This is a genomic window from Pseudomonas sp. KCJK9111, assembly GCF_046231935.1.
In the GTDB taxonomy this organism is placed as follows: Bacteria; Pseudomonadota; Gammaproteobacteria; order Pseudomonadales; family Pseudomonadaceae; genus Aquipseudomonas; species Aquipseudomonas parafulva_B.
The window spans coordinates 1-55,949 of the sequence record NZ_JBJJMO010000005.1; the positions used below are offsets into that span (position 1 = coordinate 1).

Below are 55,949 nucleotides of genomic sequence, written 5' to 3' on the forward strand. Positions count from 1 at the left end.
ACATCCGTCCTAATCGCTCCTCCCTTCAACGCACGCTATATTCCAGAGCTTTCATCGCCAAGGAAACCTCCCATGAGTCCTTTCAAGCTAATCGGCATTGCCGGTGCGCTGTTCGCCGTGGCCGGCTGCCAAACCGTCAAGCCTTCCGATGACACGCTGAAGAAGCGTACCGAGTTCGTACTCAATACCAAGGTCTCCAAAGTGGAAGATGTGCGCAGCGACAGCACCATCACGTACTACACCGCTACAACTGGCAAAGGGCGATTCGAATGCCAGATGCCCAGTGGTGCGCTTGTCGCTGCGGCCGGCATGGGTATCTATCAACCCACGCCCAGCTGCGTGAAAGAAGGCCAGACCGGACGCTTTTGACCGGCGCAATGGCCGCTTTCAATAACGGGGCGAGGTGGCGTTATCACAGAGCGTGCGCAACATGGCCCGCAATTCGGCAGGGCGCACGGGCTTGGACAGCACTGCGATACCGCGACCCTGTACTGCGACCTGTATTCGGTCCGGATCATGCCCTGTCATGATCAAGGCTGGTACAGCCCAGCCCCGCTCGCTGCGCAGCCGCTCGATGCAATCGACTCCGGTGGCGTCCTGGCCTAGGTCATAATCGGCAACGATGACGTCGCAGTCCTCATTCGAAGCGGCAGCAGAACTATGGCCATCTACCTCGCATCCCCAGCGCTGCAACAGGGCCGACGTTGCTCTGAGCACGTTCTGGTCGTCCTCAATCAGGCAAACCCGCAGGCCGTTGAGCAAACCTGCAGCAGCCAGCTCTTGCTCAGGCGCGGCCCGTGTAGGTTGAGGCGTTATCTGTGGCAACCCCTTCAGGCTTACGGTGGTGCCGTGACCGGGTCGAGATCGCAGGTGCACCTGCACGTTCATCAGCCGCGCAAGCCGACGAACGATCGACAGGCCCAACCCGACGCCTTCGACGTCCTTGTCGCGCACTTGCCTGACTCGGTAAAACTCTTCGAACACCAGCGTCTGGTGTGCAGGTTCGATGCCTCGTCCCTGGTCACAGATCACGATGGCAAGCCCATCCCGGCAGCGCCGTACACCTATCAACAGTGGCCGTCCCGATGCGTATTTAAGGCTATTGGACAGCACGTTCTGGACCATGGTCGTCAATATGCCGCGGTCTGCACGCGTCCAGTAGGGACAAGCACGCATGCGTATCTCCACCCCTGCCCAGCGAGCAGCCTCGGCATGCTCACGCGCAAGGGCTTCGAGAAAATCGCCCAGAGCAAAGGTTTCGTAGCGCGGCTGCACGCGCCCGTTATCCAAGGTGTACAGGTCCAGAATCGACCGAAACAGCTGGGACACGTTCAGCAACGATCGGTCAATGCTGTCCACCAGCCTGCGTTCCTCCTCGCCCAGCCGCGCCTCGCGCAAACACGCCGTGAACAGACTGATGGAGTGAATGGGTTGGCGCAGGTCGTGGCTCGCCTGGGCCAGAAAGCGGGACTTCTCGCGATTAGCTGCAGCGGCCTGCTCCGAAGCTCGGCGCGTGCGTTCGAGCAGCAAGTGCGCATAGACGGGTATCACGGTACTGGTGGTCAGCAACATCAGCACCAGAAAAGGGTTGGCCTGCCAGTAAGGCGTCAGCCGGTACACCACTACCAGCGCGACCAGCGCCAGCGCGGTCGCGATGGCCAGGTATCGAGAGCCGAAACGCATGCCGTTGCCCAGGTTGACCCACACCATCACGGCATACAGGGGCAGCGCCGCTTCACCGCCGATCACCAAGCCGAAGCAGGTGCCTGTGTAGTCGTGCACCATGCCCAGCACCCGGCGCCACGGATAATGCCCGGGCCAGCGTGCGATGGCCTGGCGCAGAAACACCGATACCAAGAGAAAGACGAAGATATAGACAACCACCGGCACGTAGAGCGCGGCAGAGCGGTCCAGCAGAAATACCAGCATCGCCACATAGGCGAACGCGCAACTGCCAACAATCAGACGCAAGTTCGCTTGATCGAGCTCGTTATTTTTATCCATGACCATGGCCGAAATCCTTATCATCAGGCGCCTTTGCTCCCATCACGGGTCAGCACGCACGTGCCAGGGCTGCTACGTTAACATGGCCTGATCGACCTGCGGCCAAAGGGAGTTGCCAAGCGTGACCAGTCGAATAATCGTGGCGGACGACCATCCGCTGTTCAGGGAAGCCATGGTGCGTACCGTCTGCCGTGTGCTGCCAAGCGCCTGCGTGGCCGAGGCTGGTAGCCTGGATGAGGTATTGCATATTGCCAGCGTTGGCGAGGCCCTAGACACACTGATTCTGGACCTGCGTTTTCCGGGCCTGGATTCCGTCAGCCGCCTTGCCCAGCTGAAACGCCAACTGTCGCGTACGACCTTGATCGTCGTCTCGATGGTGGACGATCCGGTCATCATCGACCAGGTCATGGCCTGCGGCGTGGATGGTTTCATCGGCAAAAGCCTGAGCGCCGAGCAAATGGGCGCCGCCATCCTCGCCGTTAGAGCAGGGGAAGTGCTGGTGCGTTACCTGCCTTCCGGCCTGCTGCCGATCGCCAATGCCGACGCGGGTACCGAGCACCTGACTCAACGCCAACAAGACGTGTTGCGTTTGATCGCACAGGGCAAGACCAACAAGGAGATAGCCAAGGCCCTGGATATCTCGCCCTTCACGGTGCGCATCCACGTTTCGTCACTGCTCAAGGCACTCAACGTCAGCTCGCGGACCGCGGCTGCCGTCAAGTACTCGGCCGGATAGCACCGTTGGTCAGACCTGCGCCTGCGCAGACGGACTTCTACCCCTGCAGTGGCGCTCTGAAAAGTGAGGGGTCTGGCAATGGCTGTTCCTCTCACTCCTGTGTTGGCCCGCCTTCGGGGCGGGCCTTTTTTCCAAACCAACGGAGGCGCATGCAGTGATCCAGAAACTTATGATGGGTGGCGGCAATGTCCAGGACGACTGGCCCGAGCTTGAACAAGAGCAGCGCAATGACAGGGTCGACGACCCCGACACTGATCCGGGCCTGACCGATGACGATCAAAATCGTCCAGGCGTGCCTGCCAGCGACCCTGAGGCGGGTGTGTAATCAGGTGATGTAAGAAGTTGCGCAATCAGGCGGTGGTGGCAGGGTCTTCCAGAGACTGTCCGGGCTTACTGCCTGATAGGCGCCAAGTCACATCTGTGACGCCGTAGCGCTCAGCCATGGGCCGGCTGACCTTGCGGATCTTCTCGCGCCCGAATTTGGGGATGATGCCGATGCCGGCATCACAGCTCGCCCAATGCCAAGCCTCGGCATTATCCAGACGGTCCAGACGAATGATGAAGGTGCGAGGCTCGCCATGGAGCCGGTAATCGATGATGTACAACTGGGGACTAGGCATCGCTACACCCTCCTCTTTTGCGTGGATGACCCTGCGATGGAGTGCAGCGCGGCGCTAAAGATTCAATCGGATATGCGTCGTTGCCCCCCGACGGGTGCCCAGCACAGCCTTGGCGGGCACCCACGACAAGGTCAGCCGCGTGCTTCGCTCGTTACATTACGCCCGCCGCCGTGGCTGTTCTGACCACCCTTGCGTCCAGCCTGCGAGGCGCGCTCACGGTCATTGGCGAAGTTCCCACCTGAAACTTGGCCCCCTTTCTGCCCAGCGCGGGAGGCCTTTTCGCGGTCGTTGGCGAAATTGCCTGGATTGGTTTCCTTGGTGCCGCCACGTTGACCGGTCGATTTCTGATCACGAGCCATTTCGTTTCTCCTTGCGGTTCTGGAAATGCGCACGACATCAAGCCGTGCCCTTCATCGGAACCCGTGCGATAACAGGCTACTCAGTCCCATGGCATGGGTTGCAGACCGGTGGCGCGAAAAGATTCTCTGGCCGAACACTTGCGTACCAGTCATTAGCGTCGCATCAAGGCACTCGCGAATATCCTTGCGGGTTGCCTATAATGGCGCTCCTCTTGCCCCGCGACGTGTCGATGGGCTGTCTGTCAGGTCTGTACAGGGCATCGCCATGAAGTCGACCGTTAATCAGCCCGCCGCGCCGCATCCCTCTAACCTGAGCCCTAGCCATCTCAATTTCCCTGTGGTGGGTATTGGTGCTTCAGCGGGGGGCATCGAAGCCATCTGTACCCTGTTCAGGCAGATGCCCGCCGACTCAGGCATGGCGTTCGTCATCGTGCTGCACCTGTCTCCAGACCATCAGAGTGTCGCTGATCGGATCATTCAGGAGACAACCAGCATGCCGGTGAGCCAGGTAACGGAACCGGTGCCGATCGAACGCAACCATGTGTACGTCATCTCTCCTGCCAATCGGCTATCGACCAATGATGGTTACCTGCGGGTAGCGCCGGCCAACAGGCGGCGCGGTGACCATGTGGCCATCGACCTGTTCTTCCGCGACCTGGCCGACGTGCATAAGGATCATGCCTTTTGCGTGGTCCTTTCCGGCACGGGCGCAGACGGCGCCGTTGGGCTGGCACGTGTCAAGGAACAAGGCGGCCTCACCCTGGTACAGAGCCCGGACGATGCTCAGTTTGAGAGCATGCCTCGGGCAGCCATCGAGACGGGTCTGGTCGACGTCGTGCTCCCGGCGGCAGAGCTTGCCCAAAAGCTGATGGAGCTGTGGCACAACGCGCGACAGGTCAATCTGCCACGTATCGAAGACGATAGCCTACCGCCGGCGCTGGGTACCCGAGCCGGCGACCCTCAGGCGTGCGAACCTGTGCTGGAAGACATCTTGCTGCAATTGCGCAGCGCCACTGGTCATGATTTCCACCATTACAAGCGCGCCACTGTGCTGCGGCGTATCGAGCGACGTCTGCATATCACGGGACAGGCCGATCTTCGAGGCTACCTGCACTACCTTGAAACTCATGAGGATGAATCGGCAGCGTTGCTGGCGGACATGCTGATCGGGGTCACTAATTTTTTCCGCGACCGCGAGGCGTTCGAGGCGCTTGAGCGTATCGTCATGCCCCAGCTGGCAAGCGAGCCGGACCAAGCCGATAACCCCGCCGAAATTCGCATCTGGTCCGCGGGTTGTTCGACGGGAGAGGAGTCTTACAGCCTGGCCATGCTGACGTGCGAGCAGTTGGCCTTGGACCAGCGCGCCAGCAAGGTGCAGGTGTTCGCCACAGACCTCGACGAGCGTGCCATTGGCCATGCCCGCACCGGCCTTTATCCAGAGTCCATCATCACCGATGTGCCACCCTCGCGTCTGCGCCAGTTTTTCGCCAAAGAAGACCAGCACTATCGAGTGCGTAAGGAAATACGAGAGAAAGTGCTGTTCGCACGGCATAACCTGCTGTCCGATCCACCTTTCTCGCAATTGGGCTTGATCGTCTGTCGCAATCTGCTGATCTACCTGGACCGTGAAATTCAGCGGGATATCCTGCGCATGTTCCATTTCGCCCTGCGCCCGGGTGGCTACCTGTTCCTGGGCTCTTCCGAATCGGCTGAACTGGCTGGCGATCTGTTCGCGGTGGTGGACAAGCGTAATCGCATCTACCGGGCACGCGAGGTCGCCCATGCCGGCACGCGTCCGGGGCGTCAGTTGCAAGGGGCTGATCTAGGCGCTCTGAAGCAACCGGCCACCGCCAGAAGCAGATCCCAGCGCAAGCCCTCTTACGCCGAGGTGCACCATCGTGCACTGGCCCGCCGAACCCCGCCGAGTCTGATCATCGACGGTGAAGGTACCCTCCTTCATCTGAGCGAAGGTGTCGGGCGCTACATGCAATTGGGCAGCGGTGAATTGAGCCGCAACGTGCTCAACCTGGTATTGCCCAGCTTGCGACTGGCGCTTCGCAGCACCTTGTTCCAGGCGCGCCAGGGCACCCATGCGGTCACCTCTCGCCCTGTGGACCTGGGCGAGGATGGCCAGCGCTATCAGGTCGAAATTACCGTGCAACCGCATAAGGATGAGCAAACGGCCGGCGAATACCTGCTGGTGGTGTTCGAAGAGCGTGCGCCCGACCCGTCATTGCCGTTAGTCGATGCCATTCGCCAGACCGACAGCATGGTGCTGAACAACCTGGAGCGAGAGTTGCAGCGCATGCGCGTGCAATTGCAGGAGACCATTGAGCAGTCGGAGCTATCCAGCGAAGAACTCACGGCCTCCAACGAAGAGATGCAGACAATCAACGAAGAGCTTCGCTCGGCCAGCGAAGAACTGGAAACCAGCAAGGAAGAGCTGCAGTCGATCAACGAAGAACTGTTGACCGTCAATTACGAGCTCAAGAGCAAGGTCGAGGAGACCGACAAGGTCAATGACTACCTGCGCAACTTGATCGCCAGCACAGACATCGCCGCCGTGTTCGTCGACCGCAACCTGCACATTCGCTGGTTCACCCCACGTGCGACCGACCTGTTCAACATGCTGCCGGTAGATACAGGTCGATCCCTGCTGGACATCACTCATCGCCTGGACTACCCCGCCCTGGCCGATGATGCGCGCGCCGTGGTCAATGGCGAGCACATCATCGAGCGGGAAATCGGGGGCCAGGCCTACCACTGGTACCTGGCCCGGTTGCTGCCCTACCGTTCAAGCGAACAGAAGATCGACGGCGCCGTGCTCACCTTCATTGACATCAGCAAGAGCCGCGCGGCCGAAGAGCGTGTGCGACTTGGCGAAGAGCGCATGCGCGTGGTCGCTGAAAGTACCCACGACTTCGCCATCATCCTGTTGGATGAGCAGGGCCTGATCACTGACTGGAATACAGGTGCTGCATTGATCTTCGGTCATGAAAAGGCCGCTGTCGTGGGCCGGCATTACCAGCTTATCTTCACCCAGGATGACCGCCAGCACGGCATCCCCGAGCAGGAATTGCAGACAGCGCGCGCCAACGGCCGTAGCCAGGATGAGCGCTGGCACCTGCGCAAGGACGGTAGTCGCTTCTATGCCAGTGGTGAAATCTCGCGCTTGAAGGGCAACTCATTGCGTGGCTTCGTCAAGATTGCTCGGGACCTGACCGGGCACAAGCGCCTGCACGATGAGCAGAGCAAGCAACTGGCCGAGTCGCAAAGCAGCAGCCACATGAAGGATGAGTTCTTCGCCATCATGTCCCACGAACTCAAACACCCCCTCAACCTGATCCAGCTCAATGCCGAGATCCTGCGTCGTCTGCCTTCGATCGCCCACGTCGCCGCTGCGAGCAAGGCGGTGGGCACCATTCGCGAAGCCGTGGCCAGCCAGGCGCGCATCATCGATGACCTGCTGGACGTGGCCCGTATCCGTACCGGCAAGCTCAAGCTCAAGACCGAAGCGGTAAACGTGGTTGCCATTATCGAGGGTATCCACGCGGTGGTCATCAGCGAGCAGCCTGACTCGGCGGTTGTGCTGGAACTGCCTGCAGACGGCTTGCCAATGTTCATCGACGGGGATAGCACACGCCTGGAGCAAGTGATCTGGAACCTGCTCAACAACGCCCTGAAGTTCAGCCCACCCGGCGGCACTATCCGGTTGTCCCTGAGCCATGACGACACGCAGGTTTCGCTCAGCGTGATCGACCAAGGCATCGGCCTTACGGCAGATAGCCTGGAACACATTTTCGACCTGTTCAGCCAGGCGGCTTCGCCGCTCGGGCATGCGGCGCGAGAGGGCCTGGGCATTGGGCTATCGCTGGTCCGTCAGTTGGTGGAGGCCCACGGCGGAAGCGTATGCGCGCACTCCGCCGGTCTTGGTCAGGGCTGTACGTTCACCGTCACCCTGCCCTTGTCCCAAAGCGGTAAAGGCGAGCAACTGGCCTGCCAGCAAACTGAACGCATGGGCCGGCTCGATGGCTTGCATGTACTGCTGGTGGATGACTCACCCGAGGTGCTCGACGTCATGCAACAGCTCCTGGAAATGGAGTGTGCGCAGGTGAGCGCGTTCGCTGACCCCCGCCAGGCGCTCGAAGCAGCACGGCAGACGGACTATGACGTCATTCTGTCGGACATCGGCATGCCAGTCATGGATGGCCATGCCCTGATAAAGGCTTTGCGAGACATCAAGCACCTGCAGCATACCCCGGCCATTGCCCTTACCGGCTATGGGGCGAGCGCTGATCAGCATCGGTCGAAGCAGTCTGGCTTTGATCGTCATCTGAACAAGCCTGTGGGCTACGACGAGTTGGTAGAGGCCATCGAGAGCCTCCACGGTTCGGTACCCTACTGACCGTTCGTCGGTCAATTGTTACAGTTTTATGACTTTTGCACGGTGCTCGGCGACTAAATCCTCATAGGAATGTGATTCGCCGGAGTACCCATGAAATCCGCCAAGCCCCGCGCAACCATCATCTGTCGGCATGGCAAACACGCTCATAAATGGCTGTGGGTTCGCAAGCCAAATGCCCCTTGGACGCTGCCAGGAGGCAAGGTAGAACCTGGTGAAACGCCGCTTGAGGCAGCCCAGCGCGAACTGCTGGAAGAGACAGGCCTGCAGGCCCACAATTTCACGCTGCTGATGCGCCACGAGACGCCACAACGCATGCATTATGTCTTCGAGGCCGAGTTCGACGAAGCACCGCAGCCCTGCGCCTTGCATGAGATCGCTGACTACCAGTTCGCCCATTTCGAGCACGTCAGCACGCTCAAGCAAGACATCAAGAAATTGATTCGCTCCTTGCTCGAGTGCGACGCAGCGACCGCAGCGTCTGTACGCTAACGCTCAGTTTTACTGGCTGCTATTTCAAAAACAGGCGTGCCGCCCTAAGCGTGCACGCTCCACTGGCAGTCGCCCGCCTCTATCGGCAAGTCGTCGATTGCATGAATCATCCCGCTGTCCAGGGCTTCTTGTGGGCCAAGGATTCGCGGGGCCGCCATCAGGTAGCGCGGCACGTCAAGTGCCTGTGCTGCGCCCTCGGTGCGCTGCGCCACAATCTGCGCGTACAGGCGCAAGTCATAATCCAGGCTCATGGCATATTCGGCCATGCGTGAGTGGTCGATGGAGCCGTGCAGCGTCCAGTGAAAGGGATGGAAGAGGAACTTGCTGTGAGTGCACGCGGTGCGGTGCTCGCCGGCCAGGAACAGGATGTTGCCCATTGACTCGACCGTGCCCAGGTTATGGGTATGCACACTGACCGGCAAGGTCCGCAGGTAGTTGTACAGGGTAAACCCGTAGCTGCACTCGCCGCCCATGGTGGCGACATTCAACTGCACCACCTCGGCCCCCTGGTTCACCGCCTTGGTACAGGTGTTGATCAGATTGCCGCAGGTAGACGAGTTGATAGGGCCGGTGAAATGGATGATGTGTCGGGCCATGTGCACCTCCAAGAAGTGTCGATACAGAGCGTTGGTCACCACCCTGCCTGTCTAAAAGTGGCATCAAGCCTGCCCGCAAAGTTCAATTCCAGCCCTGCTCGCCACCACTGATCAACTGCGCCTGAACCCTCCTGCCACTGCACTGGTCGCAATGGTGAATGGAATGGAGATGCGATAGGAGGCAGCGTGAGCGAGGTACGCATTGGCATTTCAGGATGGCGATACGGTCCCTGGCGCAAGGACTTCTACCCCAAGGGGCTGCGCCAGGACGACGAACTGGCCTTCGCGTCGAGGGCAGTCAATACCATCGAGATCAACGGCTCGTTTTACAGCCTGCAAACGCCCGAACGCTATCAAGCCTGGCATGACGCCACACCCGATGACTTCGTGTTCGCGGTCAAGGCACCGCGATTCATCACCCACATCCGCCGACTCAAGGACATCGATACGCCATTGGCCAATTTCTTCGCCTCCGGGCCGCTTCTTCTCGGTAACAAGCTCGGCCCGTTCTTATGGCAGTTCCCTGCCAACATGCGTTTCGACGCTGAGCGATTCGGTGCATTTCTGCAATCGCTACCGCGTGACCGCGCCGCTGCCAGACGCAGCGCCAGTGGCTGCGAGCAACGCCTGCAAGGTAACGGCGGCACGCAGATAGGCGGCAATGAGCCGCTACGCCATGCAGTGGAAATTCGTCACGAAAGTTTCCTGTGCGAGCGCTTCGTGGAACTGCTGCGCCAGCACAACGTCGCCTTGGTGGTTGCCGACAGCGCGGGCAAGTGGCCTTACGTGGAAGACGTCACCGCAGATTTCATGTACATGCGCCTGCATGGCGACGTCGAACTCTACAGCAGCGGTTATACCGTCAGCGCACTGCGCCGCTGGAAGAAACGGATCGAACAGTGGCGTGAGGGGAGTCAGGCCGACGATGCACACCTGATCGTACAGGGCCCTCCCCCCCGGCGCTCAACCCGGGACGTGTACTGCTATTTCGATAACGACCAGAAAGTCCATGCCCCTTACGACGCGCGCCGATTGCTGGAAAAGATGCACCTGGACCACGAGCTGATGACAGAGCCGGGCGCCGAGCCGGAGGTTGAACTGTGAACCCTACACTCCCCGCGCCAAGCTGCATCATCGACAAAGTCACCGCCGTGCACCGCCTGAACGTGCTGACGCTCAACGTGCACAAAGGCTTCACCTTCTTTAATCGCCGCTTCATCCTGCCGGAGCTGCGCGATGCGGTACGTGCCACGGGCGCCGACCTGGTGTTTCTCCAGGAAGTGCATGGCAGCCACCAACAGCATGCGATCAGCCACCCTGCCTGGCCGCAGGCGCCCCAGTACGAGTTCCTGGCAGACAGCATGTGGCCGCAATTTGCCTATGGGCGCAACGCCGTCTATCCCCATGGCGATCACGGCAACGCGTTGCTTTCCAAATTTCCGATCGTGCGTTCGGAAAACCTCGACGTCTCGGTGGCGGGAAATGAACAGCGAGGCCTGCTGCACTGTCAACTGGAAGTACCCGGCCACGACGAAGTGCATGCGATCTGCGTGCATTTGGGGCTACGGGAGGCACACCGGCAAAAGCAGGTGAGTCTGCTGTTCGAGTTGCTCGACCGCCTGCCTGCCGAGGCGCCGGTGATCATCGCCGGCGACTTTAACGACTGGCGTCTGAAAGCAGATGCCGTGCTGTCGCAGCGCTTGATAGAGGCATTCGGGGAGCGTTTCGGCTCGCCAGCCCGCAGTTTTCCGGCACGCCTGCCGCTGCTTCGGCTTGACCGGATCTACGTGCGCAATGCCATGCCCCACGCTGCAAAGGTTTTATCCAACTATCCGTGGTCGCACCTGTCCGACCACGCCCCCCTGGCTGCGGAGATCAACGTGTGAAAAGACCTTGGGTCGATGGCAACAGCGTCGAGCTGCTGATCAATGGTGAGGCGTTCTACCCGCGGGTCTTCGAGGCCATGGGCCAGGCGCGCAATGAAATCCTGCTCGAGACATTCATCATCTACGAAGACAAGGTAGGCCATCAGTTGCAGCGTGCGCTGATCGAGGCAGCGCAACGCGGGGTCCGTGTGGAAGTGGTTGCCGACGGGTACGGCACCGCTGACCTGTCAGCCGAGTTCATCGCGGCGATGACCGAGGCGGGCGTAAGGTTTCACCTGTTCGACCCCCAGCCTCGTCTGGCGGGCCTGCGCACGAACCTGTTCCGCCGGCTACATCGCAAGATCGTCGTGATCGACGGGGAGCGTGCGTTCATTGGCGGCATCAACTACAGCGCCGATCATCTCGGCGACTATGGCCCCATGGCCAAGCAGGACTACGCCGTGGAGGTAACCGGGCCAGTGGTCGCGCAGGTGCATGCCGTCAGCCGTCGATTGATGTCGCCGGTGCTCGAACCCCCAAGCGAGGTGCGCCCTGTCACCGACCCCACTGGCGACATCACCGCCGTGATGGTAGAGCGGGACAACGGCCAGCGCAGCACGGCTATCGAAGCCTATTACCTCGAAGCGCTACGTGGCGCGCGCAAGCGCATCGTGGTAGCCAACGCCTATTTTTTCCCAGGCTATCGCCTGTTGCGCGAGTTGCGTAACGCCGCGCGTCGCGGGGTTGAAGTGACCCTCATCATGCAGGGTGAGCCGGACATGTGGTGGGTGCGGACCCTGGCTCGCCTGCTCTACAACTACCTGCTTCGCGACGGGGTGCGGATACATGAGTATTGCCGGCGCCCCCTGCACGGGAAGGTCGCACTGGTGGATGACGAATGGTCCACGGTCGGTTCGAGCAACCTCGACCCGCTGAGCCTGTCGTTCAACCTTGAAGCCAACCTGTTCATCCGCAGCCGCGCCTTCAATCGGCAGCTCCACGACCACCTGCAGTCGCTGGCCAGCGAACAGTGCAAGACGGTCACCCTGGAGCGAATGATTCGCGGCTACTGGTGGCGGGCGCCACTGATCTTCTTGAGCTTCCACGTCATACGTCACTTCCCGCGCATTGCCGGTTGGCTACCTGCGCATCGCAAGCGCCTGAAAACGCCTGGGCAAGCGGTAGAAACCCAAGGCAACCTGCATGAGGGCAACACCTGATGGAACGAAAGCGTTGGCAAGTGTGGGCCAAGCGTCTGTTCACCGTCCTGTTCCTGATCCTGATCCCGGCGCTGCTGTTCACGCTGGCACGCAACCTGGATTGGAACGAGGTGCGTGAATCGCTGTTGGCCTACAAGCCCGGCACATTGGCCGTCGGGTTGGTCATGGCACTGATGAGCTTCTTCATCTTTGCCAGCTACGACTTGTTGGCCCGTGCTTATACCGGTCACAAGTTGCCGGTCCGGCAAGTGCTGCCGATCGCCTTCGTGTGCTACGCCTTCAACCTCAACTTCACCACCTGGGTGGGCGGGGTTGCGTTGCGCTATCGGTTATACGGCAGGCTTGGGTTGGACACGCCCACCATCACACGCATTCTCACCTTGGGGCTACTGACCAACTGGATGGGCTACATGCTGCTGGCAGGCAGCGTGTTTGCCATGCGCCTGGTCGAGTTGCCGGCAAACTGGGCGGTCGGCACCACTGGGCTGCAGCTCATTGGGTTTGCGCTGTTAGCCATTTCGATCGGCTATCTGCTGGCCTGCGGTTTTGCCAAAAAACGCACCTGGCGCTGGCGCGAGCATGAACTGACATTGCCTTCGCTGCGGCTTGCGCTGTGTCAGGTGGCCTTGGGCGCCAGCAACTGGGCAATGATGGCGCTGCTGATCTTCTGGCTGTTGCCAGAGCAGGCGTTCTATCCCTCCATCCTGGGGGTCCTGCTGATCAGTTGCGTGGCTGGGGTGGTGGCTCACATTCCGGCTGGGCTTGGGGTGCTGGAAACCGTATTCCTGGGCCTGCTTCAGGGGCAGATTCCACAAGGCAGCCTGGTTGCAGCCTTACTGGCCTATCGAACCTTGTACTACCTGATACCGCTGGTGTTGGCGGTCATCACCTACTTGGTGCTGGAAAAGCGCGCTAAGACCATGCGCCGGCAAGATACGGCAGCATCAACGTGAAAGGAGTGGGCTTGGTGGGTAAGTCGCACAGCTAGTGCGACTCCAAGCTCAGCAAAATCCCCTGTAGGAACGCCTCGTCAAGGCCGCTTCTATGGACTTCGCCAACCTTCTGAAACGGTTCGAGAAAGGTTGAACACGCCGGGTCTGCCTAGGCAGACCCGGCTCAATACCCCTCACGGCGAAATAGGATCGCTCGCTGGGAAAGTCTCATCCAGTGCATTGTCCACACTGGTTTCCTTTTTCTGCTCAACCTTGCCACAGGTGCAGTCAGGCATGCGGCATGGCTCGCCGTTACGATGCCCGGTTGCACACGCTTCGCAGCAGTAGGCCTTGCCGTTCTGCGGCAAGGTGCTCACCGTGCAGGAACACTCGGTACAAGCGCAGCGTAATTCGCTCATGATCAGCTCCTTTCGTCTTCTTCGATTGCATCGTCAGTCCACGGTTTCCCGTCAAGCGGGTTGGTGCGGGCCAGTTCAGCTTCGTCGAGGCCACGACCGCCGCCGATCTCGATCGCGTCTACTTCGGTCAGCGCCTGATCGGCAGGGCCGCCGTACCCAGGCTCATGGGGATCTCGAGCGCCGGTTTCGTCCAGTAGCGTGTCCGGGCTCAGATCATCATCGGTGACACCGTCCTCATGCAGGCTGTCGGTCAGCGTCTCGCCGCCGGTCAAGCCGCTCTGGCGCACCCGCTCCTCCGGGAATTCCTGCTCCACTTCACGCTCTGGTCGCTCATCACCTACCCGCCCCTGACGGTCATCAAGGCGATCACTGAAGTTCAGCTCATGCACACTGCCCATACGATCCTCGATGTCATCGATCTCGGTCGGGGTATAGGCTTTGGGTTCGTCGGGTCTGGACATTACGCCTCTCCATCAGTTGGCTTACCCAAAGTCGACTGCTCTGTACCCAGGAAGATTCAGAGTTTTACGCGGCCAGTGGCGGTTTTTTGAACTCCGGTGCCGTTCCCCGCCTCCCAAGATCAAGACAGCGCAGGTTCCGGAGCCCCCCATGGCCAAGCCACTCGAGGAATACGCGCGCAAGCGCGATTTCAACGCCACGCCCGAGCCAAGCGGCAAATTCGGCCGCAGCAAAGGGGCTCACGCGTTACAGTTCTGCATCCAGAAACATGACGCCAGCCATTTGCACTATGATTTCCGGCTGGAGCTGGACGGCACGCTCAAAAGTTGGGCGATTCCAAAGGGTCCCTCCCTGGATCCGACAGTCAAACGCCTGGCCGTGCATGTCGAAGACCATCCGCTCGATTACGCCACCTTCGAAGGCCACATTCCGGAAGGTCACTACGGTGGGGGCGATGTCATCGTCTGGGACCGTGGAGTCTGGGAACCTGATGGTGACCCGCATGAGGGTTACAAAAAAGGCAAACTGCGCTTTCGCCTGCAAGGCGAGAAGCTCGCGGGCATGTGGAACCTGTTCCGCACACGGCTGGCTGGCAAGAAAGAGCAATGGATGCTGGTCAAGTCGAATGACAGCCAGGCCCGCAGCGAGGCGCAGTACAGCATTGTCGAGGACCAGCCCGACAGCGTGATCAGCGACCGCACTTTGGTTGCCAAGCAATCTGCCAAAACGGCCAAACCCGGCAAAGGCAAGCCTGCCCCGACCAAGCAAGCCGCCAAGTCCAAGCCCGCTAAGTTGCCAGACCATGTGCAGCCACAGTTGGCCACGTTGGTCGACTCACCCCCTTCGGGGGACTGGCGGTATGAGGTGAAGTACGACGGTTACCGCATCCTCGCGCGCATCGAGGGCGATGATGTGCGGCTCCATACCCGCAACGGCCATGACTGGAGCGCCAAGATGCCGGGCCAAATCGCTGCACTACGCGCGTTGGGCGTGGACTCTGCATGGCTCGATGGCGAGATGGTCGTCAATGACGACCACGGGGTTGCAGACTTCCAGGCCTTACAGAACGCATTCGATACCGCGCATGACGAACAAATCACCTATTACGTCTTCGACCTGCCGTTTCTGGGTGGTCAAGATCTGCGCGCCCTACCCTTACAGCAGCGACGCGACGCGTTAGAACGCTTGCTTGAGCACAACACTGCGGACAACCTCAAGTACTCTGCGGACTTCGACGAGCCGGTTGAAGCGTTGCTCGAGAGCGCCTGTAAGCTGGGCCTTGAAGGCTTGATCGGCAAGCGTGCCGACAGCAGCTATTCCGGCGCGCGCAGCGCAGACTGGATCAAGCTCAAGTGCAAGCGGCGGCAGGAGTTCGTAGTGGTGGGCTATACCGACCCTAAGGGCAGCCGCAGTGGGTTCGGCGCATTGCTATTGGCTCTGCACGACGACGCAGGCATGCTGCGTTACGCCGGCAAGGTGGGCACCGGGTTCAGCACCACCACCCTTGACACATTGCACGCACAACTCGAACCCCTACAAACCGCCCAGCCTACTGTAGCCAACCCCCCCACCGGCGCCGAAGCCCGAGGAATACATTGGCTCGAGCCCAAGTTGCTGGCCGAGATCGCCTTTGCTCAGATGACCCGTGACGGCGTAGTACGCCACGCGGTATTCCACGGTTTGCGCGACGACAAACCGGCGACCGATATCGACCTGGAGCGTGCCATGCCGAGCAAGACCGTCCATCAGCGCAAGGCGGCCAAGGGCACCGAGACGCTGGGTGACCTGCGCCTGACCCACCCTGATCGCGTGATCGACCCTACCTCTGGCATGACCAAGCGTGACGTCGTCGACTACTACGCCCAGGTCAGCCAATGGATCTTGCCCCACCTCAAGAATCGGCCGGTTGCGCTCGTGCGTGCGCCAGACGGCCTCGCTGGGGAACTGTTTTTCCAGAAAAACGCGGGCCAGCTGCACATCCCAAACGTGCGTACGTACGGCAAAGAGCAAGCTGGCCAGGCCGCCATGGTCATCAACCGCCCTGACACCTTGCTCGGCGCCGTACAGATGAACATGCTTGAACTGCACACCTGGAACGCCACCGACACGCAGTTCGACCGGCCAGACCGTTTCGTGCTCGACCTGGACCCTGACCCGGCCCTGCCGTGGAAGGCAATGCTGGAGGCCACTCAGCTGACCCTGACCCTGCTGGACGAACTGGGTCTGAAGGTGTTCATCAAGACCAGCGGGGGCAAAGGCATCCACCTGGTTGTCCCGCTAACGAGAAAGGCGAGCTGGGACGACGTCAAGGATTTCAGCCACGCCATCGTCACCTACCTGGCAAAACTGTTCCCTGATCGGCTCACCGCAGTGTCCGGCCCCAAGAACCGTGTAGGCCGCATCTTCATCGACTATTTGCGCAATGGCAAAGGTGCCACCACGGTGTGTGCTTACTCGCTGCGCGCTCGCGAGGGCTTGCCGGTGTCGGTCCCTGTCTGGCGTGAAGAACTGGCACAGCTCAAGGGCGCCAATCAGTGGACCATCGCCACAATAGGTGAGCGACTGGCCGATACCCAAGACCCTTGGGCCGATATGAGCAAGACCCGTCAATCCATCACGGCGCGGATGCGCAAACAACTTGGGCTCGCATGATGGGCGACGCCCAACGCGACAGGGAGTTACGCGCATGAGCATGCCTCAGGACTATGACCTCACCCAGCTGGACCGCTTGTTGCGCACCTATGACGAGCGGCTGCAGCCGCTCAATGTCGATACCCAGTTACTTGAATTGATGAAAGCTTTGCAGACCCATTGCCTGGACATTCTGCCCAGGCCGGGCCACGGCAATACGCTTCAACGCTGGCAGACCCTGTCACGGGTCGCCGGCTGCGACCTCGCATTGGCCAAACTCTATGAGGGGCATACAGACGCGTTGGCGATCCTGGCCGAGTGTGGTGCTGGCCATCTTTCGTCTGACGGGATCTGGGGCGTATGGGCCGCAGAGCCCCCGGATGCTCGTGCCGTCATCACCGCCCGAGATGGGGGCCGTGTCCGCCTTGGCGGAAAGAAAGCGTGGTGTTCGGGCGCCTTGCAAATCGACCAGGCATTGATCACCGCCTGGGACGAGTCCGGTCAGCCACAGCTGGTTGCCATCCGCTTGGCCGACCCAACCTTGGGCCTCAATATCGAGCACTGGCAGGCTGTGGGCATGGCCAGCACTGCCAGTGTCGAGGTCGAATTCAACGACACACCTGGTGTGCTCGTCGGTGCGGCGGGCCAATATTTGTCCAGGCCGGGCTTCTGGCACGGCGGCGCGGGCATCGCCGCCTGCTGGTATGGGGTGGCAGAGGCGCTGGCCGAATACCTGCGCGAGCACTGCCGCAAACCCAAACCAGACCCCCACGCAGACGCGCACCTGGGCGCTGTAGATGCCGCCCTGTGCGGCGCTCGTGCGGCATTGCGTGAATGTGCTGCCTGGATCGATCGCAACCCAAGCGCCGATGCCAGCCTGATCGTGCAACGCGTGCGCGCCCAGGTCGAACACGCCGTGGAACACGTCATGCGTCATGTGGGCCGCGCATTGGGTGCAACCCCGTTCTGCCGTAATGCCCACTTTGCGCGCTTGAGCGCAGACCTGCCGGTGTTCATTCGCCAAAGTCACGCCGAGCGAGACCTTGCAGCCCTCGGCGCACAGACCGCACAGCTTTCTTCCGGAGCATGGCAGCTATGAGTGAAGACCTGATTCAGTCCAATGACGGCACGCCCTGGTCAGCGTGGCAGCACTCGGCCCATCTGGCCCGGGCCACTTGGCTCAATGCACATCAGCTCTGCCCGCCTGGTCGGCGCCTGGTGCTGATCGCACCCCATCCGGATGACGAGATTCTCATGGCTGGCGGTCTGCTGGCCGATTTCGCCGGGCGTGAAGAGGACCTGGTGCTGATCTCGGCGACTGACGGCGAAGGCAGCCATCCCGGCTCGACCCGGTGGACAGAGCATCGTTTGCGTCGCGACCGGCCGCAAGAAAGCCGCAAGGCCATCGAGCAACTCGGGCTGGACCCCAAGCGTATCGATTGGCGCCGCCTGCACCTGAAGGACAGTCAACTGGCCAGGGAGGAAGCCTTTCTGGTCAGCCATCTGACTCAGCTACTGCGCCCTGAGGATGTACTGATGACGACCTGGCGAGGTGACGGCCACTGCGATCACGAGGCCGTAGGCCGGGCCGGGGCACAGGCAGCGCTAGCGCGTAAAGCCCAGCTGGTGGAAGTCCCAGTATGGGCTTGGCACTGGGGCCAACCTGACGATCCACGTCTGCCTTGGGAGCGCGCGCACCGCTTGCAACTCAATGAGGGCCAGGTGGCACGCAAGCGCAAAGCCATCGCTGCACACGTCAGCCAGTTCGAGCCTGACGGTTGTACACCGCCGGTGCTACGCCCAAACCTGCTGGACTGCGTGCTACAGCCCTTCGAACTGGTCTTCTTGTAAAAGGATTCGCCATGAGTATCGATGCCCAATATTTCGCCGACCTGTATGCCGCCAACGAAGACCCCTGGGCCTTTCGTACCCGCTGGTATGAAAAACGAAAGCGCGACCTGGTCATGGCAAGCCTGCCCCGGCAGTGTTACGAACGGGTGTTCGAGCCCGCCTGCGCCAATGGCGAACTCAGTGTGCTGCTGGCCGAGCGCTGTGCCGAGCTGGTGTGCCAGGACCTCGACCCGAAGGCCGTGGGCTTGGCCACCGATCGCCTGGCCGATGTCCGCCACGCACGGGTCGAACGCGCTCGCCTGCCTGCCGACTGGCCAGGCGGGCGTTTCGATCTGATCGTGCTCAGCGAAGTGGGCTACTACCTTGATCCCACCGACTGGTTGCAGGTAATCGAACAGTCTGTCGCCAGCTTGTCCTATGACGGCGGCCTGCTGGCGTGTCACTGGAAGCACCCGATTGCCGGGTGCCCCCAGGACGGGCGCGAGGTGCACCGAATGCTGTCCAAACACCTGCCGTTGTACCCGGTGTTCTGCCACGACGAAGCCGACTTCATCATGGCTTACTGGTCGAACCAGCCCAGCGTGGTAGACCTGGACGAGACGTGCATATGATCGGCATCGTCATTCCGGCCCACAACGAAGCCCGGCGTCTGGGTCGATGCCTGAAGGCGGCCTCGGCTGCCGCCCAACACGCTGCGGTAGCCGGTCATGAGGTCGATATTCTGGTGGTGCTCGATCGCTGCACCGACGGCACCGCTGCCGTCGCCCGGCGCCATGGTGCACACACCTTCGCCATTGAAGCCGGTAATGTCGGCATGGCTCGGCGCGCGGGCGCAGAATGGATGCTCGCGCGCGGTGCCACATGGCTCGCCTGCACAGACGCCGACAGCCAGGTTCCTGCCCACTGGCTGACGTCACAGCTCGAATGCGGCGCTGAAGTCGTCTGCGGTACGGTCCATGTGAGCCACTGGCAGCCCTGGCAAACCGCCGCCTTACGCAAGCTTTACCTGAGCCGCTACGAGGCACGTGACGGGCACCGTCATATCCATGGGGCCAATCTAGGCGTAAGCGCCCAGGCGTATCTGAGGGCCGACGGTTTCCAGCCACTGGCTGCCCACGAGGATGTTCGCCTGGTGCGGGACCTGGAAGCGCTGGGGGTGCCGATCAGTTGGTCGGCTGCGCACAGTGTGGCCACCAGCAGCCGGCGAGAGTGTCGCGCACGCGAAGGGTTTGGTGATTACCTGGCCGGCCTGCAGGAGCACTTGCAGGCCTAGCATGTGTGCTTGCTCTCAGGAAGCCTTGCGGGTGCGTTTGGCGGGCTTCTTCGCAGCCGCAGCCGGTTTCTTCTTGGGAGGCGCCGTGCTTTTGCCGCCGAGGCTGCGCTTGAGCAGCTCGGTGAGGTCGATGATATCTGCACTCTTCTCGCCGCTGCTGTCCTCGCCCTTCTCCACCGTCTCGATCTTGCCTTTGCTGGCTTTTTCAGCCACCAGCTCCATGATCGTGTCCCGAAACGCGTCGTGATACTCATCCGGTGACCAGGTGCCGGCCATGTCTTGAACCAGACGCTTGGCCATGTCCAGTTCCCGTTTGTCCACTTTGGCCTTGGTCACAGTCGTGTCCAGTTCAAGGGTATCGAGCCCACGTACTTCATCGGGCCAGCGCAACGTGATCATTACCAGGGCTTCGTCCAGGGGTCGGATAAGCGCAAGGTGCTGGCGTGTGTGGAGCACGACTGTCGCCAAAGCCACTTTGCCGGTGGTGGCCAGCGTTTCGCGCAACAGCGCATAGACCTTGCCGCCGCGCCGGTCAGGGCTCAGGTAATAAGGGGTGTCGAAGTGTTGAAGGGGAATTTCCCCTGCGTCCACGAATGAAAAGATGTCGATCGTCTGAGTGGCCTCCGGGCGGGCCTTGCGGATCTCCTGTTCACTGATCACCACATAGCGGCCCTTCTCGTACTCTACGCCCTTGACGATGTTTTCCTTGTCGATGTCCTTGCCGGTGACCTTATTGATGCGCTTGTAGCCCACTGGGTCCATGCTGCGCTTGTCCAGCCAGTCAAAATCAACGCGTTCACTGCTGACGGCGGAGTTGAGCGCCACGGGGATGTGTACCAAACCGAAACTGATGGCGCCTTTCCAGATTGCCCTGGCCATTGACATGCTCCCTGAGTGATCTGCTGATACCTCAAGTGACTGCGCCACATCGGGAAAGGTTTAACCGCAGTGCCCGGTGGCTCCCACAGCCATAGGCAGATATTCAGGCAGGATTGAAGAGCACCCGCTTGAAGGCTTCTGCCGCCAAGTGCACCTGCACGGACCAGTCGGTGGCCGCATCGCTCCCGGCATCGTCGGAGATGTATTTCAGGCACACGAACGGGATGTCCTCGGATCGTGCGACAAGCGCCAGCGCATAGGCCTCCATGTCGACCACGTCATAGGGCGCATCACCGTGACTGATCTCGAAATTATCGCCTGTGCCACAGGTTTCAATAGGCAGCCCTGCAATGGCCAGCCCATGTTCAAGTACGACAGGGATGTCGGAGAGCGGCGTTTCGTAGCGCGCAAACCCCAGAGGCGTGACGTCCATGTCGCGCTGGACGAACCGTGTGCAGCACACCAGGCTGCCCTTGCCATGCAGCCGACTGCCTGCCGAGCCGAGATTGACGATGAGCCTGGGCCTGCGCGTAGTCACAGCGCGGGTGAGCGCGATGGCCGCGTTCACCTTGCCAATCCCGGTGAAGACCGTATTCAGATGCCCGAACAGACCGCCCGCCTCTGCCTCCAGGGCAAAGACGAACAGCGTGTCTTCCAGGGCTACACGGGGGAACAGCGGGGTCAGCATCATGGCTACGGTCCTAGGAGAAGCGGTTATCGATCCCGCTATTCTCATTGAACCGGTGGTTAGGTCAAGGATGTGTCTCTACAGGCAGGTCTGCTACAGCAACTGCCTAACGCCACAACCGTCCAGGTGCTTCGGTAACACCCCGGTCTCAACGATTGCGCGTAACCGTCAGCGCTACCGCAGCAATACGTTCCACCCGCTCATAGCCGGGCTCCAATAATTGCTCGCCGAACACGTCAGGGTCGATCTCTCGATAGACCCAGGAAAATTCAGGGCCGGCCAGCTGCTCGCGAACGCCTTCGAGCAACGCGTCTTCGCCTTCGACGATAGCAACGCCGGTGTACAGCAACAATGATCCCCCCACGCTCAGTCGCTCAAGGCTCTGTTCGATGATGCGTCGCGAAAGATCCGCTCCGAGCGTTCCTCCGCCATGGCGATACGTGCGTTCACCATCGTCAAGCATGTAAGGCGGATTGGCTACGATCAGGTCGAACTGACCTGTCACGTCCCGCAGGATATCGCTTTGCTGTACAGCCACATTACCGATGTCGGCAAGCGCCGTATTGACCGCAGTAAAACGCAGCGCCTTGGGGTTGATATCCACGGCGGTCACCTGCGCGTGCTGCGCAGCACGAGCGATCACCAATGCGCCCACCCCTGTGCCACAGCCAATGTCCACTGCACGCTCTATGCGCTTGGGCGTCGATTGCAGGTGATCCTGGATTACGTGGGCGAACCGGTAACTGTCGGGGCCGAAGAACACCGCATCGCTGGCCTGCGTAGGGTAAGCCGAGTGCACCAGTAGCAGTCCGTCGAGGGTCGACCAACGGACGGTGCTGGCTAATAAGTCTCGGTGAGACTTCACCACGCCAGCGGTCTTCATCAAGTCCAGCTCATCGGCCGAAAGCATTGAGCCGGCAAATGGCCGGCTCCAACCGAATACATCCCGCACGGTGCAAGCCTTCTCTGCGCCTGGTCGCGCATTAACCAATGCATGGGTCGCCGGTGTCACGCAGGTAAAGTGGTAACCATCAGCGCGAAGGCGCTTTCCTAGCTGCAGCAGGGCCTGGTCAGCGGCTGTCTGAGGTGAATCGAGGGGCATCAATGAGATCCTTCCTGGAGCAGGCCAGTGGCCTGTATGTAAGCCTGGGTCGCGGCCAGTCCTTCGGGCGTCGCATGTTTATTGCCGGACATGGCACAGATCAACGTATCCATATCGTGGTGCGCAGGGCGCTGCCGCTGGGTACCCGGCGTCTGGTCTTGCAATTGCAGGGCCGCCTCCCAGCTGCCGGGTAACACACGGCGAATGCGAGATTGTGAACCTGCGGCGATCCAATCGTGCCACAGCTGCTTCTCGTAGGCGGTAAATACACCATACATGGGCGCGGTCGGCCCCTCGATCAGCGTCCACCAGCGGCTTTGCTCAGGGGCTTCGCCGCGGCGAATCCAACCCTGGGCCTGCATGGCGTCAAGAAAGGCCGGCATGGCGCCTGGCTCGGCCAGCCATTGGTTGATGGTGCGTTTTTGCAGACGGCAGTGGTCCGAGTGCATGAACTGCCCAAAATTGCGCTTGTGCTCCAGGGCCTGGAGCAGCTCAGCTTCCAAGTCGAAACTTGCGATGAGCGCAGGGGTGCTGATCCCTAGATCATTGAGACGGTAGCCCCGACGGACCCGCTCATAAAAACCCGCCACGTCATCAGCCGGGCACAACTGGCGCAGGGCCTGGAGCGACAGATGGGCATGACCGCTGGCTGCATTGTCGATGGTGACGTGCAGCTGGAAGTAAAATCCGTCGATGCCCAGCTCAGCCAATTCGTAAGTTGTGATCAACAGGTGCAAGGGCGGTTGTTCGTAGCCGAGGTTGTAGCCGATCACTTCAGGTAAATAGTCCTGGCCATACTCGCCAAGGGCCAATTGCAAGGACGCCTGCAGGTAACGGGAATCGTCCAGGTCCGGGCGATCCAGACAGCCGAGCCGGCTCATCAGGCGCTGGTAGATCAGCACGTGATTGGAGCGAGGGTCACCGCTGCCCAGCTCCTCGAGGTAGGTACGGATCAGGCCGTGGTAGCGTGGATCTGGCCATTGACGCAGGGCACTGAACAGCCAGGCGCCGTCTACAACCTTGGTGGGTTCGACTTGCTGCAGGAACCACAACGCCTGGGCGCGGTTGGCGAAATAGCGCCGCGGGGCGCCCTGCTTGCGCTGCTCCAGATACGCCTTGTATCCCTCGGCCACACCGGCAGCGTGCCGCAAGCTCCAGGCGTCGAGTTGCGCTGGGTCATCCGGCAGATCATCAGGCATGCTCCGAGCCTGCGCCAACTGGCAATCGAGCCAGGCCCGGCTGCTGGTGTCCTGGCCCTCGAGCAGGGCGTGATAGCGATCTTTCAGGCTGGGAGCGATAGATGGGGCTTGGACCATCGCGGCGGTCTGGCGGGTCATGACCGTCATGGCGTATTCCTCGTGCGCGTATTATTGGTTGGCTTTCTGCCCTGGCATCGGCTCAGGGGCTGGCGCAGAACGGGGTGCGGTTTGTTCGTCAGGTTTTTGCATCTGCAAGGACGGCTTGCTGGCATCGGAGTCCTTGCCGGGGTGATTGTTGTCGCGGTCAAAACAACCGCCGACGAGAGTCAAGGCGCCCATGAGAGTGATCAGTGCGAATGTGCGCATGGCTGGCTCCTTGTTCGAAGAATCGCAGTGCCAGGCTAGCCTGGCACTGCAAGGCTTCACTTACGACTTGCCGCCTTTGCGGCCCGACTCGCTGGAGTGGCTTGCTTGCCCCCCCTTCTTGCCGGCTTCGGAAGCCTTGTCACGGTCATTGGCGAAGTTGCCCGAATTTTTGCTACCGCCCTGGCTGCCCTGCTGGTTACCGCTACGGCTGTTGTCTTTAGTGGCCATGATCTGAAACCTCTTATGACTTCGGAATGCACGGCGCCAATGCCGTACATGACTTGGGAGTGCACCCGTGCGCGAGGATTCGGATTATCGAGAAGGCTTCTGACAAACGGCGTTAAAGAAGGGTCAGCCCAATAGTTGGCGTACCTGTCAGCGGCGATGGATTTCGTCGCGTCGACCTTGCTGGCCACCGAGCCAATGACCGGTTGCGGCCCAGCAGACGGCAAGTAGCGCTCCGATCAGCATGGCCACCTGTGGATGATCCCCCATCAGGTCCAGGGCACGCTTTATCCAGCCGCTGACAGCATCCCCGCCTCGGTAGACCACGGTATCAATGAAGTTCTTGGCCTTGTACTTGTCTTCGGCGCTGACCACGGTGAACAGCATCTCGCGGCCAGGCCGAACCAGGGCATACTCGCCAGCCCGCCGTACGACCATCACGATGACGAACAGGGCGAAGACAGGCGACAAGGCCAGGCACATGAACCCGGCAGCCATGGCCAGCGGCACTGCCACCAGCAACACCCGCACCCCCAGGCGTCGAGCGAGCCGACCGGTGAAAAACAGCTGCGTGAGAATGGCCAGTGCCTGAACGACTGCATCTATTGCGCCGAACACCTGCGTCTGCCGAGTACGGTCGGTGAAGGTTTCACTGACAATGCGAGCCTGTTCGAAATAGAGGAATGTGCTGACACTGGCCAGCAGCACGACGAACAGAGCAATACCGAGCAGGTAAGGCGTGCGTATTACCGCCGTTGCACCGGAAAACGGATTGCCGCCCAGTGCGCGGCCCTCGCAGGGGGGGGCGCGGGTCGGGAGTGGATTATTCGTGCGCCAACGCTGCAACACCCAGGCGGCCAGTACGCTGCCCAGCAGCAACACCGCCGCGAGCGTCAACAAACCGGGGTGTCCAAGGGGCGCCACCAGCAGCGTGCCGAGCAGCGGCCCGCACAATCCGCCCAAGCTCGCCCCTGCTGCCAGTACGCCGAACAGGCGCTTGCCTTGCTCGGTGCTGAACAGGTCGGCAAGTACGCTCCAGGCCAACGAGATACTCAGCAGATTGAATACCGACAACCAGATATAGAACGCCCGCGCCACCCAAGGCCCGTCGGGATGGCGTGCCAATAGCGCGGCAAAGGCGAGCAGGTTGCAGATGAAGAAGCCATAGGTCCAGGGCAATATGTGCCGGCGCCGTACACGGGAGGCCATCCAACCAAACACAGGCAGGCAAACCAACGTGGCGATGAAGGTACCGGTGAACAGCCATTGCAGGTTTTCGACGCCACCGGCAACGCCCATGGTTTCTCGCACGGGCCGGAGCATGAAATACCCCGTGAACAGCATGAAGAACAGTAGGCTGCCTGCCAGAACCGCTGGCGCTTCCCCAGGCCGCATGTCCAGCATCTGCTGCAGGCGCTGCCGCCGCGTCACCATGGTGTCAGGCGAACTGTTCGATCAGCGCTTGCTGCTGCGCCTGGGTAAGCATCGGACCCTGCCCTGCCTTGAGTTGGTCCAACTGACGATCCAGTCGGCCAGTGGCCGGTATCACGGCAGTGACTGCCGGGTGGCTGAGTGCGAACTTCAGGAACAACTGGGCCCAGCTACCGATGCCCTGTTCCTGTGCCCATTCTGGAAGGGCGCGATCCTTGACCGCCGCGAACAGACGACCGTCATCGAAGGCGCGGTTGATCAGCACTGCCACGCCCTTGTCACGGCACAAGGGAAGAAGCTCACGCGCAGCGCCAGGGGCATTGACTGCGTAATTGATCTGGATGAAGTCCAGAGCCTGGCTGCGCACGATCGCGGCCACCTGGTCGTGTCCCGAGTCCAGATAGTGGGTGATGCCCACATAGCGCGTCTTGCCCTGTTGCTTGAGTTCACGTGCATAGGGCAACTGCTGTTGCCAGTCACGCAAATTGTGCACTTGTAGCAGGTCCACCTTGTCCGTGCGCAGGCTGCGCAGCGTGCCGGCCCACTGGGCTTGGGCATCTGCGCGGCTGTTGGCGGCGATCTTGGTGGCAATGAAGCACTGGCTGTGCCACCCGCCTTCGGCGAGCAGTTGACCCAGGATGCTGTCGGCGCCGCCATAGTTGGGAGAGGTGTCGATGACCCGACCGCCACCTTTGAAGAAAGCTTCAAGCACCTGATACAGCTGCCGGTAGTCCGCTGAGCCGGCCTCGACTTCGAAGCTGCCTGACGTGCCGGCGCCGATCACCGGCAGTAGCTCACCCGTTGACGGAATCGGCCGCGACAGCAGGCTCGCCGGTGCAGCTGCGCTCAGCCAGGGGCTGGTGGCCAGCAGACCGATCGCAGCGCCCGCACGTAGGACATCCCGACGTCCATACATAGGAAATCTCCGTAACAGAGCGGAAATATCCAATGCTAGTTCGTGGGAGCCGTCTTGCGATCATCTTGTGTATCTGGATGTTTAAGCCTCGGGCTGCAACAGCAGGCGCAAGTCCAGCGAACCCTGCGCCATCGGCGGGCACCAGTAGTAGCCCCCGGTCAGCGGGCGTGTGAACTGATACAGGGCATCGATCACACCGTCCTCCAGCCCGCTCATGCGGCGCAGCTGAACCTCGAACGAGGTGAAAGACGTACCCAGCGCTACGAACGCCAGCCCTGCACCGCGGGTATCAGCCCAGGAAACCGAGCGACGCACCATGAAAGCCTCGGGTGCATAGCTTTCCTGGGCAGTACGCTTCACATGGGCGGACTCAGGCGCATCATCCAGTTCCTCGTTATCGCTCAGGCGCCGGCCGATGATGTTGTCCTGCACCTGCTGTGGCAGCGATTTGAAGTAGTGCATGTCGTGCTTCCACAGCTGGAACGCGGCGAAGCTCGACCCCTGCAAGCCAGGCGCGCCCTCACCCAGGATGGCGGCTTCGATGGCGTCGTCGCCGCTGGGGTTTTCCGTGCCGTCTTCGTAGCCCGTCAGATCCCGGCCGCCTCGGTGGAGGAAGCCATCAACGTGATCAACCAGCGCAAAGGCTGGGCTCAATAGGCGCTCCAGCGCCTGGGCCTGCAGATACAGGTCCCCGCGTTCGTCACCCCGCAACCACAGCCACAGCGCGTGCTGGGTACTGGGGTTCTCGACCGCGGCGTCCAGCAGCGGGAACGGGGTCAGGCCTTCGATCTGGGCGTTCAGGGCTTTTGCCAAAGGGGCACCCACACCCAGTGTCACGCGCAGGCCGTCGACATGGCCCAGCAAGGCGTCGAGGGCCGCAGGCACGGCCTCGGTTGACTCGATGGAAAAGAACAGGTGACGCGCGTGCACCGGCACGGGCGTGGCAAGCAGACCTTGCTGATACGGCATGAAGGGCGAGTCCTGGGCTGAAAAGCGCGCATGCTACTGCGCAGGTCCAGACAGTGCAATGCATGCCGGCCAGGCAGGATGGTGGAGGCAACCCGATCAGCAAAGGCGTCTGTGCGCTTGAGACCTCAGAGACCAGAGCCCCTGTTGCGCCGCAGCTCGCGCACCAGCCGCTTCAAGGGTGGGGCGTAGAAAAAACCGAACGACACGCTACCCTTGCGCCCTTTGACGGCGTGGTGCAGCCGATGCGCGCGGTGCAGGCGCGTCAGGTAGCGCCCCACCGGGCGCACCGTGTGAGGCCAGTGACGGTGAAAAAAGCCATCATGCGCAATCACGTACAGCGCGCCGTAAGCCGCCACCCCGCCTCCGACCCACTGCAATGGCGCATGCCCGGCTTTGCCGGCCGCCACCAGTGCCAGCGAAATCACCGCCAATGCCAGCAGGTACACGTCGTTGGTTTCGAGCACGCCCAGGTGGGGTTCGTGGTGCGAGCGATGCAGCCACCAGCCCCAGCCATGCATGATGTACTTGTGCGCCAAGGTGCCGACACCCTCCATGGCCACCAGTGTGCCAAGCAGGACGAGGATATTGAACAGCATGGATCAGCCCGCAACGGTTCAGAGAAGGCAAAAGGTTAACCATTGACCGTGGATTTTTCCATCGTACCGGCAGGCTTGTCAGGCATTTACCGATGAAGCCATTGTCATGTTTTTACCCTTGACCTGATCGAGGGTCGGGCTTATCGTCCGCGCCGCACTTTTGCATTCACCCATAGGAGCCCTGCATTGGACACTAGCCCCAGTCGCTTGCGACAGGCCCACGCGGCGCGCTAGGCCGGCAGTCTCCCACGCTGCCTGGCCGAGTTGCCGAGGCAGCCGATGCACAGCATCGCCCCCTCCTTCCCCCCTGTGGTCCTTTCGCATCTCTGGTTTTTACCACCGCGCTTTCTTGAGTGATGGCGTTAGAGCGGGCCTGTGCCCGTGGAAGAGGTTCGTAATGGATTGGAAAGTATTTCTGCTGCGTGTCAGCACCGCCCTGCTGCTGGGGGCTTTGATCGGCGCCGAACGCCAACTGCGTCAGCGCTTGACTGGCCTGCGCACCAACGGCCTGGTCAGCACGGGTGCCTGTCTGTTTGTACTGATGACCCAGGCGGTTCCGGGCATGGCGCCTACCGACGCCTCCCGGGTGGCGGCCTATGTGGTGTCGGGTATCGGTTTTCTGGGCGGCGGCGTCATCATGCGTGACGGCTTCAATGTGCGGGGGCTGAACACCGCGGCAACGCTGTGGTGCACCGCTGCCATCGGCGTGCTGTGCAGCCTGGGGCTGCTGCTCGAAGCAGCTCTGGGCGCCGTTGTCGTGCTGTGCGCCAACATCTTGCTACGGGATATCGCCCAACGCCTGGACCGCCAGGAGGTGGTGCCCGCCACGGAGGTGGAACAGCAGTTCGAGGTGCGTATCGTCTGCCGAGCCCAGGATGAGATTCAGGTACGCAGCTTGATGCTGCATAGCCTCGGCGAGCCTGAACTGCGCCTGCAGTCCTTGCACAGCGAGGACTTGCCAGACCCGGCCCGCCTGGAAGTGCGTGCCCAGTTGCTGGGTACCTCACAGGCGCCCGCCCAGTTGGAGCGGCTGGTCAGCCGGGTCAGCCTGGAGAAGGGCGTCAGTTCGGTACGTTGGCAACTTCAGGCATGAAGTCGACGCCCGCCAGGGCTAGGCGGGCTGCCTGCATCCCAATGCGGTTCTCAAGGGTCAGCGACCGCGTAGCGGTCCCGGCCCTGGCGCTTGGCTTCATACAGTGCCGCATCTGCGGCTTCGAGCAGTTGCTGTGGACTCTGTTCACTGCGCGTGGGTTCTGCCACCGCAATACCCGCACTGAAAGAGACGATCCCCAGTGGACTGCCCGCATGCACCAGCATCTCCTTGCGCAGAGCTTGCTGCAGCGTCTCGACAAACGCCTTCGCTCCGCGTACATCCGTGTCGGGTAACAGCAAGGTAAATTCCTCGCCCCCGTAGCGTACGGCCAGATCTGCCGGACGCTGGGCGGCTTGGCGCAGCAGTTCGCCGAAGCGTTGCAAGCACTGATCGCCTGCCGCATGTCCGTAACGGTCGTTGTAGGCCTTGAAATGATCCAGATCGAGCATCACCACGCACACCGGATACACCTGGCGCCGAGCCCTGCGCAGCTCGGGCTCGAACACCGCGTCCAGCCTGCGACGATTACCCAACCCGGTCAGGCTGTCGGTCAAGGCAAGGGTCTTGAGGGTCTGGTGGGCCTGGTGCAAGGCGCGCTCGATCACGATGCGTTCGCGCACCTGGCGCAGGACCACCCAACCGAACAACGCAAGGACCATGACCAGCACCAGTAACACCACCAGCGATTTGATCGCATCCTGGCGCCAGGGGGCGATGATTGACTCGCGTGACAGGCCCGCTTCGACCACCAGTGGGTAGCTGGCCAAGGCTCGGTAAGCGTACAGGCGCGGTGTACCATCGACGACGGCCACCGCTTCTACCAACCCTTGGGCTGCATAGGGCAGGTGATGCTTGAAAATATCGCTGTTGGCCAGGTTACGCTCAAGCAGCGGCTCTACGAATGGGCGCCGCACCAGGATCGTACCGTCGCGCTTGGCCAGCACCAGCGCACCACGTTCGTCGATCTTGAATTCGCCGTAGTAACGCACGAACCAGTCGACCTTGATGGTCCCAAGCAGTACGCCCGCAAAACGCCCATCCGGGTAATTCAGGCGCCGAGAAATGGGTACGATCAGATCGCCCGTCGAGCGGCTGCGTACCACTGCACCGATGCGAATGGCGCTATCGGGGTGGTCGCGGTGGTAGATGAAGTAATCACGGTCGCCATTGTTAGCGGCCGGCGGCGTTGCCGAGCGGTCAGTGACGAGCCAGCGACCATGGCTGTCGTAAATGAACAGGCCGTGGAGTTGAGGAATGATGCGCACCTGTTGGCTGAGCAATCCATGCATGCGCTTGCGATCCAAGTGCTCGAACCCATCGCCTTGCACACGCTCCACCAGCGCCGCACTGATGGAGTCGACCTGGCGAATGGCATCCTCGGCATGCTGAGCGGTGGCCTGGGCCAGATTGGTCACCATGTTCGCGGCATTGTGGAACGCATCCCGGTAATCACGCCAGATTCGCCAGCCCTCAACGGCTGCGAACGTGGTCATGACCACCAGCATGAACGCCAGCACCAGGCGAAACAGGGCCACCGCTCGTCCCTGGCCCGCCAGCGCAAGGGCTTTTTCTTCATCGGTCTGCCTGGCGCTTCGCATGCACATCCCCTGCACGTTCTTCGTCAACGCTGTTGACCACTGCCACACCCTGTTGATGCAAAAAAGATGAAACCTTTGGCCCGCACGCGCCCTCAACAGTACGCGACACTGATGTCGCGCCATCGTTTAAGGAGTGAAACATGAGCAATCTCTTCATCAAGCGCGTCGGCCTTTCCATGGTGCTGGGCATGGCCTCGGTTCACGCCTTTGCTGCCAGCTCGGACGACTTCGTAGACGCGGCTACCGAAGCCGGCATCGCAGAAATCGTGACCGGCAACCTGGCTCTGGAAAAAAGCCAGAACGCCGAGATCAAGACCTTTGCCCAGCACATGGTCACCGACCATACCAAGGCCAACCAGGAGCTGGCAGAAATTGCCAAGAAGCTGGACATCTCAGTGCCCGATGATGCGGCCATCACCGACAAGGTGAAAAAAGTGATTCTGGAATGGCGTGACGAGTCCTTCGACAAGTCTTACGTGAACAATCAGGTCGATGCTCACGAGAAGACCGTCGAACTGTTCAAGAAAGAAGCCGCTTCTTCTGACAAGGCCGAGCTCAAGGCATTCGCTGCCAAGACCCTGCCAACCCTTGAGAAACACCTGCAAGAAGCCAAGGCACTGCAAACCCAGCATGGCAAGTGAGGCGCGCATGAGTAACGACGCACTGAAAAGCGAAATCCTGACCCGACTCAACCATGCTCACCCCCATGGTCTGGGCAAGGAACTGCTGGACAACTACCGCGGTGAAAAAGCCGTGGCCGGCATGCTCAAATCGCTGCAGGACGATGGCCTGATCCACGACGGTAGCGTAAGTGTGGATGCTGAACATGAGATGACGCTCAACTACCCTATCAAGCTCTCTGCCAAGGGTGTCGAGGCGGCCAAGCAGGCTGAAGTGGAAAAACAGGCTCAAGCCTGACGTCCGCTGGTCAGTACGGGTGAAATCCACCCTGACCTTGATGCTTGATGAAAAAGGCCCTGATCGTATCGATCAGGGCCTTTTGCTTGGTGCGTGTCTTTCAGGTGTCTTTCTCTACATCCCTGGGTGGTTTGGCTGGGCCTTGGGGGTCTACCTGAGGATCATCGAGGTCGGGAGAATCAGGGTCAAAGCCAAGATCATCCGGTTTATCGGCTTCGTCGGTCGAGTGAGGTCCGTGCTGCGTGCCGTGGGTTGTGCCTCGTTCGCTCATGCGGTCTTCTCCAAATGGCTGTCTAGGGAAGAAAGCCGCTGCGCCAGAAAGTTTTATTTATCTTCGCCACCCCTTAGCTGATCCTGACACAGGCGCAACAACGCCTGGTTCTCTGTCAGCTCCCGCTCCAGCGTCTCAAGCTTCAGCGCCTGATCCCGGCACAAGACCTTGCTGTCCTCCAGCGCTTTGGCCTGTATAGCTAATTGGCGGCGCAGCTCGTCGCTGCTCCCCTGGGCCTGTGCCAGCATCGTGCGCAAGCCCTGGATCTGGGCGTCGCGCTGCTCAAGCAGCTGTTCCTGAGCGCGCCGTTCGCTGCTCGCCTGGCGATTCTCCCCTAGCAGACGCTCGTTATCTCGGTGCAGGCGAGTGAGCTCGTCTTGCTTGACGATCATGGCCTGCTGCAGCTGCCGTACTTCGACCTGCATCTGCTGCAATTGAGCCTCGTGACGACGCTGCTCGTGCTCGCGCTGCTCGCGACTAGCCGTGCGGTAGTGCTCAAGCGCATCGCGGGCGTGTCGGTGCTTGTCTTCCAGGGATTTGACCTGCTCATCCTTATCCGCCAGGCGTACTCGCAGTTCCCCCAGGGACTGGTTGAGGCTGGCGCTGCGCAGCTGCTCAGCCTGTAGCGTGCTTAGCGTGCTGTTGAGTTTCTCTGACTCCTCACGCAAGGCCGCTGCATCGATTTCGTGCTGTTGTTCAGCCGCTGCAAGCGCCTGCTGAGTTGCCGCCAAGGCCGCTTCGAGCGCCTCGCGCTGCTCGGTGAAGGCGCTTTCAGCCCGCTCGATCATCAAGTCCGCTTCGTCTTGCAGTTGCGTCGCCAACTGACCTACCAGGCGGCTCAACACCTCACTGATCGGCGCGCCGCCTTCGGAGGGCATTGGCTGCTGTCCGTTGAGCTCCTTGAGGTAGCGGTGAATGGTGGTTTTCGAGCCTGTATTGCCCAGCTCGATGCGGATGGCATCGATGCTGGGGTTCTCCCCTCTTGCAATCAGGGCCTGCCTGGCCTGTTGCACAACCACCTTGTTGATACCGCCACGTGCCATGCATGCTCCTACGATTTCGTAATGTTGTACGTACTATGTAATTACGTACCAATTTTGCTTGTTTGGAATTGCTAAAACAAGTCCAATCTCACATGGAATAATCACGGCTTATCGAATGTTAGGCCGATTTCGGGCCGGTTCTGCTCGCCAGAAGCCCGTCTTGCCGTGTACAGGGTGCTTGCTCGGCCTACGGCGCCTTGTGCGAGCAGGCACTCGGAGCCAACATAAGCGCTTCCTTAAAATGCACAGTGGCCCCGCATGTCGCTCGAGAACTACCAGGCAATCGCCGAAAGCATTGCCCTGTTGCTGTATCCCCATGCCGAAGTCGTCGTCCATGACCTGCGTACCCAGACGGTGGTGCATATCGCCAACAACATCTCCAAGCGCAGCCTGGGAGATGACTCGGCCATTGCCGAGGACCTGGACGATCTGCTCGGCGGCGCCAAGTTGGGCCCATACGAGAAGTTGAACTGGAACGGTCAGAAGGTGCGCTCCATCAGTACGGTCTTGCGCGATGAGCAGGGTGATGCTCGGCACCTGATGTGCATCAACCTGGACCTATCGGTGCTCGAAAACGCCCGCCATGCGCTGGAGGCGTTCTTTCAAATGGGTCGCCTGGTCGAGCAGCCTCAGGCGCTGTTTCGCGATGACTGGCAGGAGCGCATCAATACCTTCATGCATGCTTGGCTCAAGGCGCGCCATTTGTCCCTGCAGACAATGCAGATGGGCGACAAGCGCAGCCTGGTGCAGGCGTTGCACGCCGAGGGTGCGTTCGAAGGCCGAAGCGGCGTGGACTATGTGGCCAATGTGCTGAACATGGGGCGTGCTACGGTTTACAAATACCTCAAGGCGCTCAAGGGATGACGATTTTGAGCGCCAGGACTGACCCAGGCTGAAAGAAGTGTTTGCACGAGCATGGACAAAAAGTCTACCGTAGACACTAATTCCATACGGAGCCTTAAGCGCCATGTCCGACCTTGCACCGCCAACCGTCTGCGAACCCGACCTCGACGCTCTGTTCGAAGCGATCAAGCACGCTCATGCCGCCTTGCGGCCAGCCGTAAGCACAACCCCGCTGACGCGCAGCCAGCACCTGTCAGCAACCACCGGCGTGGACGTATGGCTCAAGTGCGAACACCTGCAACCTACCGGTTCATTCAAGTTTCGCGGGGCCAGCAATAAAGTCAGGCTTTTGCCTGTGAGTGCACGTGAGCATGGCGTCATCGCCGCCTCGTCTGGCAACCATGGCCAGGCACTGGCCCTGGCCGGCAAAACCGCCGGGGTTCCGGTGACCCTTTACACCACCACTACGGCGTCAACCTATAAGGTCGAAGCCATGCGTAACCTCGGCGCTGAAGTGATCTGCCTGCCGACCGATCCCTTGAGCGCGGAGCTGGAAGCGGCCAGGCAAGCCCAGGCCCAGGGCGTGCCCTTCGTATCGCCCTACAACGATCTGCAGGTGATCGCCGGCCAGGGCACCATCGGTATGGAACTGTTCGAGCAGGCGCCAGACCTGGACGCCGTATTCGTCGCGGTGGGGGGTGGCGGCATGATCGCCGGCATTGGCGCTGCCCTGCGTACCCTGGCACCGGGTGTCGACATCATCGGCTGCTGGCCCGAGAACGACCCGGCCCTTGAGCAGTCGCTCAAGGCCGGCAGGATCATCGACGTACCTGCCAGTCCCACGCTGTCCGACGGCACGGCAGGCGGCGTCGAGCCAGGCGCCATCACCCTGCCCCTGTGCCAGGCCTTGCTCACCGATACTGTATTGGTCAGCGAAGCGCAAATACGCGCCGCCATGCGCGACATCGCCAGCAGCGAGCGTTGGATCATCGAAGGCGCGGCAGCTGTCGCAGTGGCCGCCATGAAAAAATGCGCGGACCGGTACCAAGGCAAACGCGTAGCTGTGGTGCTGTGTGGGCGGAACATCGCCCTGGATACCTTCCTTGAGGCCGTCAAATGAAGCTGATCACGAAGCCTCAGATCCTCGCGAGCCTCGACACCGAGCGCGCGCTCAGCGCCATCGAAGAGGGCTTTATCGCCTATTCCGCTGGCAACGCTCAGGTACCGCCTGTGCAGGCGTTTACCTTCGCCGAGACCAACGGGGATTGCTGCATCAAGTCTGCCTACAAAGTGGGCAGCCCCACATTTACCGTCAAGGTGTCCACCGGCTTTTATGACAACCCGTCAAACGGTTTGCCCAGCAACGACGGGCTGATGATGGTGTTCTCGGCCCACACCGGCCAGCCGCTGGCCCTGCTCCAGGACCAAGGCTGGCTCACGGCGATGCGCACGGCACTGGCGGGACGGATCGCGGCCCGGCTGCTCGCGCCCTCACAGGTCAAGGCCATCGGCATCCTGGGCACAGGCATGCAGGCCAGCATGCAATTGGAGCAGTTGCGCAGCGTCACCGACTGCCGCCAGGTGATCGTCTGGGGGCGTCACGCCGAAGGACTAGGCGCTTACGTGACGATGGCGCGGGATCTTGGTTTTACCGTGCGCAGTACACACGACGCCGCGGAACTGGCGGGCCTTGCCAACCTCATCGTCAGTGCCACACCTTCGCGCGAGCCGCTGTTGCAGGCGCACTGGATACAACCGGGCACTCACATCACCGCTGTCGGTGCGGACGGCCCTGGCAAGCAAGAGCTGGACCCTGGGCTGGTCGCCAGGGCCGATCGCTTGGTCGTCGACTCGATCACCCAGTGCGCCCAATATGGCGAAGTGTCCCATGCGCTCGGCAAAGGCCTGGTGACCGCAAGCCAACTGGTCGAACTTGGCGCGCTGCTGGCAAGCCGAGCCCGTGGCCGGGATTCCGACGACCAGATCACGTTGGCTGACCTGACCGGCGTCGCCGTTCAGGATGCGCAGATCGCCGATTGTGTGCTGGCGGCCATCGGCACCTGAAAGCGTCGGATTCAGAACTCGCGTTGTACCTGCGCAGGCCGGCGCCGCATCAGTACCTTTCCGTTGCGCACCGACACCAGCGCGTGGCCCTGGCTGCGCACCATCTCGTAGTCGTCCGGGGCCGAGAGCAGCAGCAGGTTCGCAGGGCGACCGGTCTCGATGCCATAGCGCTCTCCCAGGTTCAAGGTGCGGGCACTGTTGTCGGTGATCAGGTCCAGGCAGCGCTGCAGGTCCTGATAGCCCAGCATGTGGCAAATGTGCAGGCCCGCCTCGAGCACGCGCAGGATATTGCCGTTGCCCAGGGGGTACCACGGATCGACGATCGAGTCCTGGCCGAAGCACACGTTCATGCCAGCACGGTCGAGTTCGGCGACACGGGTGACCCCACGGCGCTTCGGATAGGTATCAAAGCGCCCTTGCAGATGAATGCTCTCGGTAGGGCATGACACGAAGTTGATGCCGGACAGCTTCAACAGCCGAAACAGCTTCGAGCAGTAGGCATTGTCGTACGAACCCATGGCCACCGTGTGGCTGGCGGTCATCCTCGCCCCCATCTGCCGGACCCGAGCGTGTTCGGCCAGTACTTCCAGGAACCGTGACTGCGGATCGTCCGTCTCGTCGCAGTGCACGTCCACCAGGCAGCCGGTGCGTTCTGCCAAATCCATCAGGAACTGGATCGACGCCACACCCTGTTCACGGGTGTTCTCGAAATGGGGAATGCCGCCCACCACATCGGCGCCGATGGCCACCGCCTCGGTCATCAATGCGCGGCCATCGGGGTACGATTCGATACCCTCCTGGGGAAAGGCAACGATCTGCAAGTCGACCAGATCACGCACTTCATCGCGCACCTCGACCATGGCCTTGAGTGCCACCAGGCCCGGCTCGGTTACATCCACATGGGTGCGCACATGCTGGATGCCATGATCGACCAGCATGTCGAGGGTGGTCTTGGCCCGGGTCTTGATGTCCTTATGGGTGGTGCTCTGCTTGCGCTGGGCCCAGCGCTCGATCCCCTCGAACAGCGTGCCGCTCATGTTCCACTCAGGCTGCCCGGCCGTCAGGGTCGCGTCGAGGTGGATGTGCGGCTCGACGAACGGGGGGACCACCAGGTTCTGGGCGGCATCCAGGTCGGCGCCGGCCACGGGCAGCACACCCTCGTTCTGCGCAGTGATCGCGCCAATGCGCTGACCGGCCAGTTCGATGCGGTACAGGCCAGGCTTGCCACGCAGCCGAGCGTTGATGATGTTCATGCTGTCCTTCCTCGTCCTGGATCGTCTTCGAGCGCTGCGGGCCAGTTGCGGCGGTCATCCGCGTGCCCCCTTTTCCACTACAGCTTGCCAGCCAACGGCACACGGGGATAGTGGCGATCCAGGCATGCGGCTGCCTAGTCACGCCATGTCCAGACCCATCTGCCAGAAATCGGCCTCCAGCCCCGAGGCCTGGGCAAAGATCGCGGCCAGTTCGGCAAACCGCTGATCCGTCATGCTGCGCGCCGCCAACGAATCCAGGTGCGTGCGTGCAGCTGCTGCGACGGCCTGGTAGCCGGCACCGGCGTATTCGCCGATCCACTCGCGATAGGGATGCGCGTCCAGATTGCCGATGCGTGCGGCCAGGGACTGCCCGATCTCGGCGTAGCCGATCACGCAGGGCGCCAGCGCCACGTGCAACTCCAGCAAGTCGCCAGCGGCACCGCAGTCCAGTACATACCGGGTGTACGCCACGGTGGCCGGGTGCTCGGGGGCCGCCTCGATGTCAGCCTGGCTCAGCCCCCAGCGTGCGCATAGACGCACGTGCAGGTCGGTTTCGTCGAGGATCGCCGCCAGCCCCGCCTGTGCGGCACGGATATCGGCCGGTCGCCTGCTCTTGTACGCCGCCAACGCCCAGGCGCGGGCAAACTGAATGAGGAAGAGATAGTCCTGCACCAGGTAGGACCGAAACGCGGCTTCGCTCAACGTGCCATCGCCCATCTGCTGCACGAAGGCATGGTCGACGTAACCGCGCCACTGCGGTGCAGCGGCCTGCTTGAGCCGATCGAAGATGTCCATGTTCATTGCGCCTCCGGGTAGATGGCGTCGAAGAAGGCCAGCTCCAACGCGACGGTGCGCTGGTGAAAGTCCTGCGCCACCGCGGCATGCAGAGGGCCGACGCGGTCAAGTTCGGCGTGCAGGAACGCCACGAACGCCTGGAAATCCGGATTGTCGTGCAAGGTGATCCATTCAGCGTGGATGAAACGCGACGGCAGGGGTTTGGGCGCCCGCAGCGCCCAGTCCAGGTAAAGGCCTTCGGCGACGCTCAGCACTGCCAGCGCGGCGGCGTACGAGCGGGTGGCAGCCGCTTCGCGCATGATGGCTTTGAACGCCGCTGTGGGCACCGTGTCCATCGGCTCATCACGCTGCGCCGGGCTGACACCCAGCGCCTGGAACGCCCGCAGGAAGTAAGTGTTCTCCTCGCTGCTGATCATGCCCGCGAATCGCCCCAGGCGCAGGCGCGCCTCGAAGGTGTCGGCCGTGGCGATGGCGGCGCCCAGCAACATCAGGAAGCTGTCCAGGAAGCGATGATCCTGGACCAGGTAGTCGACCATGATGGGGTCAGGCAGGCTGCCGTCACACAGTTGGGTCACGAAACGATGGCCGGTGGCGGCGGCCCATGTGGTCTCGCTCTGGCGGCGCAGGGTCTGGGTGAAACCTTCGGTCATGGCGCTGTCCTTGGTGAAGGTGACAGCGAGACCTGGGCAATGGTCATGAATCGGGTCTCGCCTTGAGACCGGCGGGAAGGCAGGCGGTATAGCACCCCATCCCTTCGCCGGCATTATCCGGATCAGGTTCGAAGGGTCACCGCGCTGCACCTGGCTCAGCGGTTTCTCAGCCCGTTACCGGGCTCCCCTTGGTAGCGGCAAGGTATACCCGACTTGACCCGCCGCTGTCATCTTTGGTTCAGCCATCACTACAGGCTATTTGCCACCAGTCATGGCGCTGTCATGTTGCTGTCGTAATGTCCGGGCCTCACACAAGGCCGGGAAACATGCAATTGATACGACGTTCACTTTCGTCGGCGACCCTGCTCAGGCTGCTGATCCTGCTGCTGTGCGCTGCTACGCTGGCCTTTGTGTGGGGGGTGCATGTTGCTCAGAAAGCCACCGCTCGCCAGGATGCTCTGACCAACCGTGGCAACGAACATCAACGGCTGGCCAACGTGCTCGCCGAAAACGTCAGCCAATGGCTCGACCGTGCGCACGCCGCTGCCGAAGGCACAGCGTGTGCGACCTCCTCCCCGGTGCTCATGCCCGTGCCTGAGCAGCCCGAGGCATGCGATACGTTGGTTGCAGTGCAGCTTCTTGCCGCCCACCCCTTGGCGCAATTGCTGCAACAGGTGGATCTGGGCGATTCTACCCGCGTGAGTGTGTTGCAGGCCGACGGTACGGAACGCCTGCGCCTCGGTAATCGCGGCTTGTTGCCGATCACAGCTGCCTTGCAGCCGGCACTGCCAACCGATGGCACCGCTGCGGGCGTGCTGACCCAGTACCTGGAAGGTGATCCTTACCAGAGCGTCTTCAGGCATCGGCCCGAGCACGGTTTTACCCTCGTCATCAGCCAGCGCGAGAACGAGATCACCGGGCCCATCGACGCGGCCTGTGCCCGGCAGTTCTGGCTGACCCTGGGCATGACACTGATGATCCTGGCCAGCTTGGCCTGGACCCTGCGCCTGCTGCGCAAGCGCCAGGAAGCCTTCACGGCGCTGGAACACGCCCAGCAGATCAACCAGCAACTGATCGGGCGCCTGGAAGATGCACACCGGCGCAGCAGTCATGCCGCCGCTACCGATCATCTCAGCGGCCTGCACAACCGCCGTCAGTTTGTCGAAGTGGCAGGTGCCGCGCTCATTCATCAGCGTGGCAGGCGGCAACTGATGGCCATCCTCTTCATCGACATGGACCGTTTCAAGTCCATCAATGATTCGCTGGGCCATAAAGTGGGTGACCTGTTGCTGCAGGCTGTGGCCGGCCGTATCCAGCGCTTGCTGGAACCAGGCGATGAAGCCTCGCGCTTCGGCGGCGATGAGTTCGTCGTACTGCTCGCAGGCGAGCGCAGCGAGGAGCAGATCGATGCCTGGGTACGCGAACTGGCCCGCAGGCTTTCTGCCACGTATGCCCTGGAAGGACAAGAGGTCAACACCAGTCCCAGTATCGGGGTCAGCATCTGCCCGCGCGATGGCCAGGACATCGACAGCCTGGTACGCAGCGCCGATGCGGCCATGTATTCGGCCAAGCAGGCCGGCCGCGCGCAGTACCGCTATTTCGACCCCTCCCTGAACGTGGCCGACATCCAGGCATTTTCCCTGGAGCAGGCGTTTGGCGCTGCACTGGCAGGCAGGCAATTCGTCTTGCACTACCAGCCGCAGATCGGCCTCGATGACCACAAGGTCGCAGGCTTCGAAGCGCTTGTGCGTTGGCAGCATCCCGAGTTCGGCCTGCTCTACCCCGACCGTTTCATCGCCCTGGCCGAACGCAGCGGCTTCATCGTCGAGTTGGGCTGGGAAGTCCTTCGCCTGGCCTGCGAGGCCTTGTCGGCCTGGCACTGGGAAAGCCGCCAGGTGCGCCTGGCCGTCAACGTGTCTGCCTTGCAGTTGCGTCAGCCTGACTTCACCGTGCGCCTGCTCGATCAACTGAGCGAGCACGGCATTGCTCCCGAGCATCTGGAGCTTGAGATCACCGAAACCACCATCCTCGACCCTGAGGGCCCGGCGATCGCGCATCTACACCGGCTGCGCCAGGCAGGCATCGGGATCAGCCTGGACGACTTTGGCCGAGGCTATGCAGGCTTCGCCCATCTGCATGCACTGCCTCTGAGCAAACTGAAGATTGATCGATCCTTGATCGCCTCGCTGTCCAACAGTCCGGACGACAGCCCCATCGTGGCCTCCACCATCATCCTGGCCAAACGCCTGGGCCTGGTGGTGGTGGCCGAAGGCGTGGAGACCCGCGAGCAGGTCGTGTGCCTGCGCCTGGCGGGGTGCGACGTTGCTCAGGGCTATCACTTCAGCCGGCCCCTGTCCGCCGCGCAGCTGCGTGACTACGCGCCGTTCAAGCATCAGGCGCAGCCCCTGGCCGCGTTGCACTGAAGCGAAGAAGAGCGTGCAAACCCTGGCAAACCCTTGGTACCAACAGGTCCCAAGGTTTAAGGTGGCACCACTGCATCCACCCGCCGACGCCCGCACCATGACCGATATCGAGCGCTACCTGCGCGCCGCCACGCGTGACAACACCCGCCGCAGCTACCAGGCGGCGGTGGATCATTTCGAGACGCAATGGGGTGGTTTTCTGCCGGCCACTGCCGAAAGCATCGCCCGGTACCTGGCCGACCACGCCCAGCAGCATGCGGTCAGTACCCTGCGCCAGCGCCTGGCGGCCCTCAGCCAGTGGCACATCAGCCAAGGCTTCCCCGACCCCACCAAAGCACCGGTGGTGCGCCAGGTCCTGCGCGGCATCCGCACGCTGCATCCCACCCCGCCCAAGCAGGCAGCGCCATTGCTGCTGCAACATGTGCAAACGGCCGTGACCTGCTTCGAGGAAGAAGCCCGCCAGGCCCAGGCGAACCACGACATGGCGGGGCTGCGGCGCGCCCGGCGCGACACGGCGCTGCTGCTGTTGGGGTTCTGGCGTGGCTTTCGCGGCGATGAACTGGCGCGCTTGCGGGTCGAGCACATACAGGCCGAAGCGGGCGTGGGCATCACGCTGTTTGTGCCGCGCAGCAAAGGCGACCGCGAGGCACTTGGCGTGCAGCACCGCACCCCGGCCCTGAAGGCCCTGTGCCCGGTAACGGCGTACCTGCAATGGCTGCAGGTGGCCGGCATCGCCCACGGCCCGGTGTTCCGCAAGCTCGACCGCTGGGGCAATCTCGGTGACCAGCCGCTCAACAGCAACAGCCTGGTGGGCCTGCTGCGGCGCATGTTGACCCGCGCCCAGGTGCCAGCTGCGCTGTATACCGGTCACTCACTGCGTCGCGGCTTCGCCACCTGGGCCAGCGCCAATGGCTGGGAGCTCAAGTCGCTCATGAGCTACGTAGGCTGGAAGGACGCCAAGTCGGCGCTGCGCTACATCGATTCGACGCAGCGTTTCGGCGACCTGGCCCTGTTGCCCAGCACACCCCTGCCGGTGCTTGCACCCTGAGCTGCGCGCTTCATCTGCTCAGACGCGCTTGACCCAGGCCCAGAGCCGACCGATGTCACAGGCGCGGGCTTGCAGCAGGCGGGCGGTGTCGTGGCAGGCCTGTTCCAACGTCATGGGGCCGTCCACCAGCGCAAAGGCGGCATCTACCCCATGGGCGTACAGCTGCTGATAGCCCTCGCCGAGCATGCCCGCCAGCACGACCACCGGCACGCCATGACGCTTGGCGACCCGGGCCACCCCCATCGGCGTCTTGCCGCGCAGGGTCTGGGCATCAAAACGGCCCTCCCCGGTCACCACCAGGTCCGCGTCCCTGACATGGGCTTGCAGGCCGGCCAGTTCGGCCACCACTTCCACGCCGGCCCGGAACTGGGCACCCATGAAGGCCCTGGCCGCAAAGCCCATGCCCCCGGCGGCGCCGCAGCCTGGGTAATCACGCACATCCTGGCCCAGCAAGCGGGCGCAATGGTCGGCGAAGTGACCGAGCGCCTGGTCGAGGGCCTGAACCTGTTGCGGGCTGGCCCCCTTCTGCGGACCGAAGATGGCCGATGCGCCCTGGGGGCCGCACAGCGGGTTGTCCACATCAGCCGCCACTTCGAAATTTACGTGTGCCAGGCGCGGGTCCAGCCCGCTGGCATCGATCCGTGCCAGGCCGGCCAGGGCCAGGCCACCCTCGGCCAGTGGCTGATCGTCTGCATCCAGCAGTCGCAGGCCCAAGGCGCGCAGCATGCCACTGCCCGCATCATTGGTGGCACTGCCGCCGATCGCCAGCACCACGCGCTGCGCGCCAGCGTCCAGCGCCGCGGCGACCAGCTCACCGGTGCCCCAGGTGCAACTGCGGCAGGCGTCGCGCTGCCCGGTGGGCACCTGTTGCAGGCCGCTGGCCTGCGCCATTTCGATGATTGCGGTGCGGCTCTGGGGCAGCCAGCCCCAGCCCGCCTCAACAGGCGCGCCCAACGGGCCGCGCACGGTGAGCCGGCGCAGCTCGCCGTCGCTGGCGGCAAGAATGGCCTGCATCGTGCCTTCGCCACCGTCGGCCATGGGGCACTCGATCAACTGGGCGTCGGGCAGTGCTTCGGCCAGGCCAGCGGCGATGGCGCGCGCCACGTCTGCCGCCTCGAGGCTGTCCTTGAACGAGTCAGGCGCGATGACGATCTTCATGATGATTCTCCTGTCCGGGTAGCGGCATGCTGACAGCTGGCCCGCGAAGCGGCGTCGGTCAAATGCACAAACCGCCCGACGGATTGTTTGGGCAGATGCCAGCGCCAGGCGACAATGCCCAGCCGGCTATGGCTACCGGATGGGCAGCAACTGCAGCCCCAGGTACAAACTGAGCATGCCCTCCAGGCGCATCGGATCCACCTCGCCCAGCTCGGCGATGCGTTCAAGCCTGTAACGCAGGCTGTTGCGGTGAATACCCAGCGCCTCGGCACACGCCTGGCTCTGACCATCATGGGCACACCAGGCGCGCAGCGTAGCCAGCAATTGCCCACTGCTGTCGCGGGCCTGGATGCGCAGCAACGGCTCGAGCAGTTCGTCCAGCGCCTCATCGTTGCGATGGCGCCAGAGCAAGGCTGGCAGGCGATAGCGCTGCAAGCTCAGCAGCCGTTCCTGGGGCACCACCTCACGCCCATAGGCGAGCAGGTCGCGCACACGCCGGTAGCCGCGGCGCAGCTGCTCAAGACCCTGCGCGGCGGTACCCATGGCCGAGCGCTCCACTGCCCAACCGTGCCGCTCGATGCGCTCGACCAGCCGTGATGCCTCCAGCGCCACGCCTGCCGGGCGACACCACAGCAGCGAGTGGCGCGCTGGGCTCACGCACCAACTGTCGGGGTAGCGGCTCATCAGCCAGCCTGCCAGCGCTTCGGCGTCGGGCCCGCTGGCCAGCTCGAACAGGCAGGGAATGCGTGGTAGCTGCGGTTTCAGGCCAAGTTGGCGTGCCTCGTCCAGCAGCCGTGAGGCGTCGCCGGTCCCGCCCAGCAGCAAGGCCAGCAAATCGTCGCAGCGCTGCTTGCGCCACTGCTGGTCGGCCTGCAGGTGACGCTGGGCCAGCAGCATTTCGGCGGTCATGCGCACCAGCTCGGCATACACCCGAACCTGCTGCGGATCACCCGTCAGCCCCAGAACGCCCATCAGGCGGTCGTCGAGCATCAGCGGCAGGTTCACCCCAGGCTGCACGCCCTTCAGGCAGCGTGCCGCCTCCTGGTCGAGCTCCACGATACGGCCATTGGCGAGCACCAGCTGGGCGCCTTCGTGCCGTGTGTTGATGCGCTCCGGCTCGCCGCTGCCCAGGATCAGGCCCTGGCTGTCCATGACGTTGACGTTGCAGGGCAGAATGGCCATGGCGCGGTCTACGATATCCTGTGCCAGGTCGTGGTCGAGTTCGAACATTCAACGGTCCTTGGGGGCGTGCGGTTGGGCTCGGGCACAGCAGCAAGGCCCATGGCCTGTGCAAAAGCACAAAGACAGCCACGCCGCCGTCCCCGAGACTCGTTCAGGCGAGCGCCGGAACAGGCGACGCGGTGACAACCATAACAACAGAGAACCCGATCATGGCACACAGCCCCGCCCCTGACCAAGGCACGGACACCACCCGCAATGCGCTATACCGGCGCATCACCTTGCGGCTGATTCCGTTCATTTTCATCTGCTACCTGTTCAACTACCTCGACCGCGTCAACGTCGGCTTCGCCAAGCTGCAGATGCTCGACGCGCTCAAGTTCAGCGAAACCGTCTACGGCCTCGGTGCCGGCATCTTCTTCATCGGCTACGTCCTGTGCGGCCTTCCGAGCAACCTAGCGCTCAACCGCTTCGGCCCACGGCGCTGGATCGCCTTGATGATGATTGCCTGGGGCAGCTTGTCCACCTGTCTGCTATTCGTGACGACCCCCACCGAGTTCTATGCCCTGCGCCTGCTCACAGGTGCCGCCGAGGCAGGCTTCTTCCCAGGCGTGGTGCTGTACCTCTCGCGCTGGTTCCCCGGTGCGCGCCGTGGCCGCATCATGGCCTTGTTCATGTCCGCGATTCCGGTCTCGGGCCTGTTGGGCAGCCCGTTCTCCGGCTGGATCCTCGAGCATTTTGCAGCCGGGCAACATGGCCTTGCCGGCTGGCAATGGATGTTCCTGATTCAAGGGCTGCCGACCGTTGCGCTCGGCGTGCTGGCGGTGTTCCTGCTCAGCGATGGCTACCAGAAAGCGGCCTGGCTGAGCGATGATGAACGCCGGCTGATCGCCGCCGACCTGCAGGCCGATGCCGACAGCAAGCCGCCCACCACAGGCGACAGCGTTCTGGCCGTGCTGGCCAACCCGCTGATCTGGACCTTCGGCTTCATCTACTTCTGCATCCAGAGCGGTGTATACGCCATCAACTTCTGGCTGCCTTCGATCATCAAGAACATGGGCTTCGACAACCCCCTGCTCATTGGCTGGTTGAGCGCCATTCCCTACTTGCTGGCCGGGGTTTTCATGATCCTGTGCGGGCGCTCGGCGGACCTTCGCAACGAGCGCCGCTGGCACCTGGTAGTGCCAATGCTGATGGGCGCCGTGGGCCTGCTGATGGCGGTGAATTTCGCGGCTACCCCGGCGATCGCCATCCTTGGCCTGTCCATCGCCACCATGGGCGCCCTCACCGGCCTGCCGATGTTCTGGCCGATGCCCACGGCCTTGCTCAGCGCGGGTGCGGCCGTGGCGGGCCTGGCCCTGATCAACTCGGTCGGCCAAATGGCGGGCTTTCTCAGCCCTTATCTGGTCGGGTTCATCAAGGACCAGACCGGCTCGACCGACGCTGCCCTCTACGCCCTGGCGGCGCTGATCGTGGTGGGTAGCCTGGTGGCCCTGCGCGCCACCCGTACCCTTACGCCCGCACCCGCCACAGCCGACTGACGGTCGCGCCAACGGCGCTTGCTCGCACGGGTCATGCGGTCCCGTGCGAGCAAGGTTGACCACCCCTTGTTCCCTGTACGGCGCTCCAGTCGTCAGCTCGACGCAGCCCGACCGGGCAAATAGGCGTCGAACACTTCCAGAGGCCAACCCTTTGGAGAATTCACCATGACCGAACACGCCGTGGCCCGCCTGGCCGACCTCGATGAACACACCCCCCTGCGCGTGGAAGCCGGTAGCGAAGAGCTGATCATCGTCCGTCAGGGCGATCAGGTTCGTGCTTTTCAGGGCAACTGCCCTCATGCAGGCGCGCCGCTGGATGAGGGCCGCGTCTGCGGCGGCTTGCTGATTTGCCCATGGCACAAGGCCGCGTTCGCCGTGGACGAGGGAGCCGTGTGCGAGCCCCCTGCCCTGACCGACCTGCGCCGCTACAAGGCCTGGGTCAAGGATGACCAGGTGTGGGTGGACGACCGCCCTTTGCCCAAGGCGCGCCCGCCCCGGCACAGCGATGCGCGGTGTTTCGTGGTGCTGGGGGCCGGTGCGGCGGGCAGTGCCGCCGTGGCCACGTTGCTCCGCCATGGCTTCAACGGCCGCCTGGTGTGGATCGACCAGGAGCGCCAGCCGGCCTACGACCGCACGGCCCTGAGCAAATTCGTGCTCGCAGGCCAGATGGCCCCGGATGAGGTGCCGATGCTGCTGGAGCCTGATGACCTGCGCATGGGACAACTGGAGCGTCGGCACGCCAAGGTCCGCTCGCTCAATGCCCAGAAACGCCAGCTCCTGCTGGCCGACGGCCAACGCATTGACTATGACGCCTGTCTGCTCGCCACGGGCGCCAAGGCCCAGCGCCCGGATATCCCGGGGCGTGACCTGCCTGGTGTCTTCACGCTGCGCGCGCGCGCGGACGCGGCGCAACTGCTCGATGCCGTGGAACCGGGCAAGCCGGTCGTGATCGTGGGCGACAGTTTCATCGGCCTGGAAGCGGCCTCGGCGTTGAGCGAATACGGTGCCCAGGTCCATGTAATCGGACGGCACGATGTTCCGCTGGTCAAGCAGCTGGGCGAGCGCATCGGCCGGGCGATTCGGGCCTTGCACGAGCGCAAGGGCGTCACCTTCCATGGCCCGGCCGAGGTGACGGCGATCGAAGGCGTAGATCAGGTCGAAGCGGTTGTGCTTGGCAGCGGCGAGCGCGTGGGCTGCCAGGTGGTGCTGCTGGGAACGGGGGTAGCCCCGGCCACGGCTTTTCTCAATGGGGTGTCGCTGGCCGACGACCATGGCGTGCCGGTCAACGGTGAAATGCAGGTGGCCGAAGGCCTGTGGGCGGCGGGTGACATGGCCACCTTCCCACTCGCCGGCCAATCGGTGCGCATCGAACACTGGCGGCTGGCGCAGCAACACGGCGTCATCGCCGCGGCAAACATGCTGGGCCAGCAGCGCCGCTACGCCGACGTGCCGTTTTTCTGGACCTATCACCATGGGCAGCGGTTCGAAGTGCTCGGCCACGCTCGGCAGTGGGACGCCATCACCTTCGTCGGCGCCCCGGAAAGCGGGGATTTCATTGCGCTGCAATGCCTGGCGGATCAGGTACAGGCCGTGGTTGCCAAGGGTTATGCCTCAGCCATGATGCAGCTGTCGCAACGCATGAAGCGGCCGCTGACCACCGCCGAGGCACTTGAACTGATCCACTGAGGGCCCTGGCCGTGCGTCTGGGCTGGTAGCGCGCCATCAGCTAGGGTTATCTTCACCCCTGATAACAATAACTGTGGAGCGCCCATGCCCGCTCATAACCCTGCCTCGGAACTGGCGGCCTTCGTCGACAGTCACTTCGGCCACCGCGGCCTGGTCCCGGAAACGGTGATCGCCGAATCCTGGTACCGCAGTGTCACCCAGCACCGCCTGGACCCGAGTGTGCACCCGACGGACAACATGCTCAGTGCCGCCGAAATCCGCCAGCTGCAAGCCCAGCACCAGGCCTACCTCACCCTCGCCAGCCAGGGCGTGAGTGGCTTGGCCCGGCGGGTGGCGGATGCAGGTTTTGCCGTTTTGCTCAGCGATGCGGCGGGGGTCACGCTCGATGCCCGCCTGCCTGCCGACGCCGGGCACTTCACCGGGTCCGGGCTGGTGGTGGGGGCGCGCTGGGACGAGTCCATCGCCGGCACCAACGGCATCGGCACCGCGCTGGCCTCACAACAGGCGCTGACCATTCACCGTCAGGAACATTTCCTGGCCAGCAATGCCCGGCTCAGTTGCTCGGTCTCGCCGATTTTCGACAGCCATAACCACCTGCTGGGTTGCCTGAACGCGACCTGCTTGTACAACGATGGGCCCAAGCAGGCCCAGCACCTGACCTTGCAATTGGTGACGCTGTACGCGCGGCTGATCGAAAACGCGCACTTTCGCCAGCGTTACCGCGACTGCCTGACCCTCGCGGTCAAGCCCTGCGACGGCGATGCGGACCTGGCAGCCGAGCAACTGCTGGCCCTCGACGAGGGTGGGCGTATTGTCGGGGCCAACCGGGCCGCGTTCAGTAGCAACCCCCATGCCCTGCTCGGCCTGCGTATCGAGCAGGTGTTGAGTGCCGACATCGACCAGTTGCTGGCCCTGACTCAGGGCGGTGCTCGGGGCACGCAGCTGTACGATGCGAGCCAGGTCACGGGCCTTGAGGTTGGGCTGCGCGTGCCGCGCGCTTATCGCCCTTGTGCCTCGGCTGCACCGGCGGCCTCTGCCAGCGCGCATCCGACACTCGACCAGCTGGCCGGCGGCGACCCGCAGCTGCAGCACGCCGTCGCGCGCCTGCGCAAGGTGCTGGACAAGGACATCGCGCTGCTGCTCAGCGGTGAAACCGGCACTGGCAAGGAAGCGTTCGCTCGCGCCCTGCACCAGGCAAGCGCCCGAAGCGCCCGGCCTTTCGTGGCGCTCAATTGCGCCGCCATCCCCGAAGCGCTGATCGAAAGCGAATTGTTCGGCTACCGGCCCGGCAGCTTCACCGGGGCGGACCGCAAGGGCATGAAAGGCAAGCTGGAACAGGCCAACGGCGGCACGCTGTTTCTCGATGAAATAGGCGACATGCCGGCCGATCTGCAAACCCGTCTGCTAAGGGTGCTGGCCGAGCGGGAGCTGGTGGCGCTGGGGGCGGCCACGCCGGTGAGGCTGGATATTCAGGTGATATCGGCGACGCACCAGGACCTGACTGCCAGAATCGCCACCCATCAATTCCGCGAGGACCTCTACTACCGGCTCTGTGGCATGCGCATCACCCTGCCGGCGCTGCGCGAGCGCAGTGACCGGGCGCACGTGATCGAGGGTCTGCTGGCACGTCTGGCACCAGGGCTGAACCTGTCAGCACCTGCACACGCCGCCCTGCTGGCCTACTCCTGGCCGGGTAACATTCGCCAACTGCTCAATGCCCTGCGCCAGGGCGCGGCCCTGGCAGAAGGCGGGTGCATCGAACTGGCCGACCTGCCCGCCGAGTTGCAGCTTGGGCAGGTCGAACCGAGCAGGACAATCTGCGCAACGCCGCAGCTTGGGCAGCAGGTCGAGGAGGCTGAGGCCGACCACCTGCTAACGCTGTTGCGCCGTACCCAGTGGAACATGAGTGCCGCCGCCCAGGCCGCTGGCATCTCGCGTTCCACGTTGTACCGCAAGATCAGGCGCCACGGCATCGTGCAACCCAATCGCCAGGGCCACTGAGCCCAGTGCCCTGCCGTGACGGCGGGGCACTGGCAACTGCCGGGCTTCAACCCTGGATGTAGACCACCTGCGTGCGCGTGTACTCATAGAGCCCATGCTTACCGTCCGCCCCGCCTATGCCCGACTTGCGGGCCCCGGCGTGGAAGCCTTGCATGGCCTCGAAGTTTTCGCGGTTGATGTAGGTCTCGCCAAAGTCGATTTCCCGGCACGCCTTGAGCGCGGCGTTCAGATCGCGGGTATAGAGCGATGAGGTCAGCCCGTACTCGCTGTCGTTGGCCAGGGCAATGGCTTCGTCCAGGTCCTCCACCACCTGGATCGGTAATACCGGCCCGAAGATTTCCTTGCGCATGATCTCCATGTCGCCCGCGCAGCCTGCCAGCACGGTGGGCTGATAATGAAAACCGCTGCCAAGGTCGGCCACCTGCCCGCCCGTGACCACCTGCGCGCCCTGGGCCTGGGCGGTGCGCACCATCTGCGCCACCTTGTCGAGGCCAGCCTGGTTGATCAGCGGCCCCATGTGCAGGTCCTCCTGCGTCGATGGGTCCCCATAGCGCGTGGCGGCCATCGCCTGGGCCACCTGATCGATGAACCGATCGGCTACCTGGCGCGCCACGTACACGCGCTCTGCGCAGTTGCACACCTGTCCGGTGTTGATCACCCGCGAGGCGACGATCGCGTTCACTGCCAGGTCCAGGTCGGCATCGGCCAACACGATGGCAGGCGCCTTGCCGCCCAGCTCCAAGTTCAGCTTGGTGATGTTCGGCGCCGCCGCTGCCATGATCCGTGCACCGGTCGCCACGCTGCCGGTGAAACTCACCATATCCACGCCGGGGTGACTGGACAGGCCGTGGCCCACGGCGGCGCCTGTGCCGCCGACCACGTTGAACACCCCGGGTGGCAGGCCGGTTTCGGCCACCAGCCGGGCGAAGGCGTAGCAGTTGATCGGGGTTTCCTCACTGGGCTTGACCACGATGGTGTTGCCGGTGATGAGCGCCGGCGCCATCTTGCGGGCGATCAGGAAGAACGGGAAGTTCCACGGCAGAATGCCTGCCACCACGCCCACCGGTTTGCGCATGAGAAACACATGCTCGGCCTGACGGTCGCTGGTCAACACCTCACCTTCCAGGCGCCGCGCCCACTCGGCCATGTAGTCCAGATAATCGGCCGTGAAGCCGACTTCCACCTGGGCCAGAGCCGGGACCTTGCCGCCTTCCAGGGTAATGGTCCGGGCCAGCTGGTCGGCATTGGCCCGTATCCGGCTCGCAATAGCACGCAGGTAGCCCGCGCGTTCCTGCGCAGGCCGGGCTGCCCAGGCCTTCTGAGCCCGGCGTGCCGCGCTCACGGCCTGGTCGACCTGCGCCTGCGAAGACTCAGGCACGCGACCTAGCAACTGGCCGTTGGCCGGGTTATGGACCTCAAGCAAGGCTTCACCGGGTTCGAACCGGTTGTCGATGAAGTTCTGGTAGACCGAATCGTTCATGGGCATTTCACTCCTGTGGTGCATTGTCAGCCAGCGATGAAGGGCTTGCCGGGCGAGCGCTGAACCGCTTCCAGACCTCGCCTTCTTCCTGCAAGTCGTGGGCACGCTTGATCAGGTACTGATGGACCTGCTCGACCTGCTCGGGGTTGAGGTTGTCGGCGAACGAGGGCATGCCATCGGGCACCCTGCCGCCGTAGAGAATCCCGAGGAACATCTGGTGCTTGTCGGCGCTCAGCTTGCGCAGGTCCGGCAGGACCCCGCCGCTGACCGCATGAATGCCGTGGCACTGGGAGCAGTTGCCGTCGTACAGCGCAGCGCCTGCGGCGACCGTCTCGGCGTTGGCCGTCAATGGCGGCGGCTTGGGCGCATCGGCAGGCGGGGCCGGCTCGCGCAGCTTGGCCGTGCCGCCCAGCTTGTAGGTCAGCACCTGTGCGTAGGGCTGCACGCCTGCACGCAACGAGAGTGCCCCAGCGAACGTGGAAAACGCGCCGCCCCAGCCCGCCATGAAGGTGACGTATTGTTCGCCGTCGACGGCATAGGTGATCGGTGCGGCCATCACGCCGCTGGCCGCAGGCGCTTCCCACAGCTTCTTGCCGGTTTCGGCGGCATAGGCAATGACCCGGCCGTCGGCGCTGCCTTCGAATACCAGGTTGCCGGCCGTGCTCAAGGTGCCGCCATTGAAGATGGTGATGTACGGCACTTCCCAGGCAGGCGCCTGCTTGACCGGGTCCCAGGCGATCAGTTTGCCTGACCAGGTCTTGGCCATGTCCAGTAGCCCTTCGGCGCCTTCGGGCATCATGCCGGTACGCAGCCCCAGCTGATAGACGCTTTTGAACGGGTTGCGCTTGGGCGCTTCGGGCACGTGCTCGTAGTAGGCGGACATGATGTGGGCCGGGATGTACACCAGCCCTGTCTGCGGGTTGTACGACATCGGGTGCCAGTCGTGCGCCCCCCAGAACGCCGGGGTCACCAACTTGCGCTTGCCGTCCTTCCAGTAGGCCGCCGCCTCGTCATCGACGATGGGCCGGCCGGTCTTCATGTCGATGCCCTTGGCCCAGTTCACCGGCACGATGTTCTTGGCCGACAGCAACTCGCCGGTTTCCCGGTCCAGCACATAGAAAAAGCCATTCTTGGGCGCCTGCATCAGCACCTTGCGCGGCTTGCCGTCGATGGGCAGCTCGGCCAGGATCATGTGCTGGGTGGCCGTGAAGTCCCAGGCATCGCCGGGCGTGGTCTGGTAGTGCCAGGCGTACTCGCCGGTATCGGCATTCACCGCCACGATCGAGGACAGGAACAGGTTGTCGCCCTTGGCCTGGCTGCGCCATTTGGGGTCCCACATCGCGCCGTTGCCCACGCCGATGTACAGCAGGTTCAACTGCGGGTCATAGGCGAAGGAATCCCAGGCTGTCCCGCCGCCGCCCCACTCGACGTAGGCATCCCCGTGCCAGGTCTTGCTGGCGATCTGCATGGCCTTGTCCTCAGGCGGTAGCTTCGGGTCGCCCGGTACGGTGTAGAACCGCCATGCCTGGCGCCCGGTTTCGGCGTCGTAGGCGGTCACATAGCCACGCACGCCGAATTCGGCGCCGCCATTGCCAATCACCACCTTGCCGTTGACCACCCGCGGCGCACCGGTGATGGTGTAGCTGCGCGTGGTATCGGCGCGGGTGTCGACCGACCACACCCGCTTGCCGGTCTTGGCGTCGATGGCCTCCAGGCGACCGTCGAGCACACCGACGTAGACCTTGCCCTGCCACACGGCCACGCCCCGGTTGACCGCATCGCAGCAGGCCTCGCCCGCACGGTTGCGGTCGGACTGCGGGTCGTACTTCCACAGCAGCTGGCCGTTGCGCGCATCCAGCGCGTACACCACCGAGAACGGCCCCGTGGTGTACATCACCCCATCGACCACGATGGGAGTCGCCTCCACACCGCGGTCCAGGTCGAGCTTGTAGCTCCACGCCAGCCCTAGCTGGCTGACGTTGCTCTGGTCGATGGTCTTGAGGGGGCTGAAGCGTTGCTCGTCGTACGTGCGGCCATGGCTCATCCAGTTGCCGGGCTCTTTGTCCGCATCGATGATGCGTTGCCCATCGACACCGGCGGCAAAGGCCAGGGGTGTCCAACTGAGGGCCATGGCCAGGCAGCCGAGTGCAAGGCGTTGGGGGCCTGATCGATTCATGCGCTGTTCTCCGTTCTTGTTATGGCGACGCTGCGACGAGCGTCATTCCAGGCAAGAGCAACGGCTGTGCCAAACCGCCGACTGACGGCCGGAGATACCGCGGTAGAGCCTTTGGCCGTCAGTGAGCAGGGGCCGGATACGGGCGAATGCTCGGCACAGTTGCGTCAACCTTGGGTCAAAGGTGGAACAGGTGTGTCACAGCTGAACAATGCCCGCAGCTTTGATCAGCAAAAGGTGCAGCGGGTAGAACCCATAGCCCCAGCGACCCACTGCCGGCACGCGACGCCATCGGCTGTGCAACAGGCCGTTGCCGACCGGGATGGCCACGGCGGCAACCGTCAGCGTGACCCAGGTGAAGGGGGCGCTTAGGTGCGTCATCAACCAGCTGTTGGTCAAGTTGCCGGCAACCGCCGACAGGCACGGCACAAGCCACATCCGGCTCCCGTAGCGGTGGGCAAGCACGCAGGCGGCGGGTAGCAGCACCCCTGGCAGGCCGTACATCAGGTACGGGCTGCCAGCCCAACCTGCGCCCAGCGCGACCAGCCCCAGCAGCCGCGTTGCCACCTGGGTATGCTGCACGCCCCAGGCCAGCAGCAGGCCCAACAACAGCGTCGGCATGATGCTGAACGTGGTCGAGCCGCTGTCCAGCCAGCGGTAAGCGGGTTCGGACAGCACCGTGAACAGCAGCATCAGCCCCAGGTACCGCCCGTGGTGGCGATCGAGCAGCGTGTCAGGCCCGCGCCGTACCACGTTCATGGCCATGGCCAGGCAAAAGAGCGGAAACGCCAGTCGGCCAACCACGAACAGGCCGTGGGCCTGCGGCCAGAGAAAGCGCAGGTGGTCAGCGACCATCGCCAGCATCGCGACCCACTTCACCAGGTCCAGCCCGCCTGAGCGCATGGGGGGCTACTCCACCTGGCCTTGCCCTGGCGTTGCAATGCGTGCGGTCCAGGCGGCCAAGGGCAGCGGGGGTTGCTGGAAGACGATGCGGCGCCAGATCAACCCCAGTGCCTGTCCGTCGAACAGATCGCGCGGGCCGCTGGCGGTGTGCACGGCCGGCTGCTGCGTCTGCCAGCGGCCCTGCTCGCCCTGCCGGGCCATGTCGAAGCGGAACGTGTAGTTGCCTGGCGTACCCATGCGCAGGTCGGTCACCACCAGCCGGTCGCCGACCTGGTCGTAGCGCAGCCAGTCGTCGGTGAACCAGCGCAGCCGCTGGTGCAGCGGATCGTTTGCCAGCACCTGGGCCAATGACAGGTTGCGGTTCAGGCGCAGCATCTCTGGCGACTGGCGGTCCAACAGGCTACTGACCCCTTCGTAATAGACGCCGTCCGGCGCTTTGGCCAAGACCCGCCAGACCAGGCTGTTGAACGCCATGGGCACTGCCCGAACCTCGCTCACAGTCACGCCCTTGGCATCGAGCGCGGCCTGGAAACGGTGTTCTGCCAGGGTACGGCTGGCAAGGCCCAAGCCCAGGTACGCGGTGCTCAAAGCCAGCGCCACGGCCATGAACCGTAGTGCGCGGGCATGGGTGCCACCCACGGCGGCGTAGGCCACCGCCACCAGCAACGGCATGGTATACACAGGATCGATGATGAACACGGCCGCCCAGCTTTGCGGGGTCACGTGCAAGGGCCAGAGCAGCTGGGTGCCGTACACGGTGAACGCGTCGAGCACAGGGTGGGTCACCAACACCAGCCAGAAAGTCAGGAATAAGCGGGACAGCGTATAGCCTTTGTCCGGCCAGGCCCTGTTCACCAGCCATGCCAGAAGCGCTGCCAGCGCGGTCAGCACGAACACTGAGTGGGAAAAGCCACGGTGGTAGGTCATCTGCGAGACCGGGTCGGCATAGCGGATGATCACGTCCAGGTCCGGCAGTGTGGCCAGCGCAGCGCCGTAGACCAGGGCCCGACGGCCCTGAATGCGCCCCAACAATGTACCTTGCAACGCGGCGCCGAGAACGGCTTGGGTTATCGAGTCCAAAACAAAGCCTTCGTCAGGAGGGTGTCGGGCCACGCTACCTGCTTGCGGGGCGCTTGCGCAATCGGCGCACCGTGCGCACGCTCGCGCTGGAAACAGCTTGCAAAGAAGCTGACCCGCCGGCGGGTAATATTTCTTACATATGACCTGCAGCATTTGATAGAACTACGCCACGCTTCTTTTACGTTCCCGCGCCTTGACCACTTTCGAGACCCCCAAACTCCGTATGTCTACCCGGTTGTTCTCCGCCCTACGCCGCCGTTGGTTCAGCTGGCTGTGCGCTGCCACCTTGGTGCTCGCCCTGCCCGCCGGGTGCTCGGTCTTGCAGCACAAGGAACGCGAGCTGGTGTTTCGCATCGAGCCCGGCCAGGCCAGCTGGTTCCATGGCCTGCCCGGCGGTGTTCAGGAGCTGGACCTGCGCCCGCGTACCTTCGCCGAGAACCAGAGCCTGCATGCCTGGTGGTGGCCCGCAAAACGCGCCGATGCACCGGCCATTCTTTACCTGCATGGTGTGCGCTGGAA

Annotated in this window: 53 protein-coding genes, 1 pseudogene and 1 riboswitch (1 of these 55 running past the window's edge); of the genes and pseudogenes, 26 read left to right on the forward strand and 28 right to left on the reverse strand. The window is 62.7% G+C overall.

The genetic code is table 11. The features are described from left to right. Positions 1-72: 72 nt before the first annotated feature. On the forward strand, positions 73-369 hold the full coding sequence (locus tag ACK59L_RS03510) for a hypothetical protein (protein ID WP_058604601.1): 297 nt from the start codon (positions 73-75) through the stop codon (positions 367-369). 18 nt (positions 370-387) lie between these two features. On the opposite strand, the gene ACK59L_RS03515 is transcribed toward ACK59L_RS03510, so the two are convergent. Continuing rightward, a complete protein-coding gene (locus ACK59L_RS03515) occupies positions 388-2,010 on the reverse strand; it encodes a hybrid sensor histidine kinase/response regulator (RefSeq protein ID WP_409271905.1) in 1,623 nt (540 codons plus the stop codon). Positions 2,011-2,125: 115 nt separating this feature from the next. Between ACK59L_RS03515 and ACK59L_RS03520 the strand changes: the two genes are divergently transcribed. Then, entirely contained in the window at positions 2,126-2,740 is a 615-nt protein-coding gene (locus ACK59L_RS03520) for a LuxR C-terminal-related transcriptional regulator (RefSeq protein WP_409271907.1), read from the forward strand. A gap of 154 nt (positions 2,741-2,894) precedes the next feature. After that, the gene (locus ACK59L_RS03525; protein ID WP_153302504.1) at positions 2,895-3,065 is read left to right on the forward strand and encodes a hypothetical protein; all 171 of its coding nucleotides are present in this window, start codon (positions 2,895-2,897) and stop codon (positions 3,063-3,065) included. A gap of 25 nt (positions 3,066-3,090) precedes the next feature. On the opposite strand, the gene ACK59L_RS03530 is transcribed toward ACK59L_RS03525, so the two are convergent. Beyond that, positions 3,091-3,360: a DUF6555 family protein gene (locus tag ACK59L_RS03530; protein ID WP_058639285.1), complete on the reverse strand. Its 270-nt coding sequence runs from the start codon at positions 3,358-3,360 to the stop codon at positions 3,091-3,093. Between the two features lie 131 nt (positions 3,361-3,491). After that, positions 3,492-3,665, reverse strand: a pseudogene (locus tag ACK59L_RS03535) (general stress protein); the annotation flags it as partial. A 319-nt stretch (positions 3,666-3,984) separates the two neighbouring features. Here ACK59L_RS03535 and ACK59L_RS03540 point away from each other — a divergent pair. Together ACK59L_RS03540 and ACK59L_RS03545 are read left to right on the forward strand one after the other, a co-directional pair. Beyond that, positions 3,985-8,124: a CheR family methyltransferase gene (locus tag ACK59L_RS03540; RefSeq protein WP_409271909.1), complete on the forward strand. Its 4,140-nt coding sequence runs from the start codon at positions 3,985-3,987 to the stop codon at positions 8,122-8,124. Between the two features lie 90 nt (positions 8,125-8,214). After that, the gene (locus ACK59L_RS03545; protein ID WP_058639282.1) at positions 8,215-8,613 is read left to right on the forward strand and encodes an NUDIX hydrolase; all 399 of its coding nucleotides are present in this window, start codon (positions 8,215-8,217) and stop codon (positions 8,611-8,613) included. 44 nt (positions 8,614-8,657) lie between these two features. Here the strand turns inward: ACK59L_RS03545 and ACK59L_RS03550 are convergent, their stop codons facing one another. Beyond that, a complete protein-coding gene (locus tag ACK59L_RS03550) occupies positions 8,658-9,209 on the reverse strand; it encodes an ATP-dependent Clp protease proteolytic subunit (RefSeq protein ID WP_058604595.1) in 552 nt (183 codons plus the stop codon). 186 nt (positions 9,210-9,395) lie between these two features. Between ACK59L_RS03550 and ACK59L_RS03555 the strand changes: the two genes are divergently transcribed. The 4 genes from ACK59L_RS03555 to ACK59L_RS03570 are packed head-to-tail and all read left to right on the forward strand — an operon-like array spanning position 9,396 to position 13,247. Then, positions 9,396-10,313: a DUF72 domain-containing protein gene (locus ACK59L_RS03555; RefSeq protein WP_409271912.1), complete on the forward strand. Its 918-nt coding sequence runs from the start codon at positions 9,396-9,398 to the stop codon at positions 10,311-10,313. Further along, positions 10,310-11,095 (forward strand): endonuclease/exonuclease/phosphatase family protein, encoded by a 786-nt coding sequence (locus tag ACK59L_RS03560; RefSeq protein WP_196135881.1) that lies wholly within the window; start codon positions 10,310-10,312, stop codon positions 11,093-11,095. The genes ACK59L_RS03555 and ACK59L_RS03560 overlap by 4 nt, the downstream gene beginning before the upstream one ends. Next, positions 11,092-12,294 carry a cardiolipin synthase ClsB gene (gene clsB, locus ACK59L_RS03565; RefSeq protein WP_409271914.1) on the forward strand — a complete coding sequence of 401 codons (1,203 nt, stop codon included), beginning with the start codon at positions 11,092-11,094 and terminating at the stop codon, positions 12,292-12,294. Before ACK59L_RS03560 ends, clsB begins: the two co-directional genes overlap by 4 nt. Next, positions 12,294-13,247 (forward strand): lysylphosphatidylglycerol synthase domain-containing protein, encoded by a 954-nt coding sequence (locus ACK59L_RS03570; RefSeq protein ID WP_409271916.1) that lies wholly within the window; start codon positions 12,294-12,296, stop codon positions 13,245-13,247. Before clsB ends, ACK59L_RS03570 begins: the two co-directional genes overlap by 1 nt. Positions 13,248-13,420: 173 nt before the next feature. Here ACK59L_RS03570 and ACK59L_RS03575 read toward each other — a convergent pair whose 3' ends face one another. Together ACK59L_RS03575 and ACK59L_RS03580 are read right to left on the reverse strand one after the other, a co-directional pair. Next, positions 13,421-13,645, reverse strand: a complete 225-nt coding sequence (locus ACK59L_RS03575; protein WP_027915593.1) for a metallothionein — start codon at positions 13,643-13,645, stop codon at positions 13,421-13,423. A gap of 2 nt (positions 13,646-13,647) precedes the next feature. Then, a complete protein-coding gene (locus ACK59L_RS03580) occupies positions 13,648-14,106 on the reverse strand; it encodes a phosphotransferase system, HPr-related protein (RefSeq protein ID WP_144965846.1) in 459 nt (152 codons plus the stop codon). A gap of 148 nt (positions 14,107-14,254) precedes the next feature. On the opposite strand from ACK59L_RS03580, the gene ligD reads away from it, so the two are divergent. From ligD to ACK59L_RS03605, 5 genes are read left to right on the forward strand one after another with little or no spacing between them, the layout of a single operon-like run. Continuing rightward, positions 14,255-16,756 (forward strand): DNA ligase D, encoded by a 2,502-nt coding sequence (gene ligD / locus ACK59L_RS03585; RefSeq protein ID WP_409271919.1) that lies wholly within the window; start codon positions 14,255-14,257, stop codon positions 16,754-16,756. Positions 16,757-16,790: 34 nt separating this feature from the next. After that, on the forward strand, positions 16,791-17,834 hold the full coding sequence (locus ACK59L_RS03590; RefSeq protein ID WP_409271921.1) for an acyl-CoA dehydrogenase: 1,044 nt from the start codon (positions 16,791-16,793) through the stop codon (positions 17,832-17,834). Beyond that, positions 17,831-18,586, forward strand: coding sequence for a PIG-L deacetylase family protein (locus ACK59L_RS03595; RefSeq protein WP_196135886.1), 756 nt, complete (start codon positions 17,831-17,833; stop codon positions 18,584-18,586). The genes ACK59L_RS03590 and ACK59L_RS03595 overlap by 4 nt, the downstream gene beginning before the upstream one ends. An 11-nt stretch (positions 18,587-18,597) precedes the next feature. Then, positions 18,598-19,197, forward strand: a complete 600-nt coding sequence (locus ACK59L_RS03600) for a bifunctional 2-polyprenyl-6-hydroxyphenol methylase/3-demethylubiquinol 3-O-methyltransferase UbiG (protein ID WP_145126837.1) — start codon at positions 18,598-18,600, stop codon at positions 19,195-19,197. Next, positions 19,194-19,859 (forward strand): glycosyltransferase, encoded by a 666-nt coding sequence (locus ACK59L_RS03605; protein WP_409271924.1) that lies wholly within the window; start codon positions 19,194-19,196, stop codon positions 19,857-19,859. Before ACK59L_RS03600 ends, ACK59L_RS03605 begins: the two co-directional genes overlap by 4 nt. Before the next feature lie 15 nt (positions 19,860-19,874). On the opposite strand, the gene ACK59L_RS03610 is transcribed toward ACK59L_RS03605, so the two are convergent. The 10 genes from ACK59L_RS03610 to ACK59L_RS03655 all read right to left on the reverse strand — a co-directional run bounded on the left by ACK59L_RS03610 (position 19,875) and on the right by ACK59L_RS03655 (position 28,230). After that, positions 19,875-20,738 carry a Ku protein gene (locus ACK59L_RS03610; RefSeq protein WP_409271926.1) on the reverse strand — a complete coding sequence of 288 codons (864 nt, stop codon included), beginning with the start codon at positions 20,736-20,738 and terminating at the stop codon, positions 19,875-19,877. 103 nt (positions 20,739-20,841) lie between these two features. After that, positions 20,842-21,429: a nucleosidase gene (locus ACK59L_RS03615; RefSeq protein ID WP_196121812.1), complete on the reverse strand. Its 588-nt coding sequence runs from the start codon at positions 21,427-21,429 to the stop codon at positions 20,842-20,844. 145 nt (positions 21,430-21,574) lie between these two features. Continuing rightward, positions 21,575-22,528 (reverse strand): methyltransferase, encoded by a 954-nt coding sequence (locus ACK59L_RS03620; RefSeq protein WP_409271929.1) that lies wholly within the window; start codon positions 22,526-22,528, stop codon positions 21,575-21,577. Continuing rightward, positions 22,528-23,874, reverse strand: a complete 1,347-nt coding sequence (locus ACK59L_RS03625) for an iron-containing redox enzyme family protein (protein ID WP_409271931.1) — start codon at positions 23,872-23,874, stop codon at positions 22,528-22,530. Before ACK59L_RS03625 ends, ACK59L_RS03620 begins: the two co-directional genes overlap by 1 nt. A gap of 21 nt (positions 23,875-23,895) precedes the next feature. Then, positions 23,896-24,093, reverse strand: coding sequence for a hypothetical protein (locus tag ACK59L_RS03630; protein ID WP_196135890.1), 198 nt, complete (start codon positions 24,091-24,093; stop codon positions 23,896-23,898). Positions 24,094-24,153: 60 nt separating this feature from the next. Then, positions 24,154-24,321 carry a general stress protein gene (locus ACK59L_RS03635; RefSeq protein WP_409271933.1) on the reverse strand — a complete coding sequence of 56 codons (168 nt, stop codon included), beginning with the start codon at positions 24,319-24,321 and terminating at the stop codon, positions 24,154-24,156. A gap of 147 nt (positions 24,322-24,468) precedes the next feature. Continuing rightward, positions 24,469-25,752, reverse strand: a complete 1,284-nt coding sequence (locus tag ACK59L_RS03640) for an NTP/NDP exchange transporter (RefSeq protein WP_409271935.1) — start codon at positions 25,750-25,752, stop codon at positions 24,469-24,471. Between the two features lie 4 nt (positions 25,753-25,756). After that, complete coding sequence (locus tag ACK59L_RS03645; RefSeq protein WP_409271937.1) at positions 25,757-26,665, reverse strand: aldo/keto reductase; 909 nt, start codon at positions 26,663-26,665, stop codon at positions 25,757-25,759. A gap of 81 nt (positions 26,666-26,746) precedes the next feature. Then, complete coding sequence (locus ACK59L_RS03650) at positions 26,747-27,634, reverse strand: Dyp-type peroxidase (RefSeq protein ID WP_058604576.1); 888 nt, start codon at positions 27,632-27,634, stop codon at positions 26,747-26,749. A 125-nt stretch (positions 27,635-27,759) separates the two neighbouring features. Further along, entirely contained in the window at positions 27,760-28,230 is a 471-nt protein-coding gene (locus ACK59L_RS03655; RefSeq protein ID WP_409271939.1) for a beta-carotene hydroxylase, read from the reverse strand. A gap of 397 nt (positions 28,231-28,627) precedes the next feature. Here ACK59L_RS03655 and ACK59L_RS03660 point away from each other — a divergent pair, with 397 nt between their 5' ends. Further along, the gene (locus ACK59L_RS03660) at positions 28,628-29,323 is read left to right on the forward strand and encodes an MgtC/SapB family protein (protein WP_058604574.1); all 696 of its coding nucleotides are present in this window, start codon (positions 28,628-28,630) and stop codon (positions 29,321-29,323) included. Positions 29,324-29,373: 50 nt separating this feature from the next. On the opposite strand, the gene ACK59L_RS03665 is transcribed toward ACK59L_RS03660, so the two are convergent. Then, positions 29,374-30,921 carry a diguanylate cyclase gene (locus ACK59L_RS03665; protein ID WP_409271942.1) on the reverse strand — a complete coding sequence of 516 codons (1,548 nt, stop codon included), beginning with the start codon at positions 30,919-30,921 and terminating at the stop codon, positions 29,374-29,376. 140 nt (positions 30,922-31,061) lie between these two features. Here ACK59L_RS03665 and ACK59L_RS03670 point away from each other — a divergent pair, with 140 nt between their 5' ends. Both ACK59L_RS03670 and ACK59L_RS03675 read left to right on the forward strand, forming a co-directional pair. Then, entirely contained in the window at positions 31,062-31,562 is a 501-nt protein-coding gene (locus ACK59L_RS03670) for a DUF4142 domain-containing protein (protein WP_196135896.1), read from the forward strand. A gap of 7 nt (positions 31,563-31,569) precedes the next feature. Then, positions 31,570-31,839, forward strand: a complete 270-nt coding sequence (locus ACK59L_RS03675) for a hypothetical protein (protein WP_058604664.1) — start codon at positions 31,570-31,572, stop codon at positions 31,837-31,839. Between the two features lie 100 nt (positions 31,840-31,939). On the opposite strand, the gene ACK59L_RS03680 is transcribed toward ACK59L_RS03675, so the two are convergent. Together ACK59L_RS03680 and ACK59L_RS03685 are read right to left on the reverse strand one after the other, a co-directional pair. Continuing rightward, positions 31,940-32,110, reverse strand: coding sequence for a DUF6021 family protein (locus ACK59L_RS03680; RefSeq protein ID WP_196125528.1), 171 nt, complete (start codon positions 32,108-32,110; stop codon positions 31,940-31,942). A gap of 53 nt (positions 32,111-32,163) precedes the next feature. Further along, positions 32,164-33,153, reverse strand: a complete 990-nt coding sequence (locus tag ACK59L_RS03685; RefSeq protein ID WP_409271945.1) for a DNA-binding protein — start codon at positions 33,151-33,153, stop codon at positions 32,164-32,166. 258 nt (positions 33,154-33,411) lie between these two features. Between ACK59L_RS03685 and ACK59L_RS03690 the strand changes: the two genes are divergently transcribed. The 3 genes from ACK59L_RS03690 (at position 33,412) to ACK59L_RS03700 (ending at position 36,060) form a co-directional block, all read left to right on the forward strand. Further along, entirely contained in the window at positions 33,412-34,017 is a 606-nt protein-coding gene (locus ACK59L_RS03690; protein WP_058639260.1) for a transcriptional regulator, read from the forward strand. A gap of 103 nt (positions 34,018-34,120) precedes the next feature. Continuing rightward, complete coding sequence (locus ACK59L_RS03695) at positions 34,121-35,116, forward strand: threonine/serine dehydratase (RefSeq protein WP_409271947.1); 996 nt, start codon at positions 34,121-34,123, stop codon at positions 35,114-35,116. Continuing rightward, positions 35,113-36,060 carry an ornithine cyclodeaminase family protein gene (locus tag ACK59L_RS03700; protein WP_409271949.1) on the forward strand — a complete coding sequence of 316 codons (948 nt, stop codon included), beginning with the start codon at positions 35,113-35,115 and terminating at the stop codon, positions 36,058-36,060. The genes ACK59L_RS03695 and ACK59L_RS03700 overlap by 4 nt, the downstream gene beginning before the upstream one ends. Before the next feature lie 11 nt (positions 36,061-36,071). Here the strand turns inward: ACK59L_RS03700 and codA are convergent, their stop codons facing one another. From codA to ACK59L_RS03715, 3 genes are all read right to left on the reverse strand, one after another. Continuing rightward, entirely contained in the window at positions 36,072-37,313 is a 1,242-nt protein-coding gene (gene codA, locus ACK59L_RS03705) for a cytosine deaminase (protein WP_409271951.1), read from the reverse strand. Positions 37,314-37,451: 138 nt separating this feature from the next. After that, the gene (gene tenA, locus ACK59L_RS03710; RefSeq protein WP_182139998.1) at positions 37,452-38,114 is read right to left on the reverse strand and encodes a thiaminase II; all 663 of its coding nucleotides are present in this window, start codon (positions 38,112-38,114) and stop codon (positions 37,452-37,454) included. Beyond that, positions 38,111-38,758, reverse strand: coding sequence for a TenA family protein (locus ACK59L_RS03715; RefSeq protein ID WP_196135903.1), 648 nt, complete (start codon positions 38,756-38,758; stop codon positions 38,111-38,113). Before ACK59L_RS03715 ends, tenA begins: the two co-directional genes overlap by 4 nt. Positions 38,759-38,840: 82 nt before the next feature. Then, a riboswitch (TPP riboswitch) is annotated at positions 38,841-38,957 on the reverse strand. 133 nt (positions 38,958-39,090) lie between these two features. Here ACK59L_RS03715 and ACK59L_RS03720 point away from each other — a divergent pair. Together ACK59L_RS03720 and ACK59L_RS03725 are read left to right on the forward strand one after the other, a co-directional pair. Next, on the forward strand, positions 39,091-41,181 hold the full coding sequence (locus ACK59L_RS03720; RefSeq protein WP_409272060.1) for a putative bifunctional diguanylate cyclase/phosphodiesterase: 2,091 nt from the start codon (positions 39,091-39,093) through the stop codon (positions 41,179-41,181). A 61-nt stretch (positions 41,182-41,242) separates the two neighbouring features. After that, positions 41,243-42,229, forward strand: coding sequence for a site-specific integrase (locus ACK59L_RS03725; RefSeq protein WP_196142064.1), 987 nt, complete (start codon positions 41,243-41,245; stop codon positions 42,227-42,229). 18 nt (positions 42,230-42,247) lie between these two features. On the opposite strand, the gene ACK59L_RS03730 is transcribed toward ACK59L_RS03725, so the two are convergent. Next, entirely contained in the window at positions 42,248-43,387 is a 1,140-nt protein-coding gene (locus tag ACK59L_RS03730) for a glycerate kinase (RefSeq protein ID WP_409271954.1), read from the reverse strand. A gap of 132 nt (positions 43,388-43,519) precedes the next feature. After that, complete coding sequence (locus ACK59L_RS03735; RefSeq protein WP_058604563.1) at positions 43,520-44,617, reverse strand: sugar diacid recognition domain-containing protein; 1,098 nt, start codon at positions 44,615-44,617, stop codon at positions 43,520-43,522. 161 nt (positions 44,618-44,778) lie between these two features. Here ACK59L_RS03735 and ACK59L_RS03740 point away from each other — a divergent pair, with 161 nt between their 5' ends. The 3 genes from ACK59L_RS03740 (at position 44,779) to ACK59L_RS03750 (ending at position 49,794) form a co-directional block, all read left to right on the forward strand. Next, positions 44,779-46,107, forward strand: a complete 1,329-nt coding sequence (locus ACK59L_RS03740) for an MFS transporter (protein ID WP_058604562.1) — start codon at positions 44,779-44,781, stop codon at positions 46,105-46,107. Between the two features lie 165 nt (positions 46,108-46,272). Beyond that, positions 46,273-47,793, forward strand: a complete 1,521-nt coding sequence (locus ACK59L_RS03745) for an FAD-dependent oxidoreductase (RefSeq protein ID WP_409271956.1) — start codon at positions 46,273-46,275, stop codon at positions 47,791-47,793. A gap of 84 nt (positions 47,794-47,877) precedes the next feature. Then, on the forward strand, positions 47,878-49,794 hold the full coding sequence (locus ACK59L_RS03750; RefSeq protein ID WP_409271958.1) for a sigma-54-dependent Fis family transcriptional regulator: 1,917 nt from the start codon (positions 47,878-47,880) through the stop codon (positions 49,792-49,794). A 46-nt stretch (positions 49,795-49,840) separates the two neighbouring features. On the opposite strand, the gene aldA is transcribed toward ACK59L_RS03750, so the two are convergent. From aldA to ACK59L_RS03770, 4 genes are all read right to left on the reverse strand, one after another. Continuing rightward, on the reverse strand, positions 49,841-51,274 hold the full coding sequence (gene aldA / locus ACK59L_RS03755) for an aldehyde dehydrogenase (protein ID WP_100852625.1): 1,434 nt from the start codon (positions 51,272-51,274) through the stop codon (positions 49,841-49,843). A gap of 7 nt (positions 51,275-51,281) precedes the next feature. Continuing rightward, a complete protein-coding gene (locus ACK59L_RS03760; protein ID WP_230375255.1) occupies positions 51,282-53,405 on the reverse strand; it encodes a PQQ-dependent dehydrogenase, methanol/ethanol family in 2,124 nt (707 codons plus the stop codon). Positions 53,406-53,645: 240 nt separating this feature from the next. Next, a complete protein-coding gene (locus ACK59L_RS03765) occupies positions 53,646-54,350 on the reverse strand; it encodes a TraX family protein (RefSeq protein WP_409271961.1) in 705 nt (234 codons plus the stop codon). A gap of 6 nt (positions 54,351-54,356) precedes the next feature. Continuing rightward, entirely contained in the window at positions 54,357-55,430 is a 1,074-nt protein-coding gene (locus ACK59L_RS03770) for a metal-dependent hydrolase (protein ID WP_409272062.1), read from the reverse strand. A 223-nt stretch (positions 55,431-55,653) separates the two neighbouring features. Between ACK59L_RS03770 and ACK59L_RS03775 the strand changes: the two genes are divergently transcribed. After that, positions 55,654-55,949, forward strand: partial view of an alpha/beta hydrolase gene (locus tag ACK59L_RS03775; RefSeq protein ID WP_058604556.1) — the beginning only. 649 nt of this gene lie beyond the right edge of the window; only the first 296 of its 945 coding nucleotides appear in the window; its start codon is at positions 55,654-55,656; the stop codon falls past the right edge of the window.

What these genes read in the sequence shown, in the direction of transcription:
- ACK59L_RS03765 (WP_409271961.1), bottom strand. Translation starts at nt 54,350, where the DNA reads ATGCGCTCAGGCGGGCTGGACCTGGTGAAGTGGGTCGCGATGCTGGCG.
- ACK59L_RS03510 (WP_058604601.1), top strand. Translation starts at nt 73, where the DNA reads ATGAGTCCTTTCAAGCTAATCGGCATTGCCGGTGCGCTGTTCGCCGTG.
- ACK59L_RS03715 (WP_196135903.1), bottom strand. Translation starts at nt 38,758, where the DNA reads ATGACCGAAGGTTTCACCCAGACCCTGCGCCGCCAGAGCGAGACCACA.
- ACK59L_RS03690 (WP_058639260.1), top strand. Translation starts at nt 33,412, where the DNA reads ATGTCGCTCGAGAACTACCAGGCAATCGCCGAAAGCATTGCCCTGTTG.
- ACK59L_RS03740 (WP_058604562.1), top strand. Translation starts at nt 44,779, where the DNA reads ATGGCACACAGCCCCGCCCCTGACCAAGGCACGGACACCACCCGCAAT.
- ACK59L_RS03695 (WP_409271947.1), top strand. Translation starts at nt 34,121, where the DNA reads ATGTCCGACCTTGCACCGCCAACCGTCTGCGAACCCGACCTCGACGCT.
- ACK59L_RS03655 (WP_409271939.1), bottom strand. Translation starts at nt 28,230, where the DNA reads ATGCTGTTCAATATCCTCGTCCTGCTTGGCACACTGGTGGCCATGGAG.
- ACK59L_RS03645 (WP_409271937.1), bottom strand. Translation starts at nt 26,665, where the DNA reads ATGTATGGACGTCGGGATGTCCTACGTGCGGGCGCTGCGATCGGTCTG.
- ACK59L_RS03515 (WP_409271905.1), bottom strand. Translation starts at nt 2,010, where the DNA reads ATGGTCATGGATAAAAATAACGAGCTCGATCAAGCGAACTTGCGTCTG.
- ACK59L_RS03545 (WP_058639282.1), top strand. Translation starts at nt 8,215, where the DNA reads ATGAAATCCGCCAAGCCCCGCGCAACCATCATCTGTCGGCATGGCAAA.
- ACK59L_RS03580 (WP_144965846.1), bottom strand. Translation starts at nt 14,106, where the DNA reads ATGTCCAGACCCGACGAACCCAAAGCCTATACCCCGACCGAGATCGAT.
- ACK59L_RS03640 (WP_409271935.1), bottom strand. Translation starts at nt 25,752, where the DNA reads ATGGTGACGCGGCGGCAGCGCCTGCAGCAGATGCTGGACATGCGGCCT.
- ACK59L_RS03575 (WP_027915593.1), bottom strand. Translation starts at nt 13,645, where the DNA reads ATGAGCGAATTACGCTGCGCTTGTACCGAGTGTTCCTGCACGGTGAGC.
- ACK59L_RS03550 (WP_058604595.1), bottom strand. Translation starts at nt 9,209, where the DNA reads ATGGCCCGACACATCATCCATTTCACCGGCCCTATCAACTCGTCTACC.
- aldA (WP_100852625.1), bottom strand. Translation starts at nt 51,274, where the DNA reads ATGAACGATTCGGTCTACCAGAACTTCATCGACAACCGGTTCGAACCC.
- ACK59L_RS03540 (WP_409271909.1), top strand. Translation starts at nt 3,985, where the DNA reads ATGAAGTCGACCGTTAATCAGCCCGCCGCGCCGCATCCCTCTAACCTG.
- ACK59L_RS03615 (WP_196121812.1), bottom strand. Translation starts at nt 21,429, where the DNA reads ATGATGCTGACCCCGCTGTTCCCCCGTGTAGCCCTGGAAGACACGCTG.
- ACK59L_RS03600 (WP_145126837.1), top strand. Translation starts at nt 18,598, where the DNA reads ATGAGTATCGATGCCCAATATTTCGCCGACCTGTATGCCGCCAACGAA.
- ACK59L_RS03675 (WP_058604664.1), top strand. Translation starts at nt 31,570, where the DNA reads ATGAGTAACGACGCACTGAAAAGCGAAATCCTGACCCGACTCAACCAT.
- ACK59L_RS03610 (WP_409271926.1), bottom strand. Translation starts at nt 20,738, where the DNA reads ATGGCCAGGGCAATCTGGAAAGGCGCCATCAGTTTCGGTTTGGTACAC.
- ACK59L_RS03530 (WP_058639285.1), bottom strand. Translation starts at nt 3,360, where the DNA reads ATGCCTAGTCCCCAGTTGTACATCATCGATTACCGGCTCCATGGCGAG.
- ACK59L_RS03665 (WP_409271942.1), bottom strand. Translation starts at nt 30,921, where the DNA reads ATGCGAAGCGCCAGGCAGACCGATGAAGAAAAAGCCCTTGCGCTGGCG.
- ACK59L_RS03590 (WP_409271921.1), top strand. Translation starts at nt 16,791, where the DNA reads ATGAGCATGCCTCAGGACTATGACCTCACCCAGCTGGACCGCTTGTTG.
- ACK59L_RS03685 (WP_409271945.1), bottom strand. Translation starts at nt 33,153, where the DNA reads ATGGCACGTGGCGGTATCAACAAGGTGGTTGTGCAACAGGCCAGGCAG.
- ACK59L_RS03650 (WP_058604576.1), bottom strand. Translation starts at nt 27,634, where the DNA reads ATGCCGTATCAGCAAGGTCTGCTTGCCACGCCCGTGCCGGTGCACGCG.
- tenA (WP_182139998.1), bottom strand. Translation starts at nt 38,114, where the DNA reads ATGAACATGGACATCTTCGATCGGCTCAAGCAGGCCGCTGCACCGCAG.
- ACK59L_RS03745 (WP_409271956.1), top strand. Translation starts at nt 46,273, where the DNA reads ATGACCGAACACGCCGTGGCCCGCCTGGCCGACCTCGATGAACACACC.
- ACK59L_RS03730 (WP_409271954.1), bottom strand. Translation starts at nt 43,387, where the DNA reads ATGAAGATCGTCATCGCGCCTGACTCGTTCAAGGACAGCCTCGAGGCG.
- ACK59L_RS03620 (WP_409271929.1), bottom strand. Translation starts at nt 22,528, where the DNA reads ATGCCCCTCGATTCACCTCAGACAGCCGCTGACCAGGCCCTGCTGCAG.
- codA (WP_409271951.1), bottom strand. Translation starts at nt 37,313, where the DNA reads ATGAACATCATCAACGCTCGGCTGCGTGGCAAGCCTGGCCTGTACCGC.
- ACK59L_RS03635 (WP_409271933.1), bottom strand. Translation starts at nt 24,321, where the DNA reads ATGGCCACTAAAGACAACAGCCGTAGCGGTAACCAGCAGGGCAGCCAG.
- ACK59L_RS03735 (WP_058604563.1), bottom strand. Translation starts at nt 44,617, where the DNA reads ATGTTCGAACTCGACCACGACCTGGCACAGGATATCGTAGACCGCGCC.
- ACK59L_RS03680 (WP_196125528.1), bottom strand. Translation starts at nt 32,110, where the DNA reads ATGAGCGAACGAGGCACAACCCACGGCACGCAGCACGGACCTCACTCG.
- ACK59L_RS03570 (WP_409271916.1), top strand. Translation starts at nt 12,294, where the DNA reads ATGGAACGAAAGCGTTGGCAAGTGTGGGCCAAGCGTCTGTTCACCGTC.
- ACK59L_RS03595 (WP_196135886.1), top strand. Translation starts at nt 17,831, where the DNA reads ATGAGTGAAGACCTGATTCAGTCCAATGACGGCACGCCCTGGTCAGCG.
- ACK59L_RS03625 (WP_409271931.1), bottom strand. Translation starts at nt 23,874, where the DNA reads ATGACGGTCATGACCCGCCAGACCGCCGCGATGGTCCAAGCCCCATCT.
- ACK59L_RS03760 (WP_230375255.1), bottom strand. Translation starts at nt 53,405, where the DNA reads ATGGCCCTCAGTTGGACACCCCTGGCCTTTGCCGCCGGTGTCGATGGG.
- ACK59L_RS03750 (WP_409271958.1), top strand. Translation starts at nt 47,878, where the DNA reads ATGCCCGCTCATAACCCTGCCTCGGAACTGGCGGCCTTCGTCGACAGT.
- ACK59L_RS03700 (WP_409271949.1), top strand. Translation starts at nt 35,113, where the DNA reads ATGAAGCTGATCACGAAGCCTCAGATCCTCGCGAGCCTCGACACCGAG.
- ACK59L_RS03630 (WP_196135890.1), bottom strand. Translation starts at nt 24,093, where the DNA reads ATGCGCACATTCGCACTGATCACTCTCATGGGCGCCTTGACTCTCGTC.
- ACK59L_RS03605 (WP_409271924.1), top strand. Translation starts at nt 19,194, where the DNA reads ATGATCGGCATCGTCATTCCGGCCCACAACGAAGCCCGGCGTCTGGGT.
- ACK59L_RS03660 (WP_058604574.1), top strand. Translation starts at nt 28,628, where the DNA reads ATGGATTGGAAAGTATTTCTGCTGCGTGTCAGCACCGCCCTGCTGCTG.
- ACK59L_RS03670 (WP_196135896.1), top strand. Translation starts at nt 31,062, where the DNA reads ATGAGCAATCTCTTCATCAAGCGCGTCGGCCTTTCCATGGTGCTGGGC.
- ligD (WP_409271919.1), top strand. Translation starts at nt 14,255, where the DNA reads ATGGCCAAGCCACTCGAGGAATACGCGCGCAAGCGCGATTTCAACGCC.